The sequence below is a fragment of the Thermus igniterrae ATCC 700962 genome (assembly GCF_000376265.1).
GTDB lineage: Bacteria > Deinococcota > Deinococci > Deinococcales > Thermaceae > Thermus > Thermus igniterrae.
Genome location: NZ_AQWU01000060.1, coordinates 1 through 50,724, shown reverse-complemented (window position 1 = coordinate 50,724; position 50,724 = coordinate 1). Strand labels below are relative to the sequence as shown.

Sequence of the window (50,724 nt, the reverse complement as noted above, 5' to 3'; positions counted from 1 at the left end):
CCTAAAGGAGCTCTCCGACCGGGAGATGGAGGTGCGGCGGGTGGCCATCCTGCCCCTGGAGGTCATCCTGCGCTTCCGGGCCGCGGGCAGCTTCGCCAAGCGCTACGGCCTGGCGGAGGGTGCCCCTCTCAAGGCCCCCCTGGTGGAGTTCTCCCTGAAAAACGATGCCCTGGGGGACCCCCTGATCTGCCCGGAGGCCGTCCTGGCCCTGGGACTGGCCACGGAGGCGGAGCTGGCGACGCTAAAGGCCACCACCCTGCGGGTGGGGGAGCTCCTAAAGGGCTTCTTCGCCGAGCGAAGCCTGGAGCTGGTGGACTTCAAGCTGGAGTTCGGCAAAAAGGACGGGGAGATCCTGCTGGCGGACGAGATCAGCCCCGACACCATGCGCCTTTGGGACACCAAGACCGGCGAACCCATGGACAAGGACCGCTTCCGCAAGGACCTCGGGGGGGTGGAGGAGGCCTACCAGGAGGTCCTGAGGCGGGTGCTGGGAGGCGCCTAAGATGCCCAGGTACCAGGCCACACTGCTTATAGAGCTCAAGGACGGCATCCTGGACCCCCAGGGCCGGGCGGTGGAGGGGGTCTTGCAGGGCCTTGGCCACCCGGTGGAGTCCGTGCGGGTGGGCAAGGTGCTGGAGGTGGTCTTCCAGGCGGAGAACCTCCTCCAGGCCGAGGAGAAGGCCAAGGCCCTGGGGAAGCTTCTGGCCAACCCGGTGATGGAGGTCTTCGCCCTGGAAGCCCTGAAGGAACTGCCATGAAGTGGGCCATCGTGCGCTTCCCCGGCTCCAACTGCGACGAGGACGCCCGTTTCGCCCTGGAGAAGGCGGGGATAAGGGCGGAGTTCGTCTGGCACACGGCGCAGGACCTCCGGGGCTTTGACGGGGTCTTCCTCCCCGGGGGGTTCAGCTACGGGGACTACCTGCGGGCCGGGGCCCTGGCCGCCAAGAGCCCGGTGATGGCCGAGGTGCGCCGCTTCGCCCAGGAGGGGCGGTACGTGATCGGCGTCTGCAACGGCTTCCAGGTGCTCACCGAGGCGGGGCTTCTGCCCGGGGCCCTGCTGGCCAACCTCAACCTCCACTTCACCTGCAAGGAGGTGGGGGTGCGGGTGGAGCGCACCGACCTCCCCTTCACCCGCCTCTACCGCCAGGGCCAGGTCCTGAGGCTGCCCATCGCCCACGCCGAGGGACGCTACTACGCGGACCCGGAGACCCTAAAGAGGCTGGAGGGGGAGGGGCAGGTGGTCTTCCGCTACGCCCCCCTGGGGGAGGAGGCCCATTACAACCCCAACGGGAGCCTGAACGACATCGCCGGCATCGTCAACGAGAGGGGCAACGTCCTGGGGATGATGCCCCACCCCGAGCGGGCTGTGGACCCCATCTTGGGAGGGGAGGACGGGCTTCCCCTCTTTTTGGGACTTGTGCAGGAGGTGGCCGGATGAAACCCAAAGCCATTACCTTTGATTTCTGGGGAACCCTCTTCACCGAGGGCCAGGCCTTTTTGCAAAGGGTCATGCCCGCCCGCTACGAGGTCCTCCTGGACGCCCTTTCGGAGGCGGGGCATCCCGTGGAGGAAGGGGAGGTGCGGGAGGCCTACCGCCAGGCGGCCCTGGCCTTTGAGGAGGCCTGGAAGGCGGGGGAGCACCTTTCCGTCTACGACCGGGTGGCCCGCATCTTTGCCCTGCTGGGCGCCCCCCACGACCCGGGGCTCATCGCCCTCACCGCCAGGAGGCTGGAGGAGACCTCCTTGGCGGTGGACCTGGAACCCCTCCCCGGGGTCCAGGTGCTCAAGGAGCTGGCCAAGCGCTACCCCCTGGCCCTGGTCTCCGACACCGGCATGACCCCAGGCCGCCTGTTGCGGGAGCACCTCAAGCGGCAGGGGCTGGACGTCTTCCAGGCCTACAGCTTCTCCGACGAAACGGGCTTCGTGAAGCCCCGGCCCGAGGCCTTCCGGGTGGCCCTCGAGGCCCTGGGCGTGCCCCCGGAGGAGGCCCTGCACGTGGGCGACCTGCCGCAGACGGACATCCGGGGGGCCTTCGCCACCGGCTACCCCTGGGCGGTGCAGTACGTGGGCCTGAGGGAGGTGAACGGGGAGGTGAGGCCCACGGCCAAGGTGAAGGACCACCGCGAGCTCCTTTCCCTTCTGGAGTGATGGAAACCCTGGCGCGCGAGATCGGCATCCCCCAGGAGGAGTACCGGGCCATCCTAAAGCGGCTTGGCCGGGAACCCAACCGGGTGGAGCTCTTCCTCTTCAAGGTGATGTGGAGCGAGCACTGCGCCTACAAGAACTCCCGCCCCCTCCTCAAGGAGCTCCCCAAGGAGGGGGAGGCCGTGCTGCAGGGCCCCGGGGAGAACGCGGGCGTGGTGCGCATCGGGGAGGGGTGGGCGGTGGCCTTCAAGATCGAGAGCCACAACCACCCCTCGGCGGTGGAACCCTTCCAGGGGGCGGCCACGGGGGTGGGGGGGATCATCCGGGACATCATGAGCATGGGGGCCCGGCCCATCGCCCTCCTGGACTCCCTGCGCTTCGGCCCCCCGGAGGACGAGCGTAGCCGCTACCTCCTCAAGGGGGTGGTCTCGGGCATCGCCCACTACGGCAACGCCATCGGGGTACCCACCGTGGGGGGGGACCTCTACTTCCACGAGGGCTACCGGGAAAACCCCCTGGTGAACGCCATGTGCCTGGGGCTTTTGCGGGAGGAGCACCTGAAGCGGAGCCGGGCCTCCTTGGGCCGCCCCATCTACTACGCCGGGGCCAAGACCGGCCGGGACGGCATTGGGGGCGCGGCCTTCGCCAGCAAGGAGCTCTCCGAGGACAAGGAGGAGGACCGGCCGGCGGTGCAGGTAGGGGACCCCTTCCTGGGCAAGCTCCTCATGGAGGCCACCCTCGAGGCCATCCAGGAGGACCTGGTGGAGGGCGTCCAGGACATGGGGGCCGCCGGCCTCACCTCCAGCCTCTCCGAGCTGGCCCACAAGTCGGGCCTGGGGGTGGAGCTGGACCTGGACCGGGTCCCCACCCGGGAAAGGGGCATGGGACCCATTGAGCTCCTCCTCTCGGAAAGCCAAGAGCGCATGGTCCTGGTGCCCAAGGAGGGCAAGGAGCGGGAGCTGGAGGAGGTCTTCCGCAAGTGGGGCCTGGACTGCGTGCCCGTGGCCCGGACCATCCCGGAAAGGGTCTTCCGCGTCCTCTTCCGGGGGGAGGTGGTGGCCGAAGTGCCCACGGAGGCCCTGGCGGAAGCCCCCACCTACGTGCGCCTGGCCCAGGAGGACCCGGAGGTGAAAAGGCTTCGGGAAACCCCCATCCCTCCCCTGGCGGCGGACCCCGGGGAAACCCTCCTCCAGCTCCTGGCCTCCCCCAACCTGGCGAGCCGCGAGGCGGTCTTTGAGCGCTACGACCACCAGGTGGGCACCCGCACCGCCCTGGTGCCCGGCAAAGGGGACGCGGCGGTCCTCTGGGTGAAGGGCACCCGCCTGGGCATCGCCGCCAAGGTGGACCAAAACCCCCGCTACAGCCGCCTCCACCCCCGCCTGGGGGCCATGCACGCCCTGGCGGAAGCCAGCCGCAACGTCTCCGTGGTGGGGGCCAAACCCCTGGCCTACACGGACGGGCTCAACCTGGGTAGCCCCGAAACCCCGGAGGGCTACCACGAGCTCCAGGAGACCATCGCCGGCCTCAAGGAGGCCAGCGAGGCCCTGGGGCTGCCGGTGGTCTCGGGAAACGTCTCCCTCTACAACGAAAGCGGCGGGCGGCGCATCCCCCCCACGGCCATGGTGGGGGTGGTGGGGGTGCTGGAGATAGACAAACGGGCAGAGATGGGCTTCCGGCGGCCCGGGGAGGTGGTCCTCCTCCTGGGGGAGGAGGAGGGGGAGCTGGGGGCCAGCGAGGTGCTCTACCTCCTCACCGGGCAGGAGGTGGGCCACCCTCCCCGTATTGACCTGGAGCGGGAACGGGATGTGCAGGAGGCCATCCGGGAGCTCATCGCCCTGGGGCTCACCCAGACCGCCCACGACCTGGCCGAGGGAGGGCTCCTCGTGGCCCTGGCGGAGATGACCTTCCCCTACGGCCTGGGGGCCACGGTGGAGGTGCGCAAGGGGGGCCTGGCCGCCCTCTTCGGCGAGGGGGCAAGCCGCATCCTCTTCACCGTTCCCAAGGAAAGGCTGGCTGAGGCCACCCTGCGCCTGGAAACCCGGGGCCTCCCCTACCGCATCCTGGGGGAGACGGGGGGGAAGACCCTCACGGTCCTGACCCCGGAGGGGGTACTAGAGTGGGAGGTGCGCGCGCTTCTCGCCGCCTGGCAGAAGCCCCTCAGGGAGGTGCTGGATGGATAAACCCCAGGAGGAGTGCGGGGTCTTAGGCCTTTGGAGCCATACCCCTCTGGACGCGGCGGGGCTTCTCCACCTGGGCCTTCTGGCCCTGCAGCACCGGGGGCAGGAGGCCGCCGGCATCGCCGTCTCCGACGGCAAGGAGTTCCTGGTGGAGAAGGATTTGGGCCTGGTGAACCAGGTCTTCACCGAGGAAAGGCTTTCCCGCCTGCGCCTGGCCGGGGCCCGGCTGGGCCTGGCCCACGCCCGCTACTCCACCACGGGCTCCAACCTGCGCTTCAACGCCCAGCCCCTGACCGCCCGCACCGCCCACGGGGTGCTGGCCATCGTTCACAACGGCAACTTCACCAACGCCAAGCCCCTGCGGGACCGCCTCCTCCGGGAAGGGGCCACCTTCCAGAGCACCACGGACACCGAGGTGATGCTCCTCCTCCTGGCCCGCCTCTCCCACCTGCCCCTGCCCCAGGCGGCCGCCGAGGCCATGAAGGCCCTCGAGGGGGGGTACTCCATCCTCCTCATGGACCGGAAGACCCTGGTGGCCCTGCGCGACCCCCACGGGGTCCGGCCCCTGGCCCTGGGCACGGCCCCCTGGGGGTACGCCTTCGCCTCCGAACCCCCCGCCCTGGAGCTCATGGGGGCCACCTACCTGCGGGATGTGCGCCCGGGGGAACTGGTCTGGGTGGAGGAGGGGGAGCTCAAAAGCCTCCAGGTCCTCCCCCCCAACCCCACCCCCTGCGCCTTTGAGTGGATCTACTTCGCCCGGCCCGATAGCCCCCTAGACGGCGTGGAGGCCTACGAGGCCCGGGTACGCATGGGAATGGAACTCTTCCGGGAAGCCCCGGCGGAGGCGGACATCGTGGTCCCGGTGCCCGACTCCGGCATCGGGGCCGCGGTGGGCTACGCCCGGGCCTCGGGGCTTCCCCTGGAGTACGGCCTTTACAAGAACCCCTACGCGGGGCGCACCTTCATCCAGCCCACCCAGGAGCTTCGCGACCTGAAGACAAGGCTCAAGCTCTCCCCCACCTCGGCGGTAAGGGGCCGGCGGGTGGTGCTCATCGACGACTCCATCGTGCGGGGCACCACCAGCCGCCACATCGTGGCCATGCTGAGGGAAGCAGGGGCCCGGGAAGTCCACTTCCGGGTCTCCAGCCCCCCCATCCGCTTCCCCTGCTACTACGGCATCGACACCGCCGCCCGTAAGGAGCTCATCGCCGCCGAGAAGAGCGTGGAGGAGATCCGGGCCTTTATCGGGGCGGATACCCTGGCCTTCCTCTCGGAGGAAGGGGTTAAACGGGCTATCGGAGGGCCCGTGTGCTTAGCCTGCTTCAACGGGCGCTATCCGGCTGGGGTGCCCGTGGAAGGGGAAAAGCTGGCCTTGGAAATCCTGTAGGCCCCACCCCAGGCCCCTACCGTGGCAGGGCCTGGGTTAATCCTTTGAGGCCACCCCACGCCCCAGGAAAAACCCCGACCCAAGGCCCAGAAGAAACCCCACCAGCAGGAAGATAAAAGCGAAAGCGCCGGTGGAAGCCAGGTGCCAGCCGAAGAACCAGTAGCTGCACACGGCGTAGCGCTCCACCTGGACCCGGACCAGCTCGGGCAGGTCACGGCTAGAAGTAAAGTTGATGAGAATAATGGCCAGGAGCAGGATAGCCAGGGTCAGAAGAAGCCCCCACTTCAAAATCGGGAAAACGCCTCCCTTCATGCCCCAAGCTTACCAAGGGAATCGCCCTTCTCGGGGTCCATCCGCCAACCCATAAGGCATCGGATCCAGGAAGAACCTAGTCCCACCCCGGTTCAGGACCTATAATCGGCCTATGGTCAGGACCAGCTTAAGAGACGAGGCCCTTTTTCAGCTCATCGCCCTGGAGGAAAAGCGCCAGCGGGAAGGCCTGGAGCTCATCGCCAGCGAGAACTTCGTCTCCGCCCAGGTGCGAGAGGCGGTGGGAAGCGTCCTCACCAACAAGTACGCGGAGGGCTACCCGGGTGCCCGCTACTACGGGGGATGCGAGATCATCGACCAGGTGGAAAGCCTGGCCATCGAGCGGGCTAAGGAGCTCTTCGGGGCCGCCTGGGCCAACGTCCAGCCCCACTCCGGCTCCCAGGCCAACATGGCGGTGTACATGGCCCTCATGGAACCGGGGGATACCCTCATGGGCATGGACCTGGCCGCCGGCGGCCACCTCACCCACGGGGCCAAGGTGAACTTCTCCGGGAAGCTCTACAAGGTGGTCTCCTACGGGGTGCGGCCGGACACCGAGCGCATAGACCTGGAGGAGGTGCGCCGCCTGGCCTGGGAGCACCGGCCCAAGGTGATCATGGCGGGCGCCAGCGCCTACCCCCGGTTCTGGGACTTCCAGGCCTTCCGGGAGATCGCCGAGGAGGTGGGGGCCTACCTGGTGGTGGACATGGCCCACTTCGCCGGCCTGGTGGCCGCGGGGCTCCACCCCAACCCCCTGCCCCACGCCCACGTGGTGACCAGCACCACCCACAAGACCCTGCGGGGCCCCCGGGGCGGCCTCATCCTCTCCAACGACCTGGAGCTGGGGAAGAAAATAGACAAGCTCATCTTCCCCGGCATCCAGGGAGGACCCCTGGAGCACGTGATCGCCGGCAAGGCGGTGGCCTTCTTTGAGGCCCTGCAGCCCGAGTTCAAGGAGTATAGCCGCCTGGTGGTGGAAAACGCCAAGCGGCTGGCGGCAGAGCTGGCCCAAAGGGGCTACCGCATCGTCACCGGGGGCACGGACAACCACCTCTTCCTGGTGGACCTGCGCCCTAAGGGCCTCACGGGCAGGGAGGCCGAGGAGAGGCTGGACGCGGTGGGCATCACGGTGAACAAGAACGCCATCCCCTTTGACCCCAAGCCTCCCCGGGTCACCTCGGGCATCCGGGTGGGCACCCCGGCCATCACCACCCGGGGCTTCACCCCGGAGGAGATGCCCCTCATCGCCGAGCTCATGGACCGGGCCCTCACCGAAGGCCCTTCGGAGGCCCTCAGGGAGGAGGTGCGGCGGCTAGCCCTGGCCCACCCCATGCCCTAGCCCCCCTTTGCCCTACAATGGGTGAGGATGCTCCTGCGCCTCGAGGTCCAGAACCTGGCCGTGATCCGCGAGGCCGTCCTGGAGCTTTCCCCCGGCCTCAACGTCCTCACCGGGGAGACGGGGGCGGGCAAGAGCCTCCTGGTGGATGCCCTTTCCCTGCTCCTCGGGGGGAAGGCGGAAGGGCTTCTCGGCCCCTTCGGGGATAGCCTCCTGGTGACGGCCTTCTTCCAGGAGCGGGTCCTCTCCCGCCGGGTGGGGGGGCGTTCCACCCCCCGGGTGGACGGGGAGGTGGTGAGCCTGAAGGAGCTCCAGGAGGAGGCGGAGAGGTGGCTTTCCCTTCACGCCCAGCACACCGCCTTGGCCCTCCTCTCCCCCAGGCGGCAACGGGAGCTCCTGGACGCCCTCCTCTCCCCCTCCCTCCTGGCCGCCTACGCCGAGGCCTACGCCCACCACCAGGCCCTCCTCGGGGAGAAGCGGGCCCTGGAGGAGGCCCTGCGGGCCAAGGGGGAGCGGGAGGACCTCCTGCGCTTCCAGCTCAAGGAGATCGCCGAGGTCCACCCCCGCCCCGGGGAGGACGAGGAGCTGGAACGGGAGGCGGAGAGGCTACGCCACCTGGAGACCCTGCGGGAGCGAGCCGGGAAGGCCTACGCCCTCCTGGCCCAGGGGGGGGCGGTGGACCGGCTGCAGGGGGCGGTGCGGGAGCTTAGGGCGGGAGGGCGGCACGACCCCGCTCTCCAGGCCCTGGCCCGGGACCTGGAGGCGGCCCTGGAGGGGGCCCAGGCCGTGGCCCGGGAGCTGGAGGACTACCTGGAGGGGCTGGAGGGGGACCCGGAGCGCCTTTCGGCCCTGGAGGCCCGGCTGGCCCTCCTGGAAAGGCTAAAGCGCAAGTACGGCCCCACCCTGGAGGCGGTGCTGGCCTACGGGGAGAGGGCTAGGGCGGAGCTCGCCGCCCTGGAAGGGGGAGAGGAGCGGCTTTGGGAGCTGGAAGGGGCCCTCGAGGAGGCCAAGGCCGCCCTTCTGGAAGCGGGGGAGGCCCTCTCCAAAGCCCGGCAGGAGGCAGCGCAAAGGCTCCGGGAGGGGATGGAGGGGGAGCTGGCCGAGCTTGGCTTCCCCCACCCCCGCTTCCGGGTGGACCTGAAGCCCCTCCCCGACCCTGGGCCCTTCGGCCTGGAGGAGGTGGCCTTCCGCTTCGCCCCCAACCCCCACCTGCCCCCCGCCCCCCTTTCCGCCCTGAGCGGGGGGGAGCTCTCCCGGGTGGCCCTGGCCCTGGCCCTCCTCACGGGGGCCGAGGCCCCCACCGTGGTCTTTGACGAGATCGACACCGGCCTCGGGGGGGAGACCGCCTGGAAGGTGGCGGAGCGCCTGGCCCGCCTGGCCCAGACCCGGCAGGTCCTGGTGGTCACCCACCTGCCCCAGATCGCCGCCCGGGCCCACCGCCACCTGCGGGTGGTCAAGGAGGGGGAGGCGGTGCGGGTGGAGGCCCTGGAAGGGGAGGCCCGGGTGCGGGAGCTGGCCCGCCTCCTCTCCGGCCAGTACACCGAGGCTGCCCTCTCCCACGCCCGCCTCCTCCTGGAGACCCGCTGATGAACCTGCTTGAGGCCCCCTACCCGGTCTTTCTCCTCCAGGGGGAGGAGGTGTTGCCTAACCCCTTGGCCCAGGGCCTGCCCCTGCCCGAGGGGGAGGAACTGCGGTTTGCCGGGAAGACCTACCGGGTGGCCCGCCTGCAGGCCCCCGAGGGCACCTACCTCCTCCTCCTGGAGGTCACGGACCTCAGCATCCGCGCCCGGGCCTACGAGGCCCTCCTCCTGGTGCTCAAAGGGCTTCTCCAGCACGAGGAGCCCGAGGGGCTGCTACAGGACCTCATCCGCCAAGCGGTGGCGGTGGTGCCAGGGGCGGAGGCGGGGAGCATCCTCCTCCGGGAAGGGGCCTTCTTCTACCTGGTGGCCCAGGAGGGCTTCGGCGAGAGGCTCCTGGGGGCCCGCACCTCCTTGGAGGAGGAACTGGCCTGGTACGGCCTGGGGGTGGACAACTGGCTCAAGGGCCGTCCCCGGGTGCTCAAGGGGGCGGAGATCCGCCACCTCTCCAGCCTGAGCACGGTGGAGGCCAGACCCGCCTTCTTTGAGCACGGCCGCCTCCTGGAGATCCAGGCCACCCTGGGCCTGCCCATCGTGCTGGAGGGGGAGGTCCTGGCAGCCATGAACCTGGACAGCTTCTCCTCCCCCGAGGCCTTCACCCCCCTTTCCCTGGAGCTGGCCCAGGCCTTTGCCCTGGAAGCCGCCCTCCTCCTCAAGGCCCTGAAGGAGCGCCAGGCCCTGCAGGAGGCCGCCCGCACCGACCCCCTCACGGGCCTCCTAAACCGCCGCGCCCTAGAAAGCCTCTTCCCGGAGCTCTTGGCCCAGGCCAAGGCCACGGGGGAGCCTCTTTCCCTCATCTACTGGGACCTCAACGGCCTCAAAGCCCTCAACGACCAGGAGGGGCACGCGGCTGGGGACCGGGCCCTGAAGAGCCTGGCCCAGGCCCTCCTGCGCCTCTCCCGCCAGCGGGACCTGGCCTTCCGCATCGGGGGGGACGAGTTCGTGAGCCTGCACCTGGGGCTCAAGGAGGGGGAGATCCCCACCCTTATCGCCCGCCTGCGGGAGAACCTCCCCTACGGGGTGGCCGCGGGGGGACTGGAGGTGCGGGGAGAAAGCCTGGAGGCCCTTCTGGAGGAGGCGGACCGGCGCATGTACCGGGCTAAAGGAGGCCCTTGACCCCATCGGCCACGTACTGCACCGCTAGGGCCGCCAGAAGAAGGCCGAGGACCCGGGTGACCACATTCACCCCCGTGCGTCCCAAGACCCGGCGCACCGAGGCCGCCGCCCGCAGGAAGAAGTAGGCCAGGAGGAGGACCAAGAAGGCGGTGAGGAGGACCACCGCCCACCCCAGGGCCACCCCCCGGGCCTCCCCCCCCAGGATGAGGACGCTGGCCAGGGCCCCGGGGCCGGCAATCAGGGGTATGGCCAGGGGGAAGACGGAGATGTCGGCCCGGGACAGGGCCTCGTCCTTCTCCTCCTCCGTCTCCCGCTCGTGGTGGGCGAAGACCATCTCCGTGGCGATGCGGAAGAGGAGGATGCCCCCGGCGATGCGCAGGGCCTCGAGGGTGATGCCCAGGTGTTCCAGCAGGGCCCGGCCGAAGAAGAAGAAAAAGGCCAGAAGCCCCCCCGCCACCAGCACCGCCTTCTTGGCGATCTGGGCCTGCTTCCTGGGGGGGCGGTCGCCGGCCAAGGCCAAAAAGACGGGCACCAGCCCCACGGGGTCCATGACCACGAAGAGGGTGAGGAAGGACTTCAAAAAGAGCTCCAGCACGGGACCTCGCCTTGCCCCCCCAGGCCCGTCGGCCCGGGCGAGGGGATGCCCGGGCCGGGAGGCCTAGGGCCCCTGCCTCAGGCCCCTGCCCACCAACAGGAGCTCCCCCAGCTCCTGCTCCAGGGCCTTGGCCTCCTCCTCGCTGCGGGCCACCACCAAGATGGTGTCCTCCCCCGCCAGGGTGCCCACGATCTCGTCCCGGCGCAGGCGGTCCAGGAGGAGGGCGATGCCCGAGGCGTGCCCCTCGGCGGTCTTCACCACCAGGATGTTGCCCCCCCGGTCCACGTCCTTCACGAAGAGGCCGAACTGGCGCCTGAGCTCCTCGTGGAGGTCCTCGGGAAGCTCCAAGGAGGGCAGGGCGTACTTGTGCCGCCCCTTGCCCAGGGAGACCCGGGCCAGGCGCAGCTCAGCGATGTCCCGGCTCACCGTAGCCTGGGTCACGTCAAAGCCAAGCTGCCTCAGGCGCTCCACCAGCTCCTTCTGGGTGGCGATCTCCTCCCGGCTCACGATCTCCTGAATGGCGCGGTGCCGTTCCGCTTTGCTCCGCATAAACACCCCTAAGCTTTCCAGAACGTTCTTACGAAGTCCAGTATACGGTCCGCCACCTGACGCTTCGCCATGCGGGGAAGCGCCAGCACCTGCCCGTCCCGGAGGAGGAGGACCACCTCGTTCTCGGGGCTGCCAAAGCCCACCCCCTCCCGGCTCACCCAGTTGAGGACGATGAGGTCCAGGTTCTTGCGCTGGAGTTTACCCTTAGCCCGCTCCAGGCCTTCTTGGGTCTCCATGGCAAAGCCCACCAGGACCTTGTTCCCCTTCTGCTCCCCAAGCTCTTTGAGGATGTCGGGGTTGGGCACCAGGTGGAGGGTCTTGGCCTCGGCCGCCTTGGGCTCCTTGTCCCGCAGGACCTCCTTGGGGCGGTAGTCGGCCACCGCCGCGGCCATGACCACGGCCTCCGCCCAGGCAAAGCGCTCCAGGATGGCCTGGCGCATCTCCAGGGCGCTTTCCACCCGCACCACCTCCACCCCCCAGGGGTCGGGGAGACAGGTGGGCCCGGAGACCAGGACCACCTCCGCCCCCCGGTCCCGAGCGGCCTCGGCCACCGCGTAGCCCTGCCGCCCCGAGGAAGGGTTGGAGAGGAAGCGCACCGGGTCCAGGTACTCCCGGGTGGGCCCGGCGGAGACGAGAAGCCTTAGGCCCTCGAGGTCCTTGGGGGTCAGGAGGGCGTTGAGGCGCTCCAAAAGCTCCTCGGGCTCCAGCATCCGCCCCCACCCCTCCCCTTCCCCCACCGCGGCTAAAGGGCCGTAGCCGGGGCCGAAAACCGCGTGGCCCAGGGCCTTCAGGCGCTCCACGTGGGCCTGGGTCTGGGGGGCCAGCCACATGGCCTCGTTCATGGCCGGGGCCCAGGCCACCCGCCGGGCCCCGGCCAGGAGGGTGGCGGAGAGGAGGTCGTCCGCCAGGCCCAAGGCGGCCTTGGCCAGGGCATCGGCAGTGGCGGGGGCCACCAGGACCACCTCGGCCCAGCGGGCCAATTCAATGTGCAGGGCCCCTCCTTCAGGGCGGAACCAGGCCTCCTCCGTGGCCACCTCACTCCCGGCGGCCACGGCCAGGGAGAGGGGGGTGACGAACTCCAGGGCCCGCGGGGTGGCCAGGACCCGCACCTCGTGCCCTGCCCCCCGCAGGAGGCGCAGGAGGTGGGGGACCTTGATGGCGGCCACCCCGCCCGTCACCCCCACCAGGACCCGGGCCACCTAGGCCTCCTCTTCCCCCACCGGGTAGAGCCTCTCCATCTCCTTCTGGAGGCGGTCCTCGGGGATCAGCCCCTCCCCGAAGACCAGCCGGCCCGTGAGGGCCTCCTTCATGGCCCAGGTGACGGCGTTGGGGTCGTCAAAGAGGCCCTCGAGGGTGCGCATCTTGGGCCTTTCCTCCGGCTCCAGCACGGTGTTCTTGAAGCGGTGGCGCAGGAGTTGCTGGGCCCGCTTGGCCACCACCACCGTGAGCCGGTACTTGGAGTCCACCATGCCAAAGAGCTTGTCAATGCCCGGTTCCGCCATAGTTCCTCCGCAAGATCTCGTCCAGCTCGCCTTCCAGGTCGGGGTCGCGCCTCAGGGCCCGCTCCAGGGCCGGGGCCATCCTGGGGGTGCGGCGGCGCTCCGCGGTGAGGATGGCCAGGAAGTCGGCCACGGCCTCCTCCAGCACGTCGTTCACCACCACGTAGTCAAAGAGGTGGGCGTTTTGGATCTCCCACTCCGCCTGCTCCAGGCGCTTTTGGATCTTCTCCGGGCTGTCCTTGCCCCGGTAGACCAGGCGCCGCTTGAGCTCGGAAAGGGAAGGGGGCAGGAGGAAGATGAGGACCGCCTCGGGCACCCTCTCGCGCACCTGCAAGGCCCCCTGGACCTCTATCTCCAGCAGGACGTCCTCCCCCCGGGCCAGGGCCCTTTCCACCGGGGCCCGGGGGGTGCCGTAGAGGTGGCCCACGTACTCCGCGTGCTCCAGAAAGCCGTCCTCTTGCAGGAGGGCCTCAAAGGTGGGGCGGTCCACGAAGTAGTAGTCCACCCCATCCCGCTCCCCCGGCCGGGGGGCACGGGTGGTCATGGAGATGGAGTAGAAGAGGCGGGTGCGCTCCAGCACCTTGGCCCGCACCGTGCCCTTGCCCACCCCGCTGGCCCCGGTCATGACAAAGAGGCGGCCCCGCATACCCTTCACCCCGGGAGGATACCAGAGGCCACCCCATTGGGGCAAGGATTTTTGTGATCTGGGCACACTTAGCCCGTGGTACACTTGGCCCCGTGGCCTGGTACGAGGGCGCCTTCTTCTATCAGATCTTTCCCGACCGCTTTTTCCGCGCTGGCCCCCCGGGCAAGCCCGCCCCCGCGGGGCCCCTGGAGCCCTGGGAAGCCCCCCCTTCCCTGAGGGGGTTCAAGGGGGGGACGCTCTGGGGAGTGGCGGAGAAGATCCCCTACCTCAAGGACCTGGGGGTGGAGGCCCTTTACCTGAACCCCATCTTCGCCTCCACGGCCAACCACCGCTACCACACCGTGGACTACTTCCAGGTGGACCCCCTCCTGGGGGGCAACGCCGCCTTGCGCCACCTCCTGGAGGTGGCCCATGCCCACGGCATGCGGGTGATCCTGGACGGGGTCTTCAACCACACGGGACGGGGGTTCTTCGCCTTTCAGCACCTCCTGGAAAACGGCCCGCAAAGCCCCTACCGGGACTGGTACCACGTGCGGGGCTTTCCCCTGAACGCCTACGGGGGGCCGGCCAACTACGAGGCCTGGTGGGGCAACCCCGAGCTCCCCAAGCTGCGGGTGGAGACCCCGGCGGTGCGGGAATACCTCCTGGAGGTGGCGGAGCACTGGATCCGCTTCGGGGCCGACGGCTGGCGGCTGGACGTTCCCAACGAGATCCCCGACCCTGAGTTCTGGCGGGCCTTCCGCCGCCGGGTGAAGGGGGCCAACCCCGAGGCCTACATCGTGGGGGAGATCTGGGAGGAGGCCGATGCCTGGCTCCAGGGGGACATGTTTGACGCCACCATGAACTACCCCCTCTCCCGGGCCATCCTGGGCTTCGTGGGCGGGGAGGCCCTGGACCGGGACCTGGCGGGGCGGAGCGGCCTAGGGAGGATAGAGTCTCTCCAGGCCCTGGCCTTCAGCCACCGCCTCGAGGGGCTCTTCGGCCGCTACCGCCCCGAGGCGGTGCGGGCCCAGATGAACCTCCTCACCTCCCACGACACCCCCCGCCTCCTCACCCTCCTGCGGGGAAGTCTGGAACGGGCCCGGCTGGCCCTGGCCCTCCTCTTCCTCCTCCCGGGCAACCCCACGGTGTACTACGGGGAGGAGGTGGGCATGGAGGGGGGCCACGACCCGGAGAACCGGGGGGGCATGGTCTGGGAGGAGGGACGCTGGCGGCAAGAACTTCGGGAAACGGTAAAACGCCTGGCCCGCCTCCGGCGGGAGCACCCCGAGCTACGCACCGCCCCCTACCGGCGCATCTACGCCTCGGACGGCCACCTGGCCTTCACCCGGGGGCCTTACCTGGTGGTGGTGAACGCCAGCCCCCATCCCTTCCGCCAGGACTTCCCCCTGCACGGGGCCCTGCCCCGGGGAGCCCAGGCGGTGGACCTCCTCTCGGGGGCTTTCTGCACCCCCACGGGGGGCCGGCTTTGCGGCCCGGAACTCCCCCCCTTCTCCGTGGCGGTCTGGGTGGAGGTCTAGCCCCAGGCCCCCTCAAAACGGAGGAGCCAGGCCTTGAGCCCCTCCTGCCCGGCGAAGCCCCCGAGCCGGCCATCGGCGTGGATCACCCGGTGGGCGGGAACGAGGAGGAAAAAGGGGGAGGCCCGCAGGGCCGCCCCCACCGCCCGGGGGGTGAGGAGGAGCTCCCGGGCCAGGGCCCCATAGCTGGTGGTGCGGCCATAGGGGATGCGGCGCACCCTCTCGTAGAGGGCCACGCGGGCGGGGGAGAAGCCGGTGTAGTCCAGGGGGAGCTCCAGAAAATCCGGGCGCTTGCCGGCAAAGTAGGCCAGCACCCCCTCGCGCACCGCCTCCGCCAAAGGCCCTACCGCCTCCGGGCCCTCAGGAAACAAAGCCGGCTCCAAGCGCCTGACCCCCCGGAAGGAGACCTCCAGCCAGAGGGGGCCCAGGGGGGTGGGAATGCGCATCAGGGCCCCCGGAAGGCCATGGGAGAAGGGGGCTCGACCCATCCCAGGAGGAGGTCGGAGAGAAAGGTGCCGGGGAAGTAGTGGCCCAGGATCTCCCGGTGGCCGTACCCCGCCTCGGCCATCCCCTTGGCCCCCCACTGGGAAAGCCCCACCCCGTGCCCCGCCCCCCGGCCCACCGCCTCCCAGCCCTGGAACTCCGCCAGGGCCGAGGGCAGGCCCATGAGGCGCAGGAGGCGCTGGGCCTCGGGACCCTGCACCTCCGCCCCCAGAAGCCGCACCCGCCAGGCCCTTCCCGAGGGGCTCCGTTCCAGGACCACGGGGGGGTCCTCCCCCCTCGGGGTCTGGCCCAGGGCGCGCAGGGCGCGCTCGGCCACCTCCCGGCGCACGGGAAGGCGCCAGGCGCTCCTGGGCCCCTGGGCGTAGGGGTCGGGGCGGGGGCGCAGGTAGGGCAGGGGCCTTTGGAATACCTCCTCGCTCCCCGCGGTCATGCCCCCGGAGTCCGCGTGGTAGAGGGCGGAGATGGCCTTTCCCCCGTAGCTCAGCACCTGGCCGCGGGTGGCCACCACCGCCTCCTTATGCCTTGGGGTCTCCGCGGAAAAGCCCAGGTAGACCTGGCAGCGCTCGCTGGCGCAGAGGTCATATGGGGCCTTGGGGTTCAGGCGGTTTATGGCGAAGGTGCGGGCCACCACCGCCTGGGCCTTGAGGGCCTCGAGGGGGAATCCCTGGGGCATCTCCGCCGGCAGGACCCCGAGGAGGTAGTCCTCCAGGAGGACCAGGTTCACCACAAGAAGCCGCCCCTCCTGGACCAGAAGGCGCACCCCACCCCGGTAGGCCCGCCCTTGGAAGGTGAAGTAGGGCACGGCCAGGTCCCAGTAGGGCTGGAGGCGTCCCTCCACCACCGCCCCTTCCGGGGCCCCAAAGGCCCGCACCTCTCCCGAGGGGAGCTTAAGGCGCACCTCCTGCCCCTGGGGCACCTCCTCCAGGAGGACCCGGAGCCAGAGGTCCTTCTCCTGGCCCAGGCCCGGAAGGGCCACCAAGGCCGCCAAAACGAGGAGGATCCCAACCCCCGGCTTCATACCCCTAAGCCCCACTCTACACCCCCACCTATCCCAGGACCAGGGTGGCCCTGCCCAAAAAGGGCGCCTCCGCCAGCCGCCCCAGGGCCTCGGGGTGGCGCAGGGCGTACATGGCGAAGGGATAGACCCGCTCCTGGGGCAGGCCCAGGGGAAGGAGGTGGCGCTTAAGCCGTTCTAGGTGGTGCAGGAGAAGGGCGTCTTGGCCCAGGCGGGAACGGAGGAGCTTGCGCAAAAGCCTCTCCCCCTCCCCCTGAAGCCTTGCGCGGAAGCGGCGGAAGGGCCGCTCCAGGGTGGGGTCTAGGCGCTGGGCCTTCTCAGCCAGGGCCTGGGCCTCCGCGAGAAGCCGGGAAAGCTCGGCCTCCACCTCCCCGTAGCCCTGGAGGAGGGGGCGCACCGCGTCCAGGAAGGCCGCCTCCCCCCGCTCCAGGAAGGCCCAGGGCTCCAGGCGGTACTTCCCCAAGATGCGGGCCGTGGGGGGCTCCAGCACCACGCCCTGCAGGCGCAGGAAGAGGGCGGGCACCTCCAGGCCGTAGAGGCGGTAGACCTGGGAAAGCTCGGCCACATAGCGAAACTCGTTGGGGCCCACCACGAAGCCGGCGGTGGGGAGGACCCAGTCCTGGAAGACCGGCCTCAGCCCCGCCGCCGGGGTCAAGCGGGTGGGATCGGCCCGCAGGAGCTCCAAAAGCTCCTTCCGGGTATACCGCCTTACCCCGTCGGTGAAGGCTCCCTCCTGGTAGAAGAGGAGCCGGCGGGCGTCCGTCTCCAGGAAGAGGTTGGTGGCCCCGGGCTTGCGCTTCAGGGGAGGCTTTCCCCCCAGGGCCTGGATGCGCTCGGCCTCCTGGTTGATGGCCTGGGCGCTGGCCAGGGGGTCAGAAAGCTCCCGCTCCAGCACCTCCTGGAAAAGGGGGGCGAGCTCCGGGGCCATGGGGTCAAAGGGCAGGAGGCCCCGCTCCCCCATGAAGGCCAGGAGCAGGCGGGCGAAGAACTCGGAAAGGGTCTCGCCTTCCAGGGCATAGGCCACCCTCGAGTCCCGGGCCCAGGGACCCAGAAAGCCCCCCAGGGCCTCGCGGTAAGGGGCCAGGGGGATGCGCCCGGCGGGAAGGGGGGGCAGGGGCAGGGAGAGGGTGCGGACCGCCTCCTCCTCCAGGAGGTGGAGGTGGCGCACCTCTTCCACGTCGTGGTCCTGGGAGGCCACCCAGAAGACCCCGGCCGCCCCCACCCCCTCCGCCAGGCCCAAGGCGGTGTGGGCCTTGTAGAAGGTGAGGGCAGGGCCTCCCAGAAGCCCCGCCTGCTGCCCCGTGACCACCGCCCCCCGGGCCAGGCGCCCCAGGGCGGCCAGGGAGGCCTGCGGGGCCCCCAGGCGCCTGAGGTAGGCGGAGAGGGCCGGCAGAAGGCCAGGATGCCCCGCCCGGCCCAGGCGTTCCCTTAAGGCCGCTTCCCCCTGGGGCAGGCCCAGGAGCTGGGCCAGGAGGAGGGTTTCCATGCTTCAAAGCCTAAAGCGCTTCCGCCAGCCGGGCAAGGGCCTCCCGGTCGCGGATCTCCACCCGGCGGTACCCCAGGTCCACCACCCCCAGGAGGGCCCACTCCCCCAGGAGCTTGGTCACCGTCTCCCGGGTGGCCCCCACCATGTGGGCCAGGTCCTGGTGGGAAAAGGCCACCTCCCCCGCCGCGGCAAGCCGCAGGAGGAGGCGGGCCAGGCGCTGGGCCACGGAGAGGTGGCGCACCTCCCAAAGCCGCTCCTCCACCGCCTTGAGCCGGGCGTAGAGGGCGCCGAGGAGGAAGCGCTCCACCTGGGGAAACTCCCGCAGGGGGGCAAGGGCCTCCGTGGGGGCGAAGAGGAGCTCGGCGTAGGTGAGGGCCGTGGCCCCGTGGGTGCGCCTCCCCTCCCCCACCAGGGCCTCCTCCCCCAGAAGCTCCCCGGGGCCCACCACCCCCAAGGTGGCAGGCTCCCCGGCGGGGGACCGGGGGCCTTCCAGCCAAACCAGGCCCTCCCGCACCAGGTAGACCCCCTCCACCCGGTCCCCCAAGGCGTAGAGGACGGCCCCCCGCCGCACCCGGAGGGGCTGGAAGACTCGGGCCGCCTCCCGCCGGGCCTCGAGGGGAAGCTCCTGGAACATGCCCTGAGTCTACAAAAAGAGGGGCTCGGCGGAGGGGGGAAGGAGCCCCCGGGCCTCGGCCTCGGCGAAAAGCCGCCGCACGGCCCTCTCCCCCTCCTCCCCCACCTCGAGGCTGAACGCGTTCACGTAGGTGCGCACGTGGGCCCAGATGACCTCCTCGGAGAGCTCCTGGGCGTGGGCCTTCAGGTAGGGCAGGGTCTTTTGGGGATGGGCCTGGGCGTATTCCAGGCTCCGCCGCACCGCCTCGTCCAGGGCCCGGATGAGCCCCTCCCCCAGGTCCCGCCGGGCCAGGATGGCCCCCAGGGGCAGGGGAAGCCCCGTGGCCTCCTCCCACCACGCCCCCAGGTCCACCACCTTTTCCAGGCCGTACTGGGGGTAGGTGAAGCGGCTTTCGTGGATGATGAGGCCCGCCTCCACCTCCCCTGCGGCCACCAGGGGCAGGATCTGGTCGTAGCGCACCTCCAGGGGGTGGAAGCCCGTGGCGTAGAGGGAAAGGAGGAGGTAGGCCGTGGTGTTCTGCCCGGGGATGGCCACCCGCACCCCCTCCAGGCTCCGCAGGGGGCGCCGGGCCACCACCAAGGGTCCCACCCCCCGGCCCAGGGCCCCCCCGCTCCTCAGGGCCACGTAGCGGTCCCGCACCCGGCCGTAGGCGGCGTAGGAGAGCTTGGTGAGGGGAAGCCGGCCCTCCAGGGCCCAGCGGTTTAGGGTCTCCACGTCCTCCAGCACGGGCTCCACCGGCCTGGGGCTGGGGACCAGGCCGTGGGCCAGGGCGTAGAAGATGAAGGTGTCGTTGGGGCAGGGGGAGTAGCCCAGCTTAAGCGCCTCCATAGGGCCTACTGTACCCCCTTGAGGGCCTTTTTGAAGAGCTCGGGGGCGAAGAGCTTCAGGGCCCGCAGGAAACCCGTGGCTCCCCGGGCGCGGCCGGGGATAACGTAGACCGGGACTCCCAGGCGCTCGGCCTCGAGGCGCACCGGCTCGGAGAGGTCGTGGCCCACGTAGCTGGAGACGATCATCAGGCCGTGGGCCTTCTCCAGGCGGTTCTGGATGCGCCTCAGGGCCTCCTTCCCCACCCCGGCGCTGTCGGCGTCGTACCAGTCCACCCTAAGGCCCCGGGCCTCCAGGAAGGGCACCAGGCGGCTGCGGAGCTGGGTGTGCCCCCCCACCACCAGGAGGTGCTCCCCGTGGAACTGGGGCAGGGCCTCCTCCAGGAGCTCCTGGGGGGCCTCGGGCAGGGCCCGCACCTCCTCGCCCAAGGCGCTGAGGCCCTGCCCCACCGCCTTAAGCTCCTCCAGGTAAAGGGCCAGGCTCTCGTCGTGGGGCCGGAGGAAGAGGAGGTTGCGCAACACCTCCCGGGCCAGCTCCAGGTCCTTTTCCCGGTAGAGGGCCACCTCCAGGGCCTTCTGCCAGTACTCGGCGGCCAGGCGCCAGTTCCCCTGGGCCTCGTAGTGCTCCGCCAGGTCAAAGAGGACCTCCAGGGCCTGGGGGTTGGCCTTAAGTTCCTCCAGGAGGAGGCTTTCCGCCTCCTCCTTCCGCCCCGCCCCGTGGAGGGCGGCCAGGTACTGGCCGCGCACCGCCTGGGCCTCGGGGCTTTCCCGGAAGGAACGGGAGAGCCGGTAGGCCAGGGCCAAAAGCTCCAGGGGGGGCCCGGGGGTGTGGCCCAGGGCCTGGTAGAGGACGCTAAAGGCCGCCCAGGGCCCCTCCAGCCTCTCCAACAGGGCCAGAAGCCCCAAAAGGTCCTCCTCCGCCACCTCCTGAAGCCCCGCGTCCCGGGCCCGGGAGAGGAGCTCCCGGGCCAGCACCTCCTCGCCCCCCTTGAGGGCCTCCTGGGCCAGGCGGAAGAGGTAGGGGGCCGGGTAGGCCCTGAGGGCGTGGGCCCGCTTGTGGTCCCCCAGGACCTCCCGTAAGGGACGCCTCAGGGCCCGCTTCACCTCCGCCAGGTGGTGGAAGGCCAGGCCCGCCACCTCCCCTTCCCCGTGCCGCGCCGCCCGCTCCAGGAGGTAGAGGGCCTCGCGAAACCGCCCCTCTCCCCGCCGCAACATGCCCAGGAGGAGGAGGGCCTCGGGGATCTCCGCCCGGGCCAGGGCCTCGGTGAGGTAGGGCTCCAGGGGCTTGAGGTCCTCCTGCCCCCGGAGGTCCAGGGGGGAACGCACCCTTAAGGCGGCCAGGGCCAGGCCCAAAAAGCCCTCCGCCTCGTCCAGGTCGGCAAGCCTGCGGGCGTAGCGCTCCGCCCGGGCAAAAAGCCCCTGGAGGAGGGCGGCCTTGAGCCCCAGGCGGAGCATCTCCCGGGTGAGGAGGCCCGGGGCCAGGTCCTCCACGAACTCCGCCCGGCGGCTCACCTCGGCCCACTCCCCCTCCTTGGCGAAGCGGCGCATGCGCTCGGTGATGCGCTCCAGGGCCTCCCGCACGTACCCCTCAGCCTCGGGAAGCCCCGACTCCACGAACTGGCGCAGGGCGTCCGCGTAGCGCCCCTGGGCCAGGTAGACCCGGCCCAGGTAGAGCCGGTACCGCCCGCCCCGTCCCGCCAGGGCCTCGAGGCGGGCCTTGGCCCGCTCGTACTCCCCGAGCTCCACCAGGACCAGGGCCCGCAGGTCCTCCGCCTCCTCGCTCATGGCCGCCCGCAGGGCCTCCTCGGCCTCCGCGTGGCGGGAGAGGGCGAAAAGGGCCCGCCCCCGGAGGTAGGCGGCCTCCCCCGAAGCCGCCTCGGGCAGGCGGGCCAGCACCTCGGCGTAGCGTCCCGCCTCCAGAAGGGCCCGCACCTCGGTAAGGTCAGCCCCCTGGACCAGCACGGGAAGGGGCGTTTCCTCCTCCGGGAACTCGGCCTCCTCCCAGGCCGTGGCCTCCAGCACCTCAGGCCGCCGCCCCAGGACGAGGAAGTACTCCCCCTCCCCCACCCGCTCCACCTGAGTGAAGCCCAGGCGCACCAGGCCCTCCTCCACCCCTTCGGGGCTCTTGCCCAGGAAGGGGCCGTGGCCGTAAACGAGAAGCCCCCCGGGCCGCAGGAGCCTGGCCAAGAGGGGGAGGCGCTCAAAAAAGGCGAAGCGCTTCCAGAAGGCCTCGGCCTCGAGGCGGCTTTCCATCCCCTGGTCCACCCTCCCCTCGGGGAACACGGAAAGGAGCAAAAGGGTGTCAAAGGGAGGAAGCTCCACCTCCTCGGCCCAGCCCAGGTGCCAGGTGACCTCGGGCACCCGCCGCCGCCCCACCTCCACCGCCTCGGCCACCCCGTCCAGGGCGTGCCAGGAGAGCTCGGGGCGCTTGCGCTGCAGATAGCCCACCAGGGCCCCGGTGAAGGCCCCCACCTCCAGGACCCGCCCCTCCACCCGGGGAGGCACCTCCCGGGCGTAGAACTCCAGAAAGGGCAGGTGCATGCCGTAGACCAGGGCCTCTCCCCTGGGCACCCGGAGCACCTCCCGGTAAAAACTTCGCACCGCCTCCTGCCCCCCGCCCCCCAGGTAGGCCCGCCAGGCCCGGAGGAGGGGCTCCCGTTTGGCAGGGCTTCCCACCCGTTTGGCCAGCTCCGCCTCAAAGCGGCCCGGGGAGACCGGCCCCAAGACCCCAAACCGCTCCTTCAGGTACAGCTTTAGCTCGTCGGGCATTTGCCGGGAGTGTACCAAAAGAGGGGGGTACTGGTCCAGACGATACCCCCCGGGCTCAGGGCCCGGGGGGCACGATGGGGGGTTTAGCGCACCGCCTCGGCCTGGAAGAGGTCGGCGTAGCGCCGCTTGGCCCGGGCAGGGGCCCGGTGCCACACGTAGGAGGCCAGGAGGGGGAAGGCCAGGGTGGCCTCGGCGAAGACCATCTGGGAGAGGGCCGCGTCCACCTTGCCCCAGCTCTGCGCCTCGGAGAGGGTGGAGCCGGAAAGCCCCCCGTCGCGCTCATCGGCCACGGTGATCTGGATGGCGTACTTGTGCATCTCCACCTGGTGGCCCAGGACCTCCGCGGCCACCACGATGTCCTGGGCGAAGTTCTTGGGCACCCCGCCCCCCAGCATGACCAGGCCGGTGGTGCCGGCTTTGAGCTTGATCTCCGTGAGCTCACGGAAGTCGGCCACGGAGTCAATGGTCACGTGGGCCTTCGGGTTTTTCACCTGGTGGTAGACCAGGCCGAAGCCCGCGGAGGAGTCGGAGAAGGCGGGGACGAAGATGGGCACCCCCTCCTCGTAGGCGGCCCGCACGATGCTCTTCTCCCCCAGGCCCCTTTGGGCCAGGTAGCGGCCCATGTGCCAGATGAACTCCCGGCTGGAGTAGGGGCGGGGCTCCAGGCCGTCGGCGATCTCGGCGATGGTGTAGTCGGTGTGGCGGAGCTCCTCCTCGTCAATGTAGGTGTCGTAAATGCGGTCAATCCAGAGGCGCCTCAGGGTCTCGTCGTCGGCCTTGGGGTCCCCCTGGTAGTGGCGGTGGCCCAGGGCCTCAAAGAAGTCCTGGTCCACGATGTTGGCCCCCGTGGCCACGATGGCGTCCACCAGCCCCTTGCGGATGAGGTCGTGGACGATGAGGCCCTGGCCGGCGGAGACCAGGCTCCCCGCCAGGGTGAGGATGACGGCGGCGTCGTCCTCCAGCATCCGCAGGTAGATCTCCGCCGCCCGGTGGAGGTTCCGGGCCTGGAAGGCCGTCTTGCCCATGGCCTCCAGGATGGGTCCGGCGTCAAAGGCCTTGATGTCTATGGGGACCACGGGCGTAGAGAGGAGGTCTTTCTTCTGCATGCTTCTCCTTTCTACGCGGGGTGGGCGTCGGGCGACTCCCCCCTTCCTGCGCCCCCTGCCCCTTACGGCAGGACTTCAAGTATACCACCCCCGGCGATGGGGGGGAAGACCTCCAAAGGACCCTCCACCTCCTCCTCCAGCTCCACCACCCGCTCCCCCACGGCCAGGAGCCAGACCTCCTCCAGGGGTATGCCCAGGCGCAGGAGGGCCTCCTTGGGGGTTTTGGCCTCCACCTCAAGCCGCTCCCCGTAGCGGCGCAGGTCCCCGTGCAGGCGCACCTCCATCAGTACCCCTCCTGGACCACGTTCAAAAGGGGCTCTCCCCTGAGGTAGCGCCCCACCTGCTCGGCCAGGAAGCGGGCCGCCCGCTGGACGAAGCCCTGGGAGAAGCCGGCCACGTGGGGGGTGATCACCACCCCCGGGGCCCGCCAGAGGGGATGGTCGGGGGGCAGGGGTTCGGGGTCGGTCACGTCCAAGGCGGCGCGCACCCGGCCCGCCTCCAGGGCCTCCAGGAGGGCCTCGGTCTCCACCAGGGCCCCCCGGCCGGCGTTGAGGAGCAGGGCCCCGGGCCTCATCTGGGCCAGGAACTCCCGGTTCACCACCCCCCGGGTCTCCGGGGTGAGGGGCAGGAGGAGGACCACGGCGTCCGCCCGGGGCAGAAGGTGGGGGAGGTCCTGGGGGGTGTAGACCCCGGGGCGGGGGCGCCGGGCCACGGGCAGGAGCTCCACGCCGAAGGGCCTGAGCCTTTCCTCCACCGCCTTACCGATGGAGCCGTAGCCCAGGAGGAGGATGGTCTTGCCCTCGAGGTCGGCAAGCTGCCGGGGAGCCCAGCGCCCTTGGCCCTGGGCCTGCCAGAAGCCGGGCAGGTCCTTGAGGAGGGCCAGGAGCAGGGCCACCACCCACTCGGCCACGGGCACATCGTGGATCCCCGAACCATCGCAGAGGACCACCCCCTGGGGCACAAGGGGCAGGATCCAGTCCACCCCCGCGGAGAGGGTCTGGACCACCCTCACCTCCACCTGGGCCAGGACCTGCCGCACCACCTCCTCCTGGCCAAAGGGCGGAAGGAAGAAGTCCGCGGCCTTGGGCCAGGGCTCGTCCAGGTGGCGCACCTCCACCCCCTGGGGGAGGAGGGCAAAGACCTCCGGCCTAAGCCTCGGGGCCAAAATCCTCACGGCGCACCTCCATGTACACGTCCTCCCGCCCCCCCGGGCCCGGGCCCAGGCCCACCTCGCGGAAGCCCGCCTTCTGGAAGGCCCGGCGGGCCCGCAGGTTGTGGGCGAAGGTGCGGAGCCGGACCCGCTTGAGGCCCAGGGGGCCGAAGGCGTAGGTGAGGAGGGCCCGCACCGCCTCGGTGCCGTAGCCCTGGCCCCAGCGGTCCTTGCGGCCGATGAGGATGCCCAGGGTGCCCTCCTCGGGGGTAAGGTCGTACAGCTCCACCGTGCCCAGGTACTCCCCTGCCTCATCCAGAATGGCGAAGGCCAGGCGGTCCTTGCGCCGGGTCTCGGCCTGGACGAAGCGCTTGAAAAGCCAGAAGGGGGAGCGCAGGGGACTGGACCCGTTCCATTCGGCCACCTCGGGGTCGCGGAAGGTCTCGTAGAGCCCTTTCCACTCCGCCTCGGTGAGCCCCGCGCTGAAGGGCTTCAGGGTGACGCGGCCGTAGCGGGGCCAGTCCACGGCCATAGCCTAACAAAACCCCGGGGGAAGCCTCAGGGCCTCCCCCGGAGCCCCCCGGCCTCAGGGGTAGAGGCCCCGCAGGGCCCGGGCCTCGAGGACCCGGGTGGCGGCCACCACGTAGGCGGCGGTGCGCAGGGGGATCTTCTTCTCCTGGCTCACCTGCCACACCGCCTCAAAGGCGTTCCGCAGGACCCTCTCCAGCCGCTGGTTGATCTCCTCCTCCGTCCAGAAGTAGGAGTTGAAGTCCTGGACCCATTCAAAGTAGCTCACGGTCACCCCGCCGGCGTTGGCGATCACGTCCGGCACCACCAGGACCCCCTTCTCCTGCAGGATGTCGTCCGCGGCCGGGGTGGTGGGGCCGTTGGCCCCCTCGGCGATGATCCTGGCCTGGATGCGCCAGGCATTGGCCTCGGTGATCTGCTTCTCCAAGGCGGCGGGGATGAGGAACTCCGTGGGCAGGGCCCAGAACTCCGAGGCGGGCAGGGGCTCGGCCTTGGGGTAGCCCCGTACCCCCCCGAACTCGGCCACGTGCCGCCCCAGGTCGTAGGGGTCAATGCCCCCCTCGTGGTAGATGGTGCCCGTGTGGTCCTGCACGGCGATGATGCGGGCCCCATGGTCGTGGAAGATGCGGGCGGCGGCGTTGCCCACGTTGCCGAACCCCTGGAGCACCACCCGGCTTCCCTCAATGGGGAGGCCGATCTTGGCCGCCGCCGCCGCCGCGGTCACGAACACCCCCCGCCCGGTGGCGTCACGCCGCCCCAGGGACCCCCCCAGGCTGATGGGCTTGCCCGTCACCACCCCGGGCACGGTGCGGCCCACGTTCATGGAGAAGGTGTCCATCATCCAGGCCATCTCCCGCTCGCCGGTGTTCACATCGGGCGCGGGGATGTCCCGGTCCGGCCCCAGGAGGATGCCCACCTCCGAGGTATAGCGGCGGGTAAGCCTTTCCAGCTCCCGCAGGGAAAGCTTTTTGGGGTCCACCCGGATCCCACCCTTGCCCCCGCCGTAGGGCAGGCCCACGGCGGCGTTCTTGATGGTCATCCAAGCGGCCAGGGCCATGACCTCGGAAAGGGTCACGTCGGGGTGGTACCGCACCCCTCCCTTGGCCGGGCCCCGAGCGGTGTTGTGGTGGACCCGGTAGCCCTCAAAGTGGGCCACGGTGCCGTCGTCCAGGTGGATGGGCACGTCCACGATCAGGACCCGCTTGGGCCGCTTGAGGCTCTCCGCCAGGGGGGCGTACCGCCCCAGGTAGGGCACGACCCGGTCCACCTGCTCGGTGAAGATCTCCCAGGGGCCGCCATCCTTGCCCAGGTAGGAAAGGGGTTCGCTCTTCATACGCGCTCCTATGGGTAAACGCCGCGAAGCCGGGTGGCCTCGTTAACCCGCTCCAGGGCCAGGGCCAGGGCCCCGGTGCGCAGGTCGGTCCCCAGGGCCTCAGCCCGCCCGCACACCTCGGCCACCGCCTTGGCCACGGTCTTGGCAAAGCTTGCCCGCACCTCCTCCTCGCTCCAGAAGAACATGTTGAGGTCCTGCACCCACTCCAGGTAGCTGGCCAGAAGCCCCCCGCCCCCGGTGAGGAGGTCGGGCACCACCAGCACCCCCTTGCCCAGGAGGTAGGCCTCCGCCTCGGCGGTGAGGCCGAAGTTGGCCGCCTCCAGCACCACCTTGGCCCGGACCCCCTTGGCCCTTTCCCCGTCCAGGGCGCCCTCGAGGGCCGCCAGGACCAGGTAGTCCACGGGCAGGGCGAAGAGCTCGTCCGCGGGGAGGTCATACCGGGGGAGCTCCCCCGTGGCCTCGTAGTGGCGCAAGACCCCGGCCACGTCCAGCCCCTCCTCCTGGTACATGGCCCCCCGCCGGGTGGAGACGGCCACCACCTTGAGGCCCAGGGCCTGGGCGTGGAGGGCGAAGGCCCCTCCCACCTGGCCGAACCCCTGCACGGCCACCCTGGCCCCCTCTAGGGGAAGCCCCCGCCTCCGGGCCAGCTCCTTGAGCACCAGGGCCACCCCTAGCCCCGCGGCGTCGTCCCGGCCGGCCGTGCCCCCCAGGGCGTGGGGCTTGCCCGTCACCACCCCGGGCACGGTGGAGCCCACGGTCATGGAGTAGGTGTCCATGATCCAGGCCATGACCTGCTCGTCCGTGCCCACATCGGGCCCCAGGATGTCCATATCGGGGCCGATGAGGTTGACGAGCTCCGCGGTGTAGCGCCGCACTAGGCGTTCCAGCTCCCGTTGGGAAAGGCGGGTGGGGTCCACCGCCACCCCCCCGGCCGCCCCGCCGAAGGGAAGGTCGTACACCGCGGCCTTGAGGGTCATCCAGGCGGCCAGGCCGGCGGTCTGGCCCAGGGTCACCGAGGGGTGGAGGCGCACCCCTCCCTTGGCAGGGCCGCGGGCGATGTCGTGCACCACCCGGTAGCCCTGGAAGACCCGCACCTTGCCGTCGTCCATCACCACGGGGAGGGAGACGGTGACGAGCCGCTTGGGGTGGGCCAGGTACTCCACCGTGGTGGGGTGGATGTGGGCCACCTTCAGGGTCTTCTCCAACCGCTCCAGAAAGGCCTCCCAGAGGCTTGGGTCCTCGGGAGGCCGGTAGGCGGGCAGGCTCATAGCATCACCGAGGGGGATTATACCCCGGGCCCCGGGGACAAACCGCCCTCAGGCCAGCCGCTCCGCCTCCTTGAGGGCCAGGGCCTTCAGGGCCTCCTTGTAGGGGGTTTGGGGAAGGGGTTCCAGGGCCTCCACCGCCTGCCAGGCCCGCTCCCGGATGCGGGCCTCCACCTCCTGGGCCACCCCGCTCTCCCGGGCCAGCTGCCTGAGCCACTCCAGGTCCCCCGGCTCACGGCCCCGGCGGCGGAGCACCTCCCGCACCTCGGGGAAGCGCTCCATGAGGAGGAGGGTGATGAGGGTGGCCTTGCCCTCGCGTACGTCCCCTCCCACGGGCTTGCCCAGGGCCTCGGGGGTGCCCATCAGGTCCAGGTAGTCGTCCCGCATCTGGAAGGCCTGGCCGTAGAGGAGGCCGAAGCGGGCCAGGGCCGCCCGCACCTCCGGCGCCTCCCGCCGCAAAAGGGCCGGCCCCTCGGTGCAGAGCTCCATGAGGACGGCGGTCTTGGCGGTGATGATGCGCTCGTAGTTGGCCAGGGAGTAGTCCTCCAGGGCCGCCACCTGGAACTGGAGCACCTCCCCCTCGGAAAGGGTCTTGGCCACCTGGGCAAAGCGCTCCACCAGCTCCATCCGCCCCGTCCTGGCCAAGGTATGGAGGAGGCGGGAAAGGAGGAAGTCCCCTGAGAGCACGGAAACCGCGTTGCCATAGCGGCGGAAGGCCGCCTCCTTGCCCCGGCGGGTCTCGGCGTCGTCAATGAGGTCGTCGTGAAGGAGGGTGGCGGAGTGCAGGAGCTCCACCGCCAGGGCAAGCTCCAGTTCAAAGGGGGCTCCTCCCAGGGCCCTCGAGGCCAGAAAGACCAGCCGGGGGCGGATGCGCTTACCCCCGGCGGTCACCAGGTCCTGGTGGATGAGGCGGAGGAAAAGGACGTCGGACTGGACCAGCTCGGAAAGGGCCTCCTCAAAGCGGAGCAGGGGGGCCTCGAGGGCCTCTAACGCCGTCACGCCCCCCAGTATAGCCCTAGATACCCCCAGTCTATCTGGGGTAAGACACTTCCTAAGGCCGCAAGGGGTACTTGACCTGATACTCCTGCGTCCAACGCACCACCCCGCCATTGGATGTGGTGACGTACCAGGTCACCAGATAACGCCAGTTAAGAGGTCCGCCCTGATTAAGGTGCTCTATGGCCACCCTGCCGTCCAGGCTGAAGCGGAAGGGCTGGGACTGCTTGGCCGCATAGCGCACCTGCCCATCAACCACTTCCCGGCCGGCAGGGACTTCCACCGCCACAAAACCACTTCCCAAGGACGCACCAGAAAAGACTTCATTCCCGGAGTCGTCCACCACCAGGTACTCGTAGCGCTCCAAATATCCACCCGGAGCCCCAGGGGCTACCTGAACAAAGGCGTTGTTGCCCACCACGGTAATTTTGCCCTGGTCATCCACCTCGTACCCCAGCTGGGCTGGCTCCAGGAGCACACGGTAAGGTTGCTGGAAGAAGACATCTGAACAGGCCGTGAGGGCCAGGGCCAGGATAAATCCAGCAATAAGCCTAGGTCCTTTCATAATCTCACCCCATCATCTCCTCTCGCCACTTAGGGTTCAGTATAGAGAAGGAAAGCCGCGCCAGTCCAGCCAGGAAGTCCACGTTCTCCACCGGCACCTCCTTGGGCACCTCCAGGACCACGGGGGTGAAGTTGAGGATGCCCTTGATGCCCGCGGCCACCAGGCGGTCCGCCGCCTCCTGGGCCGCCTCCCGGGGCACGGTGAGGAGGGCAATCTCTATGCGCCCGGGCACCCTCTGGGGCAGGAGGTCCATGGGCTCCACCACTCCGCCCCGCACCGGGCGGCCGATCTTGGCGGGGTCCACGTCAAAGAAGCCCCGGAGTTCAAAGCTCTCGCCGAAGCCAGGGTAGTCGGCCAGGGCACTCCCCAACCGCCCCATGCCCACAATGCACAGGCCCCAGCGGCGGTTCAGGCCCAGGATGTGGCGCAACTCCCGCTTGAGCACGGGCACCGTGTACCCCACCCCCCGGGTGCCGTAGGAGCCGAAGTAGGAGAGGTCCTTGCGCACCTGGAAGGCGGTCACCTGGGCCTCCTCGGCCAGCTGCTCGGAGCTGGTGCGGTGGATGCCCTTGGCCTCCAACTCCTCCAGGATACGGAGGTAGGTGACCAGGCGGCTGATGGCGGCGCTGGGGACTTTCATCGCACCTCCACGGCCTCGAGGCCCAAGGCCGCCACCTGGGCCTTGACGGCCTCCTTCTCCCCCTCGGCCACGGGGCCCACCCGCACCCGGTAAACCCCGTCCTTCACCAGCACCACGGGCAGGCCCATCCCCTTGAGCTTTTCCGCCAGGGCCAGGGCATTCTCCTCCTTCTGGAAGGCTCCCACCTGCAGGTAGATGACCCCCTGGGGAGGCGGGGCCGCCCCCTGGCCGCGGTACACTTGGGCCCCGTAGGCGGCCAGGGCCTGGGCCACGCGCTGGGCCTCGGCCTCGCTGGCATAGGGGCCCACCACCACCCGGGTGAGGTTCCCCGCAGGCTCCAGGCGCACGGGGTAGCCCTTTTGCGCCAGCTCCTGGCGGAGCCGGGCGGCGTTTTCCGGGCTGGCGAAGGCGCCCACCGCCACTCGGTAGCTCCCCTGGGGAGCAGGGGACGGGGGCCTCGAGGCCTGGCCCGAAGGGGTGGGTTTGGGGGTTTCTCTGGCCTCCGGCTTGGGCTCGGCGGGGGCCTGGGGCAGGGGGAGGACGGTCACCACCGGCTCAGGGGCCTTCTCCGTGGGGGCGGGGGCCTGCGGGGAAGGGGCCGGAGGGGCCACCGAAGCCGGGGGAGGCGGTGCTTCCGGGGCCTGGGGAACAACGGCCTGCCCCGAAGGGCGGGCAAAGGGATTGATGCCCGTAAGGTAGAGGACGATGCCCGCGGCCACCAGGGCGATGAGCAGGAAGATGAGGAGGTCCAGCCAGTTTTCCCGAAGCCAGCGCATCCTACCTCCGAAGGAGCTTTTGGGCCTCGAGGGAGCCCAAGGCGGCCGCCTGCCTCAGGGCCCGTTCCGCCTCCGCCTCCCGGGCGAGGCCCTGGAGGGCGACCCCCAGGTTGTACCAGGCGGCAGCGAGACGAGGGGCGCGGGCCAGGACCTCCCGCAGGAGGAGCTCCGCCTCCCCGAAGCGCCGAAGGGCCAATAGGGCCGCGGCCAGGTTCACCCCCACCTGGGGCTCCCGCCGGGCCTCGTAGAGGGGCCGGAGAACGGCCACCGCCTCTTCCGCCCGGCCCAGCTCCAAGAGCAAAGCTCCCCGCAGGGCTTGGGCCTCAGGAGCGGAAACCCCCTCCAGCAGGGCCAGGGCCTCGGCCTTGCGCCCCAAGGCGTAGGCCGCCTGGGCCTTGAGGAAGGCCCCTGGGGGGCCAGCCTCATCGGCATAACGGTAGGCGTTCCGGTGGTCCTTAAGCTCCAGGTAAGCCGAGGCCAGGGCCAAGGCCACCTGGGGCTCCGGGCTCACCCGGTAGGCGGCCACCAAGAAGCCCAAGGCCCCCTTGGGGTCCCCTGCCTGGAGGCGGGACTGGCCCAGGAGGTAGGCCGCCTCCCACAGGGAGGGGTCCAGGGCATAAGCCTCGCGCAAGAGGGGCTCGGGGCGCTCGGAAAGGAGGGCCTTGCGCAGGAGGAGGCGGGCCCGGTCCTTGCCCTCCACCGCCTGGAGCCCCCGGTCCAGCTCCCGCAGGGCCCGGGCCTTCAGGCCCTCCTCGGCCAGGATGCGGGCCAGAAGCTCCCAGGCCTCCGCCACCCTGGCCTCCTGGTTGAGGAGGGCATAGAGCACGGGCACGGCCTCCGCCCGGGCCCCGGAGGCGTACAGGGCCTTGGCCAGGGCCAGGCGGTAGGCCAGGCTACGCTCCGGGGTGAGGCCTTTTTTTAGGGCCTCCGCGGCCTCCTTGGCCTGCCCTGCCTGGAGCAGGGCGGTGGAAAGACCCAGGTAGGCCTCCTCGGTGGGCCTCAACTCCGCGGCCCTGGCGAAGGCCTCGGCCGCCTCCTGGGGCTTGCCCAGGCGCAGGTAGACCTGGCCGAGGTTGAAGTGGCCCTCGTAGCGGTCGGGGAAAACCCGGACCATCTGGTCAAAGGCAAAGCGGGCCTCGTCCAGACGCCCCAGGCGGAAGAGGGCCGCCCCCAGGCCCAGGTGGGCCTCAAAGCGGCCGTAGTCCTGGGCCAGCACCCCCTCATAGGCCAAAGCCGCTTGGGCGTAGTCTCCCGCCTTGAACAGCGCCTCCGCCTGCTCCAAGGAGGGCTGGGCCCAGGCTAGGCCCAGTCCCAGGAGAAGCGGCAGGGCTTTGCAAAAGGGTTTCGTCATAAGGGCCTCCAAACCCGTCGTTGCCCTTAGCATAGCACAGCTCCAGGGGAACCCCCGCCCGTTTTGCTATCCTGGGTACGTGGGCCCGGCTCCCCACAAGGCCTCGGACCTGGATGCCCCCAGGGTCCTGGTGCTCAACGCCGCCTACGAGGTCCTGGGGCTGGCCAGCATCAAGCGAAGCGTCCTCCTGGTGCTTTCGGGAGGGGCGGAGATGCTTTCGGAAAGCGGGCGCTACCTGCACACGCCTTCCACCAAGGTCCCCGTCCCCAGCGTCATCCGCCTGAAGCGGCTGGTGCGGCGGGGGCCAAGCCGCGTGCCCCTGAACCGCCGCAACGTCCTGCGGCGGGACCGCTACACCTGCCAGTACTGCGGCCGCCAGGGAAGCGAGCTCACCGTGGACCACGTCCTGCCCAAAAGCCGGGGCGGCCAGAGCACCTGGGAGAACCTGGTGGCCGCCTGCCGTCCTTGCAACCTCAAGAAGGGGGACCGCACCCCTGAGGAGGCCGGCATGCGCCTGCAGAAGCCCCCGCGGGCGCCCAGGGCGCCCCTTTTTTTGGCCGAGCTCAAGGAAATCCCTGAGGACTGGAAGCCCTACCTCGAGGCCCTCTTGAGGTAGCGCGCCCCTACCCCCGGCACCTCCACCTGCCCCTGGAAGCGGGAGCCCGTCAGGAGGTCCTCCCAGGTCCCCTGGGGAAGGGGCAAGAGGGCGGGAGCCTTCTGGTTGTTGAAGGCCAGGAGGAGGCGCTCCTCCCCTTCCCCACGCCAGAAGGAGAGCATGCCCCCCTCGGCCAGGTGGGTGGCCAGGTACCCCCCGCGCAGGGCGGGCTCACGGGCCTTCAAGCGGGCGAGCCCCTGGATGAAGGCACGCATCTCTCCCTGGCAGGCCTCCCAGGGGATGGGCTGCCGCTGCAGGTCCAGGGGCTCTTTGGCCCCCTGAAGGGCACACTCCTCCCCCTGCCAGACCACCGGGGCCCCGGGCAGGGCAAAGAGCAGGGCCCAGGCCAGCCGGGCCCTGGCCACGTCTCCTCCCAGGTCGGAAAGGAGGCGGGAGGTGTCGTGGGAGCTGATCAGGTTGAACCCCATGGCGCTGGCCGCCTCGGGGTAGAGGGCGTAGGCCTCGGCCAGCTGGGCCAGGGCCCGCGGCCCCCCGAAAAGGGCGGGATGGAGCCCCTGGGCGTAGCGAAGCACGATGTCCCGGCCGAGGGCGTAGTTCATCAGGCTGTCAAAGGCCTCCTCCCCCACCCAGTCTGGGGCCCGCCGCCAGATCTCCCCCACCAGGTAGACCTCGGGGTTGAGGGCCCTGAGCCTACCCTTCAGCTCGCGGAAGAAGGCCTTGGCCTCCAGAAGGTCCTCGGGTACGTCCACCCGCACCCCATCAAAGCCAAAGCGCACCCAGTGTTCCGCCACCCGGTAGAGGTAGGCCCGCACCTCCGGGTTTCCCGTGTTCAGCTTGGGCAGGCTCCCCACCCCCCACCAGGCCTCGTAGGCCGTGGCATCCCCGGGCTTGAAGGGGTAGCGCCGGATGAAGTACCAGCCCCAGTAGGGGGAGGCCCTTCCCCGCCGCACCACGTCCTGGAAGGCAAAGAAGCCCAGGCCCGTGTGGTTGGGGACGAAGTCAAAGAGGACCCGTATGCCCAGGGCGTGGGCCCGCTCCAAAACCCCCCGCAAAAGGGCCTCATCCCCCAGGCGGGGAGCCACCTGCAGGTAGTCGTGGGTGTCGTAGCCGTGGACGCTTCCCGAGAGGAAGATGGGGTTGAGGTACAAAAGCCCCACCCCCAGCTCCGCCAGGTAGGGGAGGCGCTCCAAAAGGCCCTTCAGGTCCCCCCCGTAGTACTGGTGGCAGCAGTGCAGCGGGCTTGGGGGGTCCTCCCAGCGGGCGAGGTGGGGCCTGGGGCCACCCCCTTCCTGCCAGACCTGGTTGAAGCGGTACTCGTCGCTTTCTAGGGCCAGGGCATCGTTGCCGGCATCGCCGTTTTGGAAGCGGTCGGGGAAGACCTGGTAGCCCACCCGCTCCCCCACCCAGGGCAGGGCCTGGAAGGGCCGGGCAGGCGGCTGGAAAGGACCCAGCACCCGCTCGCCCCCCTGGGTGCGCAGGCGTATCCGGTAGGGTGCGGCCTCGGGCAGGAGGCCCCGCCAGACCTCCTGCCCGGCGAAGACCAGCTGGCGGGCCATGGGCCAGACCCGGCCTTCCTGGAGCAAGGAGGCCTCCCGTACCGCCTCCGCCGGGGCCTGGAAGCGCACCGCGTACCCCTGGGGCAGGCGGGAAAACTGGGCGGGGTTGGCCGGGTCGTGGGCCTGGGCCAGGGCCACCCCCAGGAGGAGGCTAAGGAGCCCCCCGAGGACGTGGAAGCGTTTCATGACCCGAGTCTACCGCCGCACGCTGAGGAGGACGGCCAGGAGGACGAGAAGGGCCCCCAGGTAGCCCAGGGGGGAAAGCACCTCCCGGAAGAGGAGGAAGGCGAAGAGGTTGGCCACCACGGGCTCGAGGGTGGCCACCACGCTGGCCCGGGTGGCGGGAAGCCGCCTGAGCCCCGCGTAGTAGGCCAGGTAGGCCCCGTAGGTGGAAAAGGTGCCCAGGAAGAGGAGGGCCAGGAGGGCCTTGGGACCTAGGGGGACGAAGTCCACGAAGGGCCAAAGCCCCAGGGCCCCCACGGGCAGGGCATAGAGGAAGAGGGTGGGGGTGGCGTAGCGGGGCAGGTAGAGCTTGCCGAAGATGTAGTAAAGGGCGTAGGTGAAGCCGGAGAGAAGGCCAAAGAGGAGGGCCAGGGGCCCGGTCCGCACCTCGCTCCCCCCGCCCAGGCCCATGAGGGCCACCCCCAGGAGGGTGAGGCCCACCGCCAGAAGACCAGTGCGGTCCAGGGGCTCCTTCAGCACCAGGGCAGAGAGCAGGGCCACCCAGGCGGGAGCGGTGTAGAGGAGGACCGAGGCCAGGGCCGCCCCCCCATACCCCACCGCCAGCTGATAACTTCCATAGAAGAGGGAAACCCCCACCAGGCCGAAGAGGAGGAGGACGGGAAGGTCCCTTGGGGCCACCCGCACCTGGCGCAGAAAAAGGGCGTGCAGGGCGAAGAAAACCCAGGCGATGACCGCGCGAAAGAAGGCCACCAAGAGGGGAGAAAGCCCCTCCTGGAAGGCCAGCCGGCTCACCGGGCCGAGAAGCCCCCACAAGGAGGCCGCCAGGAGCAGGTACAGGTAGCCCATGGCGAAAGAGTATAATCCCCCAAGGTGCCCTATGGAGGCCACGCTATGAGCGCCCGTACCCTTTTTGCCCTCATCGTCCTGCTCCTCCTCGTCCTCTTCTCCTGGCTCAACTGGGGGGAGATCACCCGGCCCACCACCCTCTCCCTGGGGCTGACCCGGGTGGAGGCCCCCCTGGGCCTGGTGCTGGTGGTGGCCCTGGGGACGGTCTCCCTCCTCTACCTCCTCTTCACCATCGGGCTGGAAACCGCGGCCCTCCTGGAGGTGCGGCGCTACGCCCGGGAGCTCCTCCACTACAAGAAGCTGGCCGAGGAGGCGGAGCAAAGCCGCTACACCGAGCTGAGGCGCTACCTGGAGGCGGAGTTCCAACGCCTGGCCGAGGCGGAGAAGGGGGAGATCCTGGCCCTCGAGGCCCGGGTGCGCGAGATGCTGGAAAAGCACGGCAACACCCTGGCCGCCTACATCGGCGAGCTGGAGGACCAGGTCCTTCGCCTCCTGGGAGGTCAGGGAAACGGGGGGAAAAGCTAAGGCGCCCCGCCCGGCACGGACCGGGGCGGGACGCCCGGGTAGAGGCTACTCCACCAGCTCCACCAGGGCCAGGGGAGCCCCGTCCCCCCGGCGGCGCTCGGCCAGCTTCAGGACCCGGGTGTACCCGCCGGCGCGGTTCTGGTACTTGGGAGCAATCTCGTCAAAGAGCTTGCGCACCAGCTTCACGTCTTGCAGGTCCCGAAGGACCAGGCGGCGGGCGTGCAGGTCTCCCCGCTTGGCCAGGTGGATGAGGTGGTCCACGAAGCCGGTGAGCTCCTTGGCCTTGGGCACGGTGGTGGTGATGCGCCCGTGGGCCAGGAGGCTCTTGGCCTGGTTGCGGTAGAGGGCCAGACGGTGGGAAGAGTGCCGGTTAAGCTTCCTTCCAGACTTCAGGTGGCGCATGGTCTCACTCCTTCAGGGCGAAGCCCCGCTTTTCCAGGGCCTCGCGGATCTCCTCCAGGCTCCTCTCCCCGATGCCGGGGATGTTCTTCAGGTCCTTGAGGTTCAGGGCCAGGAGGGCCCGCACGGACTCAATGCCCTCCTCCTTGAGGGCATGGAGCACCCGGGTGGAAAGCCCCAGCTCCTCCAGGGGCAGGTCCAGGTCCTCCTCCTTCTCCGGCCGCTCGGGGGCGGGTTCGGCAGCGGGCAGGACCGTGGTCTGGGGGTTGGCGAAGTAGGCCAGGTGGTCCCGCAGGATCTCCACCGCCTTGTTGAGGGCCTCCAGGGGGGTGATGGAGCCGTCGGTCCAGACCCGCAGGGTGAGCTTGTCCAGGTCGGTGCGCTGCCCCAGGCGGGTATCCTCCACCTGGAAGGCCACCCGGCGCACGGGGGAGAAGAGGGCGTCCACGGGAATGGCGTTGATGCGGTCCTTGATGCCGTGGCGCTCCGCGGGGACGTAGCCCACGCCGCGGTCCACGCGCACCTCCATGTAGAGCTTGCCGCCGGCCTCGAGGGTGGCGATGGCCAGGTCGGGGTTGAGGATCTCCACGTCGGCGGAAGGGGTGAAGTCGGCCGCCCGCACCACCTTGGGGCCCTCGGCCCGAAGGACCAGGGTGGTGGTCTGCATCTTGGGGTCCAGGAAGCGCACCACCAGCTCCTTCAGGTTCAGGATGATCTCCACCACGTCCTCCTTGACCCCGGGGATGGTGGAGAACTCGTGGAGCACGTCCTCAATGTAGACGCTGGTGACCGCGGTCCCGGGAATGGAGGAGAGGAGGATCCGCCTCAAGGGGTTGCCCAGGGTGACGCCGAACCCCCGCTCCAGGGGCTCCAGGACGAACTCCCCGTACTCCCGCCCCTGGGTGCGCACCGTGAAGACCGGGGCTTTCAGCTTGGTCTCAAACATAGGCCTCCTTGCAGGCGCAGGGGGGCCTGGACCCGCCAGGCCCCCAGGGAATTACCTGGAGTAGAACTCAATCACCAGCTGCTCGTTCACGGGCAGGGCCAGATCCTCGCGGTCGGGTAGCCGCAGGAACTTGCCCTTCATGCCCTCCGCGTCCAGGGAAAGCCAGGGACCCACCTTGCGGCCCTTCATGGCCTCGAGGTTCTCGCGGATGAAGGCCAGGTTCCGGCTCCCCTCGGCGATGGCGATCTCATCCCCGGGCTTTACCCGGTAGGCGGGGAGGTCCACCTGGCGGCCGTTGACGGTGATGTGCCCGTGGCGCACCATCTGCCGGGCCTGGCGGCGGCTGGCGGCGAAGCCCAGGCGGTAGACCACGTTGTCCAGGCGGGACTCCAGAAGGCCCAGGAAGACCGTGCCCGTGACGCCCTTCTTGCGGCTCGCCTCCTCAAAGAGGTTGCGGAACTGGGTTTCGGAAATCCCGTAGATGCGGCGGAGCTTCTGCTTCTCCCGGAGGCGCACCGCGTAGTCCGAAGGGCGGCGGGTGCGCTTCTGCCCGTGCTGCCCCGGAGGGTAGGGACGGCGCTCCATGGCGCACTTGGGGGTGTAGCACCGCTCCCCCTTCAGGTACAGCTTCACTCCTTCCCGGCGGCAAAGACGGCAAACTGGTCCAATGTAACGACCCATCTTCTCTTACTCCTTACGAGGCCTTGCGGAACTTCTTCTTGGGCCGGCAGCCGTTGTGGGGCACGGGGGTGTCGTCCACGATGGACTTCACCTGGAGGCCCGAGGCCTGGAGGGCGCGGATGGCCTGCTCCCGGCCCGCCCCGGTGCCGCGAACCACCACGTCCACGCTCTGCATGCCATAGGCCATGGCCTTCTTGGCGGCGTCCATGGCCGCCAGCTGGGCCGCGTAGGGGGTGCCCTTCCGGCTCCCCTTGTAGCCGATGACCCCGCCCGAGGACCAGGTGATGGGGTTGCCGTCCGGGTCGGTGATGGTGACGATGGTGTTGTTGTAGGAAGCGTGGATGTAGGCCTTCCCGCTCGCCACCTGCCTTTTGACCTTCTTCTTGGTAACTTTTCTGGCCATACTCTCCCTCTGGCTACGGCTGCGCCGCGAACTCGGAGTATCTACTGGCCCTAAATGGCTTCAGGGCTTACTTCCTGGGGGCCTTCTTCTTGCCCGCCACGGTCTTGCGGGGGCCCTTGCGGGTACGGGCGTTGGTGCGGGTGCGCTGGCCCCGCACGGGCAGGCCCCTACGGTGCCGGAGGCCGCGGTAGCAGCCGATGTCCATGAGCCGCTTGATGTTGGCGGCCACCTCCGCCCTGAGCTCCCCCTCCAGCTTCCAGGTGTTCTCCACGTACTCCCGGAGGCGGACCACCTCGGCCTCCGTGAGGTCCTTGACCCGGGTCGCGGGGTTGATCCCCGTCTTCTCCAGGGCCTCCTTGGCCCGGGCCGGCCCCACCCCGTAGATGTAGGTGAGGGCCACGTCCACCCGCTTGTTCCTGGGAATCTCTACACCTGCAATCCTCGCCACGTTCCCTCCTTAGCCCTGACGCTGCTTGTGCTTGGGGTTCTCGCAGATCACGTACACCCGGCCGTGCCGGCGCACCACCTTGCACTTCTCACAGATTTTCTTCACCGACGCCCGTACCTTCATCTCGCCTCCTACTTCCTGTAGACGATGCGGCCCCGCGTGGGGTCGTAGGGGGTAATTTCCACCACCACCCGGTCCCCGGGCAGGATGCGGATGTAGTGCATGCGCATCTTGCCGGAGATGTAAGCGAGAATCTCGGGCCCCGAGTCCAGCTTCACCCGAAAGGTGGTGTTGGGAAGCGCCTCGGTGACCACGCCCTCCGCCCGAATGGTGTCCTTCTCCTTCGCCATACCCCTCCTACTGCGCCCGCACCAGGGAAACCCCGGTGAGGAGCTCCGGACCCTCTTCCGTCACCAGGACGGTGTTCTCGTAGTGGGCGGCGAGGTTGCCCTTGCCGGCACTCGCCGTCCAGCCATCTTCCAATATTACCACAGGGGCCGGGCGCAGGGTGACCATGGGCTCGAGGGCCAGGGTCATCCCCGGGCGGATCTTGGGCCCCGTGCCCGGCTTGCCGAAGTTGGGCAGCTGCGGGTCCTCGTGGATCTCCCGCCCCACCCCATGGCCCACGAACTCCCGCACCACCCCGTAGCCCCGGCTCTCCAGAAAGGTCTGCACAGCATGGGCCACGTCGCCGATGCGGAAGCCGGGCCTTAGGTACTTCATCCCCTCCCAGAAGGCGGCCTCAGTATCCCGGATGAGCCTTTCCGCCTCCGGGGAGACCCGGCCCACGGGGAAGGTGCGGGCCATGTCCGCGGCAAAGCCCCCGTAGATGAGGCCCACGTCCACCGAGAGGATGTCCCCCTCCTTCAGGGGCTCCTCCGAGGGGATGCCGTGGACCACCACCTCGTTGACCGAGGTGCAGAGGGTGGCGGGAAAGCCGTAAAGGCCCAGGAAGGCCGGCTTGGCCTTGCGCTGGCGGATGGCCTCATAGGCGATCCGGTCCAGTTCCTTGGTGGTGATCCCGGGGGCCACGTGCCGGGCCACCTCCTCCACCACCTCGGTGAGGAGGGCACCCGCCTCCCGCATGCGCTCTATCTCCCAGGGGCTTTTCAGCTTGATGGCCATCAGATTCCCAGGGCCGCCCGGATGCGGGCGTAGACCTCATCGGGGGTGCCAAGGCCCTCCACCCGCTTCAGGGCACCCGTCTTCTCATAATACTGGACCAGGGGCTCGGTCTTCTCCCGGTACACCTCCAGCCGCCGGCGGATGGTCTCCTCGTTGTCGTCGGAACGGCCTTCCAACTCGGCCCGCCGCAGCATCCGCCGCACCAGCTCCTCCTCCGGCACCTCCACCAGGACCACGCCCAGAAGACGGGTGCCCGTGTCCTTCAGGAGGCGGTCCAGGGCCTCCGCCTGGGGCAGGGTGCGGGGGAAGCCGTCAAAGATGACCCGCTCGCTAAGCTCCTCCCGGATCAGGGCCAGGATGAGCTCATCCGGCACCAGGTCCCCCCGGTCCATGATGGGCTTGACCTGCTCCCCCAAGGGGGTCCCCCGGGCCACGTGGTCCCGGAGGATGTCCCCCGTGGAGAGCTTCTTGAAGGCCAGCTCCTCCGCCAACCTCGCCGCCTGGGTGCCCTTCCCCGCCCCCGGCGGCCCCAAGAAGATCACCGCTTCCCCCATCCTCCCTCCTCTAGCGCGTGCGGCCGCGGATGCGGCCCTTGGAGAGGAACCCCTCGTAGTTCCTCAGCATCAGCTGGCTTTCAATCTGCCTCAGGGTGTCCAAGGCCACCCCCACCACGATCAAAAGGCCGATGCCCGAGAAGGCGATGCTCTGCACCCCGGTGATGTTCTGGATGATCTGGGGCAAAGCGGCCACCAAACCGAGGAACAAGGCCCCCCAGAGGGTGAGGCGGGAGACGATGTGCTCCAGGAACTTCACCGTGGGCTCCCCGGGGCGGATGCCCGGGATAAAGCCCCCGTATTCCCGCAGGCTTTCCGCGATGCGCTTGGGGTCAAACTGCACCGCCGTGTAGACGTAGGTGAAGAGGACGATGAGCACCACCTCGAGGAGAAGGCCGGAAAGCCGGGTGGGGTTGAAGAAGTTGGCGATGGCCTGCAGGACCTGGTTGTCCTGGAAGGGGGCAGTGAGGAAGATGGGAATCTGCAGGATGGCCGCGGCGAAGACGATGGGAATCACCCCGGCGGCGTTCAGCTTGATGGGGATGTAGGTGGCCTGCCCCCCGTAGACTCTGCGGCCCACCACCTTGCGGGCGTACTGCACGGGGATGCGCCTTTCCGCCTGCTGCACCGCGGCCATCCCGGCAAAGGCCAGCACGATGAAGGCCAGGAAGAAGAGGAAGGCCACCAGGTTGACCTCCCCGGTGCGGATGAGGCCAAGGGTGCGCAGGATCTGGGGCAACCACTCCACCACGATGCCGGCGAAGATAATCATGCTGGTGCCGTTGCCGATGCCGTACTCGGTGATGCGCTCCGCCAGCCAGAGGAGGAGGGCAATGCCCGCCACCTGGGTGACCACCACCACCAGCCAGAAGAAGGGCCCCGGGGACCAGCCGGGCAGAAGGAACCTCCCTCCTTCAGCCCCCAAAAAGGCCGTGGCTAGGAAGAAGCCCTGGAAGGCCCCCAGAGCGATGCCGCCGATGCGGGTGTACTGATTGATGATGCGGCGGCCCTCCTCTCCCTCCTTGGAAAGCTTCTCCAGCGCCGGCACCACGTTCACCAGGAGCTGCATGATGATGGCCGCGGTGATGTAGGGCATGATGCCCAGGGCAAAGATGGAGAAGCGCTCAAAGTTGCCGCCGGAAAAGAGGTTGATGATGCCAAACACCCCGCCCTGGGTGGTGCGCAGGAACTCCTGGATTTTGTCCAGGTCCACCCCCGGGGTGGGGATGAAGGCCCCCAGGCGGTAGGCGGCCAGCACCAGCAGGGTGAAGAGGATGCGCTGGCGCAGTTCGGGGATCTGGAGCGCGCTCCGGAAGGCCTTCAGCATCTTAGGCCTCCAAGAGGACGGCTTCGCCGCCTGCGGCCTTCAGCTTCTCCAGGGCGCTCTTGGAGAAGGCGTGGGCCACCACCTTGAGGGGCTTGGCCTCGCCATCCCCCAGGACCTTGAGGCGGTAGCCCTTCTTGAGGAGGCCCGCCGCCACCAGGCGCTCGGGGGTCACCTCGCCCTCAAAGCGGGCCAGGTCCTTCAGGTTCACCCCCTGGTACTTGGGGCGGGGAATGGCCCCGGGCACCTGGCCCTGCATGCCCCGCTTGGGCAGGCGCATGAGGGTGGTGGAGCGCCCGCCCTCAAAGCGGCGCGGGTCCTTGAGGCCGCCGGAGCGGGACTTCTGGCCCTTGTGGCCCCGGGTGGCCGTCTTGCCGTGGCCCGAGCCCGGACCGCGGCCCACCCGCTTGCGCTTCTTGTTGGCCCCAGGGTTGGGCTTGAGATCGGTGAGCTTCATTCCAACACCTCCACCCGGAGAAGGTGGATCACCTTCTGGATGTTGCCCCGCACCGCGGGGGTGTCCTCAAAGACCTTCTCCTTCTGCAGCCTGGTGAGCCCCAGGGCCTTCAGGGCGGCCTTCTGGTCCTTGGGGTAGCCGATGGGGCTCTTCACCAGCTTGACCTTCAGCCTGGCCATCACTCCTCCCCACCCTTCCGAAGGCGCTTCACGTCCTCCTTGGTCTGGAGCTGCCTGAGGGCCTCCATGGTGGCGTAGGCGATGTTGATGGGGTTGCGGCTCCCCAGCTCCTTGGTGAGGATGTCCGTCACCCCCGCCAGCTCCAGGATGGCCCGGGGCACCGCCCCGGCGATCACCCCGGTGCCGGGAGCCGCGGGCTTGAGAAGGATCTTGGAAGCCCCGTACTCCACCTCAATCTCGTGGGGGATGGTGCCGTTTTGGATGGGCACCTCCACCATGTTGCGGCGGGCGTAGTTCCCGGCCTTCTGCACCGCCAGGGGGACCTCCTTGGCCTTGCCCAGGCCCAGGCCCACCCGGCCCTGCCGGTCGCCCACCACCACCAAAGCCCCAAAGCGGAAGCGGCGGCCACCCTGGTAGGTCTTGGCGGTACGCCGCACCAGGATCATCTTTTCCTCAAAGTCGGTCTCGGGCATGCTCCCTCCTCAGACTTGGCCTAAAACTCCAGGCCGCCCTCCCGGGCGCCCTCGGCCAGGGCCTTCACCCGGCCATGGTACTTGTAGGGGCCGCGGTCAAAGGCCACCTGGGTGATGCCCTTGGCCTTGGCCTTCTCCGCCAGGGCCAGCCCCACCTGGCGGGCCACCTCGGTCTTCCTGCCCTTGAGCTTGAGGGCCAGGCTGGACTCCGCCACCAGGGTCTCCCCCTTCTCGTCGTCGATGATCTGGGCGTAGATGTGGTTAAGGCTCCGGAAGACGGAAAGGCGGAGCCTACCCGTGCGCTTGACGCGGTTGCGCACCCGGAACTTGCGGCGCTCGTATGCGGTAAGCCGTGCCATGGTTCCCCCTACTTCTTGGCCCCGGCCTTGCCGGGCTTGAGGCGGACGGGCTCGCCCGCGTAGTAGATGCCCTTCTCGTGGTAGGCGCTGGGCTTCTTGACGGCGCGAAGGTTGGCCGCCACCTGGCCCACGCGTTGCTTGTCAATGCCCAGGACGCGGATCTTGGTGGGCTCGGGCACCTCAAAGGTGATGCCCTCGGGGGGTTCCACCACCACGGGGTGGCTGTAGCCCACGGTGAGCTCCACGGCCCGGCCTGCGAGCCTGGCCCGGTAGCCGATGCCCTTGATGAGGAGCTCCTTCACATACCCCTCGGAGACCCCCTTGATGGCGTTGGCGATGAGGGTGCGGGTCAGGCCGTGGAGGCTCTTGTGGCGGCGCTCATCGGAGGGCCGCTCCACCCGGACCACGCCCCCTTCCACCACCACCCGCATCTCCGGGGAGACGGGGACCTCCAGCTCGCCCTTGGGCCCCTTGACCTTCACCAGCCCGGGCGCCACCTCCACGGTGACCCCCTTGGGCAACGGAATGGGAAGCCGGCCAATCCTAGACATCACCACACCTCGCAGATGAGTTCCCCGCCCACGCCCAGCTTGCGGGCCTCCCGGTCGGTCAGGACGCCCTTGGGGGTGGACAGGATGGCAATCCCCAGGCCGCGGCGCACCCGGGGGATCTCCCTGACCCCCACGTACACCCGCCGCCCCGGGCGGCTGATCCGGCGGATGTGGTTGATCACCTGTTCGGGGCGGGGGTCCAGCCCCTGGCGCCGGGGCCCGTACTTCAGGTGGATGCGCAACACCGGCTTGCCGTCCACCTCCACCCGCTCGTACCCCTTGATGAACCCCTCCCGCGCCAGGATCTTGAGAATCTCCTCCTTGAAGCGGGAGGCGGGCACCTCGGTGCTCTCCTTATAGACCCGGGTCGCGTTGCGGATCCGGGTCAGCATGTCGGCAATGGGGTCCGTCAGCATTTCCTCTCTCCTTTTACCTCACTCCTAGACCATGCGGTCTCGAGGGAACCCCCCCGACCAGCCACGGCCTACCAGCTGGCCTTCTTCACCCCGGGAAGCTGGCCCTTGTGGGCAAGCTCCCTGAGGCAGAGCCGGCAGAGCCCGAAGTACCGGTAGACGCTCCTGGCCCTCCCGCAGCGGACGCAACGGGTGTAGGCCCGCACCTTGAACTTGGGGGTACGCTTGGCCTTCTCAATCAGCGCTTTTCTCGCCATGCTCGCCTCACTTACGGAAGGGGAAGCCCAGAAGCTCCAGAAGGGCCTTGGCCTCTTCGTCGGTCTTGGCGGTGGTGACCACCGCGATGTCCATGCCCCTCAGGGCGTCCACCATGTCGTAGGTGATCTCGGGGAAGATGAGCTGCTCCTTGAGGCCCAGGTTGTAGTTGCCGCGGCCGTCAAAGCTCCCCGGGTTCACCCCGCGGAAGTCGCGGATGCGGGGAAGGGCCACATTGAGGAGCTTCTCCAGGAAAATCCACATGCGGTCGCCGCGCAGGGTGACCCGCAGGCCGATGGGCATCCCCTTGCGGAGCTTGAAGTTAGAGATGGACTTCTTGGCCCGGGTGATGGCGGGCTTCTGACCGGTGATGAGGGCCAGCTCCTTGGAGGCCTTTTCCAGAATCCGGGCGTCCTCCTTGGCCTCCCCCAACCCCTGGTTCACCACCACCTTCTCCAGGCGGGGCACCTCCCAGATGTTCTGGTAGCCAAAGCGGCGGATGAGCTCGGGCCGGACCTCCTCGAGGTACTTCTTCTTCAGGGCTACGTCCAGGGGCATCTTACTCCTCCACGTCCAGGGCGCCGCCGCACTTGGCGCAGGCCCGGATCTTGCGTCCGTCCTCCAGGAACTTCTTGCGCACCCGGGTGGGCTTGCCGCAGGCAGGGCAGATGGGCCGGACCTTGGAGGCGTGCAGGGGGGCCTCCTGCTCCACAAAGCCGCCCTGGGGGTACTTGGGGCTCACCCGCACCGCCTTCTTGACCAGGTTCACCCCCTCCACGATGACCGCGCCCTTCTTGGGCAGCACCGCCTTGACCTTGCCCACCTGGCCCTTGTACTTGCCGGAGGCCACCAGGACGGTGTCCCCCTTCTTCACGTGCAGCTTGGCCTGCATCACAGCACCTCCGGAGCCAGGGAAACGATCTTCATGAAGCCCTTCTCGCGCAGCTCGCGGGCCACGGGGCCGAAGACGCGGGTGCCGCGGGGCTCCAGCTGGTTGTTGATGATGACGGCGGCGTTGTCGTCAAAGCGAATGGCCGAGCCATCGGGGCGCTTAACCTCCTTCTTGGTGCGCACCACCACCGCCTTCACCACATCCCCTTCCTTCACCGCCCCCCGGGGAATGGCCTCCTTGACGCTGGCCACGATGACATCCCCCACGGTGGCGTACTTGGCGTTGGAGCCCTTCAGCACCCGGATGCACATGATCTTGCGGGCCCCGGTGTTGTCGGCCACCTCCAGGTAGGTCTGGGGCTGGATCATGCCTTACCTCCCCGCTTGGAAAGGCTCAGGTAGTTCTGCCTGCGGACCAGGTACTTCTCCACCAGGTCCAGCCGTCCCCCTTCCACCAGGCGCACCACCCGCCAGCGCTTGCGCTTGGAGATGGGACGGGCCTCCACGATCTCCACCACGTCCCCCACCTTGTACTGTTCCTCGGGGTCGTGGGCCAGGTACTTCTTGGAGCGCTTGATCACCTTGCCGTAAAGGGGGTGGGGGAACTGGCGCTCCACCAAGACCGTGACGGTCTTCTGCATCTTGTCGCTCACCACCACCCCGGTCAGCACCTTCTTAGGCATTGGCCCTCCTCTTCTCGTTCAGGATCGTGAGGAGCCGGGCGATGGTCCGCCGGGTCTCCCGGATCCGGTGGTTCTGAGAAAGCTGGCCGATGGAGGCCTGGAAGCGGAGCTCCATGAGCTCCTGCTTCTTCTCCCGCACCAGCTTCTCGATCTCCGCGGGAGCGAGCTTGCGGATCTCACTGGGCTTCATCGTAGGCGTCCCTCCTGACGATCTTGGTCTTGATGGGGAGCTTGTGGCCGGCGATGCGCAGGGCCTCGAGGGCCTGGGCCTCCGTGACCCCCGCCACCTCAAACATCACCCGGCCCGGCTTCACCACCGCCACGTACCCCTCCACGTTGCCCTTACCCTTACCCATCCGGACCTCGAGGGGCTTCTTGGTGTAGGGCTTGTCGGGGAAGATGCGGATGAAGATCTTGCCCCCACGGCGGAAGTGGCGCACCATGGCCACACGGGCCGCCTCAATCTGCTGGGAGGTGATCCAGGCGGGTTCCATGGCCACCAGGCCGTAGTCCCCGAAGGCCACGTAGTCGCCCCCCTTGGCGGCGCCCTTCATCCGGCCCCGGTGCTGCTTGCGGTACTTCATGCGCCTGGGCATCAGCATGGCCTACTCCTCCTTCTTCACGCGCACGGCAGGGCGACGGCGCCGGGGCTTCTCCTCGGCCTTGGGCGCTTCGGGCCGGGCCTTGGCCTTCTGGCCCCCAATCACCTCGCCCAGGAAGACGTACGCCTTGACCCCCAGCACCCCGTAGGTGGTGCGGGCCAAAGCAAAGCCGTAGTCTATGTTAGCACGCAGGGTGTGAAGGGGCACCCGGCCCTCGGCGGCCCACTCGGTGCGGGCCTGCTCGGCCCCGCCGATACGCCCGGACACGATCACCTTGGCCCCCTTGGCCCCGGACTCCATCACCCGCTGCACCGCCTGCTTGATGGCCCGGCGCACGGCAAAGCGGCGCTCAATCTGCTCCGCCACCCGCTGGGCTACCAGGGGAGCGGAGAGGTTGGGGTTGTGGATCTCCTGCACATTGAGGGCCACGTTCTTGCCGGTGAGCTTGGAAAGGGTGTCGCGAAGGACCTTGATCTTCTCCCCGCCCCGGCCGATGACCACGCCGGGCTTGGCCACGTGCACGGTGACGGCCACGTTGTCCGCCGCCCGCTCAATGTCAATGCGGGCCAGCCCCGCCGGGTAAAGCTCCTTGGTCAGGGCCTCGCGGATCTTCTGGTCCTCCAGAAGGAGGAGGCGGTACTGCTTCTTGCCCGCGTACCAGCGGGACTCCCAGTCCCGGGTGATGCCGAGCCTGAACCCGATGGGGTGGATCTTATTTCCCATGCTTCTCCCCCAGAATCACGGTGATGTGGCTGGTCTTCTTCTTGATGATGTCCGCCCGGCCCCGGGCCCGGGGAAGCACCCGCTTGAGGGCGGGCCCCTCGTCCACGAAGGCCGCCTTCACGAAGAGCCGGTCCTCCAGCATGTCGTGGTTGTTGACGGCGTTGGCGGCGGCGGACTCCAACACCTTGGCCACGTGGTAAGCCCCCCGCTTGTTGGTGTAGCGCAGGATGGCGCGGGCCTCCTGAAGGCTCTTCCCCCGGATCAGGTCCACCACCAGCCGGACCTTCCTGGGGGCAATGCGCACGTAACGGGCAATGGCTTTCGCTTCCATGGCTACTTCTTCTTGGTGGCCTTAGCCTCTTTGCCGTGCCCCCGGTAGGTGCGGGTGGGCGCGAACTCTCCCAGCTTGTGCCCCACCATGTTCTCGGTGATGTAGACGGGCACGTGCTGCTTGCCGTTGTAGACCGCGATGGTGTGCCCCACCATCTCGGGCACGATGGTGGAACGGCGGCTCCAGGTCTTGATGAGCCGCTTCTCCCCCCTGGCGTTCAGCTCCAGCACCTTCTCCAGGAGGTGGTCGTCTACGAAAACGCCCTTCTTCAAGCTACGCGGCATGGCTCACCTCACTTCTTGCGCCGGGCGATGATGAAGCGGCTGGAGGGCTTGCGCCGCTTCCGGGTCTTGAGGCCCTTGGTCTGCCAACCCCAGGGGGAGGCGGGGGGACGGCCCCGGGGCGCCCGGCCCTCACCACCGCCGTGGGGGTGGTCCACCGGGTTCATGGCGGCCCCGCGCACGTGGGGCTTGCGGCCCAGCCAGCGGGTGCGGCCCGCCTTGCCCAGAACGATGTTCTTGTGGTCGGCGTTGCCCACCGCGCCCACGGTGGCGTAGCACTCCCCGTGGACCTTCCTGAGCTCCCCCGAGGGCAGGCGCAGGATCACGTAGTCCCCTTCCCGGCCCTGGATCTGGGTGCTGGTGCCGGCGGAGCGGGCCAGCTTGGCGCCCTTCTTGGGTTCCAGCTCCACCGCGTGGACCACGGTACCCACGGGGATGAAGCGCAAGGGCAGGGCATTGCCCACCTGGATGGGGGCATCAGGGCCCGCCACCACCTGCTGCCCCACCTGAAGCCCATCGGGGGCGATGATGTAGCGCTTCTCCCCGTCGGCGTAGTGCAGGAGGGCGATGCGGGCGGAGCGGTTGGGGTCGTACTCAATGGCCGCCACCTTGGCGGGAATGCCGGCCTTGTCCCAGCGCTTGAAGTCCACGATGCGGTAGAGCCGCTTGTGGCCGCCGCCGCGGAAGCGCACGGTGACGCGCCCCTGGTTGTTCCGGCCCCCGGTCTTCTTCAGGGGCTTGACCAAGGACTTCTCCGGTTCGGTCTTGGTGATCTCGGAGAAGTCGGCCACCGTCATGAAGCGGCGGCTTGGGGTGTAGGGTTTGAACTTCTTGACTGCCATCCTCGTTTCCTCCTTGCCGGATCGGGGCCGGGCTCCCCCCCCGGCGAGGTTTAGATGAGGCCCTCCAAGGCCTCGATCTTCTGCCCGGAGGCCACCTGCACGATGGCCTTCTTGCGGTCAGGGCGCTTGCCCAGGTAGCGGCCCAGGCGCTTCTTCTTGCCCCTTACCGTAAGGGTATTGACCCCCACCACCTTGACCTTGAAGGCCGCCTCCACGGCGTTCTTGATCTCGGTCTTGGTGGCCTTGGGGTGGACCCAGAAGGTGTACTTGCCCTCGGCGAAGCCGGCGTAGGCCTTCTCGGAGAGCACCGGGGCCAGGATCACATCGTAGGCGGTCTTCATGCCTCACCTCCCAGCCGGGCCTGGAAGGCCTCCCAGGCCGCGAGGTCCATGACCAGACGCTGGGTGCGCAGGATGTCGTAGACATTGAGCCCTTCGGGGGCCAGGGTCACCACCCAGGGGAGGTTACGGGCGGCGCGGCGCACGAGCTCGTTAGCCGTCACCAGGAGCACGGTCTCGGAGCCGTCCAGACCGGCCCCCTTGGCCCAGGCCAAGAAGGCCTTGGTCTTGCCGTCCACGCCAGCGAACTCCTCCACCAGAAGGAGCTTCCCCTCCTTGGCCCGGTCGGCCACGGCCATGGCCAGGCCTGCCTTCCGCACCTTCTTGGGCAGGGTGTAGCCGTAGTCCCGGGGCTTAGGGCCGAACACCGTACCGCCGCCCACGAAGATGGGAGCGCCGATGTCCCCGTGGCGGGCACGGCCGGTGTGCTTCTGGGGGTAGATCTTGCGGCTGGAGTAGGCCACCTCACCCCGGGTCTTGGTGCTGGCGGTGCCCCGGCGGCGGCTGGCCAGCTGCCAGCGCACCACCTCCCAGAGGAGGTGGGGGTTGACCTCCTGGGGGAGGTCGGCGGCAAGCTCGCGCTTGCCGGAAGCGGAGAGCACAGGGATCTGGTACACCACGTCCTCCTTCCTCACTGGGCCACCTTCTTGGTCCCGCGCACCACCACCAGGCCGCCGTTGGGCCCGGGCACCGCGCCCTTGACCAAGAGGAGGTTCTCCTCGGGGATCACGTCCACCACCTCGAGGTTCATCACGGTAACCCGCTCGGCCCCGTAGCGCCCGGCCATCTTCTTGCCCTTGTAGACCCGGCCGGGAGTCTTGCGGTTACCGATGGAGCCCGGGTGGCGGTGGATCTTGTGGGCGCCGTGGGAGTCGGGGCCACCGGCGAAGTTCCAGCGCTTCATGACCCCGGCGGTGCCCCGGCCCTTGGAGGTGCCGATCACGTCCACCCGCTCACCGGGCTGGAAGATCTCCACGGTCACCACGTCGGCCTCGGGGTTGAAATCCCGAATCTCCTTGAGGATGCGCACCGGCCCCACCCCGGCCTTGGCGAAGTGCCCCTTCATGGGCCGGTTCACCCGCTTGGGGTTCTGGGGCTGGAAACCCAGCTGCACCGCGGTGTAACCGTCCTTCTCCGGGGTGCGCCGCTGGACCACGGGGCAGGGACCGGCCAGGATCACGGTGACGGGGATGGCCCGGTCATCCTTGAAGATCCGGGTCATGCCCACCTTCGTGCCCAGGATGCCCTTCACTTGCCACCTCCCACGGTCTTGATCTCAATCTCCACCCCGGTGGGCAGGTCCAGGGACATGAGGCTCTCAATGGTCTTGCGGTTGGGGTTGAGGATGTCCACCAGGCGGTTGTGGGTGCGGAGCTCAAAGTGCTCCCGGGAGTCCTTGTGCTTGAAGGGTCCCCGGATCACGGTGAAGCGCCGCACCCGGGTGGGCAGGGGTACGGGGCCTGACACCTGGGCCCCAGAGCGCCTCGCCGCCTCCACGATCTTCTGGGCCGAGGCGTCCAGGGTCTTGTGGTCAAAGCCCCGAAGCTTGATGCGGATCTTGGGCATGCTTCACCTCACTCCAGGATCTTGGTGACCACGCCGGCGCCCACGGTCCGCCCACCCTCACGGATGGCAAACCGCAAACCCTCCTCCAACGCCACCGGCTTGATCAGCTCCACCACAAACGTCACNTTGTCCCCAGGCATCACCATCTCCACCCCCTGGGGCAACTCCACCACCCCCGTCACATCCGTCGTCCGAAAGTAAAACTGCGGCCGGTACCCCGTGAAAAAACCCGTGTGCCGGCCCCCCTCCTCCTTCTTCAGCACGTACACCGAAGCCTCAAACTTCGTGTGCGGCGTAATGCTCCCAGGCTTCGCCAATA

The 50,724-nt window shown here is 69.2% G+C and carries 69 protein-coding genes (1 of these 69 only partly in view); 12 read left to right on the top strand and 57 right to left on the bottom strand.

Annotation, left to right across the window (positions count from 1 at the left end; all coding sequences use genetic code 11):
* The 6 genes in view from purC to purF are tightly spaced (at most 1 nt apart) and all read left to right on the top strand, a layout consistent with a single transcriptional unit that may run on beyond the window.
* A protein-coding gene (gene purC / locus B128_RS0105905) for a phosphoribosylaminoimidazolesuccinocarboxamide synthase (protein ID WP_018111354.1) crosses the window boundary here: on the top strand, nt 1–502 show its 3' portion. The gene continues 197 nt to the left of window position 1, outside the view; the window shows 502 of its 699 coding nt (coding positions 198–699); its start codon lies beyond the left edge, outside the window; its stop codon occupies nt 500–502.
* Nucleotide 503: 1 nt separating this feature from the next.
* Nucleotides 504–758 (top strand): phosphoribosylformylglycinamidine synthase subunit PurS, encoded by a 255-nt coding sequence (gene purS / locus B128_RS0105900; protein ID WP_018111353.1) that lies wholly within the window; start codon nt 504–506, stop codon nt 756–758.
* Complete coding sequence (purQ, locus tag B128_RS0105895) at nt 755–1,438, top strand: phosphoribosylformylglycinamidine synthase subunit PurQ (RefSeq protein WP_018111352.1); 684 nt, start codon at nt 755–757, stop codon at nt 1,436–1,438. The genes purS and purQ overlap by 4 nt, the downstream gene beginning before the upstream one ends.
* Nucleotides 1,435–2,148, top strand: a complete 714-nt coding sequence (locus tag B128_RS0105890) for an HAD family hydrolase (RefSeq protein ID WP_018111351.1) — start codon at nt 1,435–1,437, stop codon at nt 2,146–2,148. The genes purQ and B128_RS0105890 overlap by 4 nt, the downstream gene beginning before the upstream one ends.
* Nucleotides 2,148–4,325 carry a phosphoribosylformylglycinamidine synthase subunit PurL gene (gene purL, locus B128_RS0105885; RefSeq protein WP_018111350.1) on the top strand — a complete coding sequence of 726 codons (2,178 nt, stop codon included), beginning with the start codon at nt 2,148–2,150 and terminating at the stop codon, nt 4,323–4,325. Before B128_RS0105890 ends, purL begins: the two co-directional genes overlap by 1 nt.
* The gene (gene purF / locus B128_RS0105880; RefSeq protein ID WP_018111349.1) at nt 4,318–5,709 is read left to right on the top strand and encodes an amidophosphoribosyltransferase; all 1,392 of its coding nucleotides are present in this window, start codon (nt 4,318–4,320) and stop codon (nt 5,707–5,709) included. Before purL ends, purF begins: the two co-directional genes overlap by 8 nt.
* 36 nt (nt 5,710–5,745) lie before the next feature.
* Here the strand turns inward: purF and B128_RS0105875 are convergent, their stop codons facing one another.
* Nucleotides 5,746–6,021 carry a hypothetical protein gene (locus B128_RS0105875; protein WP_018111348.1) on the bottom strand — a complete coding sequence of 92 codons (276 nt, stop codon included), beginning with the start codon at nt 6,019–6,021 and terminating at the stop codon, nt 5,746–5,748.
* Between the two features lie 112 nt (nt 6,022–6,133).
* Here B128_RS0105875 and glyA point away from each other — a divergent pair, with 112 nt between their 5' ends.
* From glyA to B128_RS0105860, 3 genes are read left to right on the top strand one after another with little or no spacing between them, the layout of a single operon-like run.
* Nucleotides 6,134–7,357, top strand: a complete 1,224-nt coding sequence (gene glyA / locus B128_RS0105870; RefSeq protein ID WP_018111347.1) for a serine hydroxymethyltransferase — start codon at nt 6,134–6,136, stop codon at nt 7,355–7,357.
* Between the two features lie 27 nt (nt 7,358–7,384).
* Complete coding sequence (locus B128_RS0105865; protein WP_018111346.1) at nt 7,385–8,941, top strand: DNA repair protein RecN; 1,557 nt, start codon at nt 7,385–7,387, stop codon at nt 8,939–8,941.
* A complete protein-coding gene (locus tag B128_RS0105860) occupies nt 8,941–10,107 on the top strand; it encodes a GGDEF domain-containing protein (RefSeq protein WP_018111345.1) in 1,167 nt (388 codons plus the stop codon). The genes B128_RS0105865 and B128_RS0105860 overlap by 1 nt, the downstream gene beginning before the upstream one ends.
* On the opposite strand, the gene B128_RS0105855 is transcribed toward B128_RS0105860, so the two are convergent.
* The 5 genes from B128_RS0105855 to gmk all read right to left on the bottom strand — a co-directional run bounded on the left by B128_RS0105855 (nt 10,091) and on the right by gmk (nt 13,396).
* On the bottom strand, nt 10,091–10,702 hold the full coding sequence (locus B128_RS0105855; RefSeq protein WP_018111344.1) for a MarC family protein: 612 nt from the start codon (nt 10,700–10,702) through the stop codon (nt 10,091–10,093). The two genes, B128_RS0105860 and B128_RS0105855, sit on opposite strands and share 17 nt — an antisense overlap.
* 63 nt (nt 10,703–10,765) lie before the next feature.
* Complete coding sequence (gene argR, locus B128_RS0105850; protein WP_018111343.1) at nt 10,766–11,251, bottom strand: arginine repressor; 486 nt, start codon at nt 11,249–11,251, stop codon at nt 10,766–10,768.
* 8 nt (nt 11,252–11,259) lie between these two features.
* Nucleotides 11,260–12,450 (bottom strand): bifunctional phosphopantothenoylcysteine decarboxylase/phosphopantothenate--cysteine ligase CoaBC, encoded by a 1,191-nt coding sequence (coaBC, locus tag B128_RS0105845; protein WP_018111342.1) that lies wholly within the window; start codon nt 12,448–12,450, stop codon nt 11,260–11,262.
* Entirely contained in the window at nt 12,451–12,753 is a 303-nt protein-coding gene (gene rpoZ / locus B128_RS0105840; RefSeq protein ID WP_018111341.1) for a DNA-directed RNA polymerase subunit omega, read from the bottom strand.
* Nucleotides 12,734–13,396: a guanylate kinase gene (gene gmk / locus B128_RS0105835; RefSeq protein WP_018111340.1), complete on the bottom strand. Its 663-nt coding sequence runs from the start codon at nt 13,394–13,396 to the stop codon at nt 12,734–12,736. Before gmk ends, rpoZ begins: the two co-directional genes overlap by 20 nt.
* Nucleotides 13,397–13,488: 92 nt before the next feature.
* On the opposite strand from gmk, the gene B128_RS0105830 reads away from it, so the two are divergent.
* Nucleotides 13,489–14,916 carry an alpha-amylase family glycosyl hydrolase gene (locus B128_RS0105830; protein WP_018111339.1) on the top strand — a complete coding sequence of 476 codons (1,428 nt, stop codon included), beginning with the start codon at nt 13,489–13,491 and terminating at the stop codon, nt 14,914–14,916.
* On the opposite strand, the gene B128_RS12860 is transcribed toward B128_RS0105830, so the two are convergent.
* From B128_RS12860 to B128_RS0105745, 17 genes are all read right to left on the bottom strand, one after another.
* Nucleotides 14,913–15,359, bottom strand: coding sequence for a methylated-DNA--[protein]-cysteine S-methyltransferase (locus B128_RS12860; protein ID WP_018111338.1), 447 nt, complete (start codon nt 15,357–15,359; stop codon nt 14,913–14,915). The two genes, B128_RS0105830 and B128_RS12860, sit on opposite strands and share 4 nt — an antisense overlap.
* A complete protein-coding gene (locus B128_RS12265) occupies nt 15,359–16,435 on the bottom strand; it encodes a SpoIID/LytB domain-containing protein (RefSeq protein ID WP_018111337.1) in 1,077 nt (358 codons plus the stop codon). The genes B128_RS12860 and B128_RS12265 overlap by 1 nt, the downstream gene beginning before the upstream one ends.
* Before the next feature lie 28 nt (nt 16,436–16,463).
* Nucleotides 16,464–17,918, bottom strand: coding sequence for a bacillithiol biosynthesis cysteine-adding enzyme BshC (gene bshC / locus B128_RS0105815; protein WP_018111336.1), 1,455 nt, complete (start codon nt 17,916–17,918; stop codon nt 16,464–16,466).
* A gap of 10 nt (nt 17,919–17,928) precedes the next feature.
* Nucleotides 17,929–18,552 (bottom strand): Crp/Fnr family transcriptional regulator, encoded by a 624-nt coding sequence (locus B128_RS0105810; RefSeq protein ID WP_018111335.1) that lies wholly within the window; start codon nt 18,550–18,552, stop codon nt 17,929–17,931.
* A 9-nt stretch (nt 18,553–18,561) separates the two neighbouring features.
* On the bottom strand, nt 18,562–19,380 hold the full coding sequence (locus B128_RS0105805; RefSeq protein ID WP_018111334.1) for a menaquinone biosynthesis family protein: 819 nt from the start codon (nt 19,378–19,380) through the stop codon (nt 18,562–18,564).
* 5 nt (nt 19,381–19,385) lie between these two features.
* A complete protein-coding gene (locus tag B128_RS0105800; protein WP_018111333.1) occupies nt 19,386–22,145 on the bottom strand; it encodes a tetratricopeptide repeat protein in 2,760 nt (919 codons plus the stop codon).
* An 83-nt stretch (nt 22,146–22,228) separates the two neighbouring features.
* The gene (locus B128_RS0105795; RefSeq protein WP_018111332.1) at nt 22,229–23,251 is read right to left on the bottom strand and encodes a 1,9-bis(guanidino)-5-aza-nonane synthase; all 1,023 of its coding nucleotides are present in this window, start codon (nt 23,249–23,251) and stop codon (nt 22,229–22,231) included.
* A gap of 62 nt (nt 23,252–23,313) precedes the next feature.
* The gene (locus B128_RS0105790; protein WP_018111331.1) at nt 23,314–23,535 is read right to left on the bottom strand and encodes a hypothetical protein; all 222 of its coding nucleotides are present in this window, start codon (nt 23,533–23,535) and stop codon (nt 23,314–23,316) included.
* Nucleotides 23,535–24,425 carry a 2-hydroxyacid dehydrogenase gene (locus B128_RS0105785; RefSeq protein ID WP_018111330.1) on the bottom strand — a complete coding sequence of 297 codons (891 nt, stop codon included), beginning with the start codon at nt 24,423–24,425 and terminating at the stop codon, nt 23,535–23,537. Before B128_RS0105785 ends, B128_RS0105790 begins: the two co-directional genes overlap by 1 nt.
* A complete protein-coding gene (locus B128_RS0105780) occupies nt 24,400–24,927 on the bottom strand; it encodes a GNAT family N-acetyltransferase (protein WP_026175055.1) in 528 nt (175 codons plus the stop codon). Before B128_RS0105780 ends, B128_RS0105785 begins: the two co-directional genes overlap by 26 nt.
* Before the next feature lie 60 nt (nt 24,928–24,987).
* Nucleotides 24,988–26,262 (bottom strand): Glu/Leu/Phe/Val family dehydrogenase, encoded by a 1,275-nt coding sequence (locus B128_RS0105775; protein WP_018111328.1) that lies wholly within the window; start codon nt 26,260–26,262, stop codon nt 24,988–24,990.
* A gap of 8 nt (nt 26,263–26,270) precedes the next feature.
* Complete coding sequence (locus B128_RS0105770) at nt 26,271–27,530, bottom strand: Glu/Leu/Phe/Val family dehydrogenase (RefSeq protein WP_018111327.1); 1,260 nt, start codon at nt 27,528–27,530, stop codon at nt 26,271–26,273.
* Nucleotides 27,531–27,578: 48 nt separating this feature from the next.
* The gene (locus tag B128_RS0105765) at nt 27,579–28,526 is read right to left on the bottom strand and encodes a polyprenyl synthetase family protein (protein ID WP_018111326.1); all 948 of its coding nucleotides are present in this window, start codon (nt 28,524–28,526) and stop codon (nt 27,579–27,581) included.
* Between the two features lie 52 nt (nt 28,527–28,578).
* Entirely contained in the window at nt 28,579–29,088 is a 510-nt protein-coding gene (locus tag B128_RS0105760; protein WP_018111325.1) for a hypothetical protein, read from the bottom strand.
* Between the two features lie 4 nt (nt 29,089–29,092).
* The gene (locus B128_RS0105755) at nt 29,093–29,728 is read right to left on the bottom strand and encodes a redox-sensing transcriptional repressor Rex (RefSeq protein ID WP_018111324.1); all 636 of its coding nucleotides are present in this window, start codon (nt 29,726–29,728) and stop codon (nt 29,093–29,095) included.
* Nucleotides 29,725–30,504: an SPOR domain-containing protein gene (locus B128_RS0105750; protein ID WP_018111323.1), complete on the bottom strand. Its 780-nt coding sequence runs from the start codon at nt 30,502–30,504 to the stop codon at nt 29,725–29,727. Before B128_RS0105750 ends, B128_RS0105755 begins: the two co-directional genes overlap by 4 nt.
* Before the next feature lies 1 nt (nt 30,505).
* Complete coding sequence (locus tag B128_RS0105745) at nt 30,506–31,855, bottom strand: tetratricopeptide repeat protein (protein WP_018111322.1); 1,350 nt, start codon at nt 31,853–31,855, stop codon at nt 30,506–30,508.
* 79 nt (nt 31,856–31,934) lie between these two features.
* Between B128_RS0105745 and B128_RS0105740 the strand changes: the two genes are divergently transcribed.
* Nucleotides 31,935–32,471: an HNH endonuclease gene (locus B128_RS0105740; RefSeq protein ID WP_018111321.1), complete on the top strand. Its 537-nt coding sequence runs from the start codon at nt 31,935–31,937 to the stop codon at nt 32,469–32,471.
* Here B128_RS0105740 and B128_RS12260 read toward each other — a convergent pair.
* Nucleotides 32,447–34,213, bottom strand: coding sequence for an alpha-amylase family glycosyl hydrolase (locus B128_RS12260; RefSeq protein ID WP_018111320.1), 1,767 nt, complete (start codon nt 34,211–34,213; stop codon nt 32,447–32,449). The genes B128_RS0105740 and B128_RS12260 overlap by 25 nt on opposite strands.
* Nucleotides 34,214–34,222: 9 nt before the next feature.
* Nucleotides 34,223–35,056 carry a DMT family transporter gene (locus B128_RS0105730; protein ID WP_018111319.1) on the bottom strand — a complete coding sequence of 278 codons (834 nt, stop codon included), beginning with the start codon at nt 35,054–35,056 and terminating at the stop codon, nt 34,223–34,225.
* Between the two features lie 45 nt (nt 35,057–35,101).
* Here B128_RS0105730 and B128_RS0105725 point away from each other — a divergent pair, with 45 nt between their 5' ends.
* Nucleotides 35,102–35,581 (top strand): DNA cytosine methyltransferase, encoded by a 480-nt coding sequence (locus tag B128_RS0105725; protein ID WP_018111318.1) that lies wholly within the window; start codon nt 35,102–35,104, stop codon nt 35,579–35,581.
* A gap of 45 nt (nt 35,582–35,626) precedes the next feature.
* Here the strand turns inward: B128_RS0105725 and rplQ are convergent, their stop codons facing one another.
* From rplQ to B128_RS12255, 32 genes are all read right to left on the bottom strand, one after another.
* Nucleotides 35,627–35,983, bottom strand: coding sequence for a 50S ribosomal protein L17 (gene rplQ, locus B128_RS0105720; RefSeq protein ID WP_018111317.1), 357 nt, complete (start codon nt 35,981–35,983; stop codon nt 35,627–35,629).
* 4 nt (nt 35,984–35,987) lie between these two features.
* The gene (locus tag B128_RS0105715; RefSeq protein ID WP_018111316.1) at nt 35,988–36,926 is read right to left on the bottom strand and encodes a DNA-directed RNA polymerase subunit alpha; all 939 of its coding nucleotides are present in this window, start codon (nt 36,924–36,926) and stop codon (nt 35,988–35,990) included.
* Nucleotides 36,927–36,977: 51 nt separating this feature from the next.
* Nucleotides 36,978–37,607, bottom strand: coding sequence for a 30S ribosomal protein S4 (gene rpsD, locus B128_RS0105710; RefSeq protein WP_018111315.1), 630 nt, complete (start codon nt 37,605–37,607; stop codon nt 36,978–36,980).
* Between the two features lie 13 nt (nt 37,608–37,620).
* Nucleotides 37,621–38,010, bottom strand: a complete 390-nt coding sequence (gene rpsK / locus B128_RS0105705) for a 30S ribosomal protein S11 (RefSeq protein ID WP_018111314.1) — start codon at nt 38,008–38,010, stop codon at nt 37,621–37,623.
* Between the two features lie 67 nt (nt 38,011–38,077).
* Nucleotides 38,078–38,458 carry a 30S ribosomal protein S13 gene (gene rpsM, locus B128_RS0105700; RefSeq protein ID WP_015718087.1) on the bottom strand — a complete coding sequence of 127 codons (381 nt, stop codon included), beginning with the start codon at nt 38,456–38,458 and terminating at the stop codon, nt 38,078–38,080.
* Nucleotides 38,459–38,467: 9 nt separating this feature from the next.
* Nucleotides 38,468–38,581 carry a 50S ribosomal protein L36 gene (rpmJ, locus tag B128_RS0105695; RefSeq protein WP_018111313.1) on the bottom strand — a complete coding sequence of 38 codons (114 nt, stop codon included), beginning with the start codon at nt 38,579–38,581 and terminating at the stop codon, nt 38,468–38,470.
* 8 nt (nt 38,582–38,589) lie between these two features.
* Nucleotides 38,590–38,808, bottom strand: a complete 219-nt coding sequence (gene infA / locus B128_RS0105690) for a translation initiation factor IF-1 (protein ID WP_003043942.1) — start codon at nt 38,806–38,808, stop codon at nt 38,590–38,592.
* A gap of 7 nt (nt 38,809–38,815) precedes the next feature.
* Complete coding sequence (map, locus tag B128_RS0105685) at nt 38,816–39,583, bottom strand: type I methionyl aminopeptidase (RefSeq protein ID WP_018111312.1); 768 nt, start codon at nt 39,581–39,583, stop codon at nt 38,816–38,818.
* The gene (locus B128_RS0105680; RefSeq protein ID WP_018111311.1) at nt 39,583–40,137 is read right to left on the bottom strand and encodes an adenylate kinase; all 555 of its coding nucleotides are present in this window, start codon (nt 40,135–40,137) and stop codon (nt 39,583–39,585) included. The genes map and B128_RS0105680 overlap by 1 nt, the downstream gene beginning before the upstream one ends.
* Nucleotides 40,138–40,147: 10 nt before the next feature.
* Complete coding sequence (gene secY / locus B128_RS0105675; protein WP_018111310.1) at nt 40,148–41,464, bottom strand: preprotein translocase subunit SecY; 1,317 nt, start codon at nt 41,462–41,464, stop codon at nt 40,148–40,150.
* 1 nt (nt 41,465) lies between these two features.
* Nucleotides 41,466–41,918, bottom strand: a complete 453-nt coding sequence (rplO, locus tag B128_RS0105670; protein WP_018111309.1) for a 50S ribosomal protein L15 — start codon at nt 41,916–41,918, stop codon at nt 41,466–41,468.
* Nucleotides 41,915–42,097 (bottom strand): 50S ribosomal protein L30, encoded by a 183-nt coding sequence (gene rpmD / locus B128_RS0105665; protein WP_018111308.1) that lies wholly within the window; start codon nt 42,095–42,097, stop codon nt 41,915–41,917. Before rpmD ends, rplO begins: the two co-directional genes overlap by 4 nt.
* On the bottom strand, nt 42,097–42,570 hold the full coding sequence (gene rpsE, locus B128_RS0105660; RefSeq protein ID WP_018111307.1) for a 30S ribosomal protein S5: 474 nt from the start codon (nt 42,568–42,570) through the stop codon (nt 42,097–42,099). The genes rpmD and rpsE overlap by 1 nt, the downstream gene beginning before the upstream one ends.
* Before the next feature lie 20 nt (nt 42,571–42,590).
* On the bottom strand, nt 42,591–42,929 hold the full coding sequence (gene rplR / locus B128_RS0105655; protein ID WP_018111306.1) for a 50S ribosomal protein L18: 339 nt from the start codon (nt 42,927–42,929) through the stop codon (nt 42,591–42,593).
* Nucleotides 42,930–42,937: 8 nt separating this feature from the next.
* The gene (gene rplF / locus B128_RS0105650; protein WP_018111305.1) at nt 42,938–43,480 is read right to left on the bottom strand and encodes a 50S ribosomal protein L6; all 543 of its coding nucleotides are present in this window, start codon (nt 43,478–43,480) and stop codon (nt 42,938–42,940) included.
* A complete protein-coding gene (rpsH, locus tag B128_RS0105645) occupies nt 43,480–43,896 on the bottom strand; it encodes a 30S ribosomal protein S8 (protein WP_018111304.1) in 417 nt (138 codons plus the stop codon). Before rpsH ends, rplF begins: the two co-directional genes overlap by 1 nt.
* A 68-nt stretch (nt 43,897–43,964) precedes the next feature.
* On the bottom strand, nt 43,965–44,150 hold the full coding sequence (locus B128_RS0105640; protein ID WP_018111303.1) for a type Z 30S ribosomal protein S14: 186 nt from the start codon (nt 44,148–44,150) through the stop codon (nt 43,965–43,967).
* Nucleotides 44,151–44,157: 7 nt separating this feature from the next.
* Nucleotides 44,158–44,706, bottom strand: a complete 549-nt coding sequence (rplE, locus tag B128_RS0105635) for a 50S ribosomal protein L5 (RefSeq protein ID WP_018111302.1) — start codon at nt 44,704–44,706, stop codon at nt 44,158–44,160.
* A 1-nt stretch (nt 44,707) separates the two neighbouring features.
* Complete coding sequence (gene rplX, locus B128_RS0105630; RefSeq protein ID WP_018111301.1) at nt 44,708–45,040, bottom strand: 50S ribosomal protein L24; 333 nt, start codon at nt 45,038–45,040, stop codon at nt 44,708–44,710.
* Nucleotides 45,040–45,408: a 50S ribosomal protein L14 gene (rplN, locus tag B128_RS0105625; protein WP_003043914.1), complete on the bottom strand. Its 369-nt coding sequence runs from the start codon at nt 45,406–45,408 to the stop codon at nt 45,040–45,042. The genes rplX and rplN overlap by 1 nt, the downstream gene beginning before the upstream one ends.
* Nucleotides 45,405–45,722 carry a 30S ribosomal protein S17 gene (rpsQ, locus tag B128_RS0105620; protein ID WP_018111300.1) on the bottom strand — a complete coding sequence of 106 codons (318 nt, stop codon included), beginning with the start codon at nt 45,720–45,722 and terminating at the stop codon, nt 45,405–45,407. Before rpsQ ends, rplN begins: the two co-directional genes overlap by 4 nt.
* The gene (rpmC, locus tag B128_RS0105615; RefSeq protein ID WP_018111299.1) at nt 45,715–45,912 is read right to left on the bottom strand and encodes a 50S ribosomal protein L29; all 198 of its coding nucleotides are present in this window, start codon (nt 45,910–45,912) and stop codon (nt 45,715–45,717) included. Before rpmC ends, rpsQ begins: the two co-directional genes overlap by 8 nt.
* A complete protein-coding gene (gene rplP / locus B128_RS0105610) occupies nt 45,899–46,324 on the bottom strand; it encodes a 50S ribosomal protein L16 (protein ID WP_018111298.1) in 426 nt (141 codons plus the stop codon). Before rplP ends, rpmC begins: the two co-directional genes overlap by 14 nt.
* A 3-nt stretch (nt 46,325–46,327) precedes the next feature.
* On the bottom strand, nt 46,328–47,047 hold the full coding sequence (rpsC, locus tag B128_RS0105605; RefSeq protein ID WP_018111297.1) for a 30S ribosomal protein S3: 720 nt from the start codon (nt 47,045–47,047) through the stop codon (nt 46,328–46,330).
* On the bottom strand, nt 47,037–47,378 hold the full coding sequence (rplV, locus tag B128_RS0105600; protein ID WP_018111296.1) for a 50S ribosomal protein L22: 342 nt from the start codon (nt 47,376–47,378) through the stop codon (nt 47,037–47,039). Before rplV ends, rpsC begins: the two co-directional genes overlap by 11 nt.
* Before the next feature lie 2 nt (nt 47,379–47,380).
* A complete protein-coding gene (gene rpsS / locus B128_RS0105595) occupies nt 47,381–47,662 on the bottom strand; it encodes a 30S ribosomal protein S19 (protein ID WP_018111295.1) in 282 nt (93 codons plus the stop codon).
* 8 nt (nt 47,663–47,670) lie between these two features.
* A complete protein-coding gene (gene rplB, locus B128_RS0105590; RefSeq protein WP_018111294.1) occupies nt 47,671–48,501 on the bottom strand; it encodes a 50S ribosomal protein L2 in 831 nt (276 codons plus the stop codon).
* A gap of 50 nt (nt 48,502–48,551) precedes the next feature.
* On the bottom strand, nt 48,552–48,842 hold the full coding sequence (locus B128_RS0105585; protein ID WP_018111293.1) for a 50S ribosomal protein L23: 291 nt from the start codon (nt 48,840–48,842) through the stop codon (nt 48,552–48,554).
* The gene (gene rplD / locus B128_RS0105580) at nt 48,839–49,456 is read right to left on the bottom strand and encodes a 50S ribosomal protein L4 (protein ID WP_026175052.1); all 618 of its coding nucleotides are present in this window, start codon (nt 49,454–49,456) and stop codon (nt 48,839–48,841) included. Before rplD ends, B128_RS0105585 begins: the two co-directional genes overlap by 4 nt.
* 14 nt (nt 49,457–49,470) lie before the next feature.
* The gene (gene rplC / locus B128_RS0105575; RefSeq protein WP_018111291.1) at nt 49,471–50,091 is read right to left on the bottom strand and encodes a 50S ribosomal protein L3; all 621 of its coding nucleotides are present in this window, start codon (nt 50,089–50,091) and stop codon (nt 49,471–49,473) included.
* On the bottom strand, nt 50,088–50,405 hold the full coding sequence (rpsJ, locus tag B128_RS0105570) for a 30S ribosomal protein S10 (protein ID WP_014514873.1): 318 nt from the start codon (nt 50,403–50,405) through the stop codon (nt 50,088–50,090). Before rpsJ ends, rplC begins: the two co-directional genes overlap by 4 nt.
* Before the next feature lie 8 nt (nt 50,406–50,413).
* A partial coding sequence (locus B128_RS12255; RefSeq protein ID WP_018111290.1) for an EF-Tu C-terminal domain-related protein occupies nt 50,414–50,724 on the bottom strand: 311 nt, incomplete at its 5' end.

What these genes read in the sequence shown, in the direction of transcription:
- B128_RS0105800 (WP_018111333.1), bottom strand. Translation starts at nt 22,145, where the DNA reads ATGCCCGACGAGCTAAAGCTGTACCTGAAGGAGCGGTTTGGGGTCTTG.
- rplV (WP_018111296.1), bottom strand. Translation starts at nt 47,378, where the DNA reads ATGGAAGCGAAAGCCATTGCCCGTTACGTGCGCATTGCCCCCAGGAAG.
- rplR (WP_018111306.1), bottom strand. Translation starts at nt 42,929, where the DNA reads ATGGCACGGCTTACCGCATACGAGCGCCGCAAGTTCCGGGTGCGCAAC.
- rpsD (WP_018111315.1), bottom strand. Translation starts at nt 37,607, where the DNA reads ATGGGTCGTTACATTGGACCAGTTTGCCGTCTTTGCCGCCGGGAAGGA.
- B128_RS0105860 (WP_018111345.1), top strand. Translation starts at nt 8,941, where the DNA reads ATGAACCTGCTTGAGGCCCCCTACCCGGTCTTTCTCCTCCAGGGGGAG.
- rpmJ (WP_018111313.1), bottom strand. Translation starts at nt 38,581, where the DNA reads ATGAAGGTACGGGCGTCGGTGAAGAAAATCTGTGAGAAGTGCAAGGTG.
- rpsH (WP_018111304.1), bottom strand. Translation starts at nt 43,896, where the DNA reads ATGCTGACGGACCCCATTGCCGACATGCTGACCCGGATCCGCAACGCG.
- B128_RS0105890 (WP_018111351.1), top strand. Translation starts at nt 1,435, where the DNA reads ATGAAACCCAAAGCCATTACCTTTGATTTCTGGGGAACCCTCTTCACC.
- rpoZ (WP_018111341.1), bottom strand. Translation starts at nt 12,753, where the DNA reads ATGGCGGAACCGGGCATTGACAAGCTCTTTGGCATGGTGGACTCCAAG.
- B128_RS12265 (WP_018111337.1), bottom strand. Translation starts at nt 16,435, where the DNA reads ATGAAGCCGGGGGTTGGGATCCTCCTCGTTTTGGCGGCCTTGGTGGCC.
- rplQ (WP_018111317.1), bottom strand. Translation starts at nt 35,983, where the DNA reads ATGCGCCACCTGAAGTCTGGAAGGAAGCTTAACCGGCACTCTTCCCAC.
- infA (WP_003043942.1), bottom strand. Translation starts at nt 38,808, where the DNA reads ATGGCGAAGGAGAAGGACACCATTCGGGCGGAGGGCGTGGTCACCGAG.
- rpsE (WP_018111307.1), bottom strand. Translation starts at nt 42,570, where the DNA reads ATGCCCGAGACCGACTTTGAGGAAAAGATGATCCTGGTGCGGCGTACC.
- B128_RS0105640 (WP_018111303.1), bottom strand. Translation starts at nt 44,150, where the DNA reads ATGGCGAGAAAAGCGCTGATTGAGAAGGCCAAGCGTACCCCCAAGTTC.
- rplN (WP_003043914.1), bottom strand. Translation starts at nt 45,408, where the DNA reads ATGATCCAGCCCCAGACCTACCTGGAGGTGGCCGACAACACCGGGGCC.
- B128_RS0105865 (WP_018111346.1), top strand. Translation starts at nt 7,385, where the DNA reads ATGCTCCTGCGCCTCGAGGTCCAGAACCTGGCCGTGATCCGCGAGGCC.
- B128_RS0105730 (WP_018111319.1), bottom strand. Translation starts at nt 35,056, where the DNA reads ATGGGCTACCTGTACCTGCTCCTGGCGGCCTCCTTGTGGGGGCTTCTC.
- purF (WP_018111349.1), top strand. Translation starts at nt 4,318, where the DNA reads ATGGATAAACCCCAGGAGGAGTGCGGGGTCTTAGGCCTTTGGAGCCAT.
- B128_RS0105745 (WP_018111322.1), bottom strand. Translation starts at nt 31,855, where the DNA reads ATGACGAAACCCTTTTGCAAAGCCCTGCCGCTTCTCCTGGGACTGGGC.
- rpmD (WP_018111308.1), bottom strand. Translation starts at nt 42,097, where the DNA reads ATGGCCAGGCTGAAGGTCAAGCTGGTGAAGAGCCCCATCGGCTACCCC.
- rpsC (WP_018111297.1), bottom strand. Translation starts at nt 47,047, where the DNA reads ATGGGAAATAAGATCCACCCCATCGGGTTCAGGCTCGGCATCACCCGG.
- B128_RS0105805 (WP_018111334.1), bottom strand. Translation starts at nt 19,380, where the DNA reads ATGGAGGCGCTTAAGCTGGGCTACTCCCCCTGCCCCAACGACACCTTC.
- rplB (WP_018111294.1), bottom strand. Translation starts at nt 48,501, where the DNA reads ATGGCAGTCAAGAAGTTCAAACCCTACACCCCAAGCCGCCGCTTCATG.
- B128_RS0105715 (WP_018111316.1), bottom strand. Translation starts at nt 36,926, where the DNA reads ATGTTTGAGACCAAGCTGAAAGCCCCGGTCTTCACGGTGCGCACCCAG.
- secY (WP_018111310.1), bottom strand. Translation starts at nt 41,464, where the DNA reads ATGCTGAAGGCCTTCCGGAGCGCGCTCCAGATCCCCGAACTGCGCCAG.
- B128_RS12860 (WP_018111338.1), bottom strand. Translation starts at nt 15,359, where the DNA reads ATGCGCATTCCCACCCCCCTGGGCCCCCTCTGGCTGGAGGTCTCCTTC.
- rplO (WP_018111309.1), bottom strand. Translation starts at nt 41,918, where the DNA reads ATGAAGCTCACCGATCTCAAGCCCAACCCTGGGGCCAACAAGAAGCGC.
- B128_RS0105750 (WP_018111323.1), bottom strand. Translation starts at nt 30,504, where the DNA reads ATGCGCTGGCTTCGGGAAAACTGGCTGGACCTCCTCATCTTCCTGCTC.
- purQ (WP_018111352.1), top strand. Translation starts at nt 755, where the DNA reads ATGAAGTGGGCCATCGTGCGCTTCCCCGGCTCCAACTGCGACGAGGAC.
- purL (WP_018111350.1), top strand. Translation starts at nt 2,148, where the DNA reads ATGGAAACCCTGGCGCGCGAGATCGGCATCCCCCAGGAGGAGTACCGG.
- rplE (WP_018111302.1), bottom strand. Translation starts at nt 44,706, where the DNA reads ATGCCCCTGGACGTAGCCCTGAAGAAGAAGTACCTCGAGGAGGTCCGG.
- rpsJ (WP_014514873.1), bottom strand. Translation starts at nt 50,405, where the DNA reads ATGCCCAAGATCCGCATCAAGCTTCGGGGCTTTGACCACAAGACCCTG.
- glyA (WP_018111347.1), top strand. Translation starts at nt 6,134, where the DNA reads ATGGTCAGGACCAGCTTAAGAGACGAGGCCCTTTTTCAGCTCATCGCC.
- B128_RS0105795 (WP_018111332.1), bottom strand. Translation starts at nt 23,251, where the DNA reads ATGCAGAAGAAAGACCTCCTCTCTACGCCCGTGGTCCCCATAGACATC.
- rplX (WP_018111301.1), bottom strand. Translation starts at nt 45,040, where the DNA reads ATGCAGGCCAAGCTGCACGTGAAGAAGGGGGACACCGTCCTGGTGGCC.
- bshC (WP_018111336.1), bottom strand. Translation starts at nt 17,918, where the DNA reads ATGGAAACCCTCCTCCTGGCCCAGCTCCTGGGCCTGCCCCAGGGGGAA.
- argR (WP_018111343.1), bottom strand. Translation starts at nt 11,251, where the DNA reads ATGCGGAGCAAAGCGGAACGGCACCGCGCCATTCAGGAGATCGTGAGC.
- B128_RS0105810 (WP_018111335.1), bottom strand. Translation starts at nt 18,552, where the DNA reads ATGTTCCAGGAGCTTCCCCTCGAGGCCCGGCGGGAGGCGGCCCGAGTC.
- B128_RS0105775 (WP_018111328.1), bottom strand. Translation starts at nt 26,262, where the DNA reads ATGAAGAGCGAACCCCTTTCCTACCTGGGCAAGGATGGCGGCCCCTGG.
- map (WP_018111312.1), bottom strand. Translation starts at nt 39,583, where the DNA reads ATGGCCATCAAGCTGAAAAGCCCCTGGGAGATAGAGCGCATGCGGGAG.
- B128_RS12260 (WP_018111320.1), bottom strand. Translation starts at nt 34,213, where the DNA reads ATGAAACGCTTCCACGTCCTCGGGGGGCTCCTTAGCCTCCTCCTGGGG.
- rpmC (WP_018111299.1), bottom strand. Translation starts at nt 45,912, where the DNA reads ATGAAGCCCAGTGAGATCCGCAAGCTCGCTCCCGCGGAGATCGAGAAG.
- rplP (WP_018111298.1), bottom strand. Translation starts at nt 46,324, where the DNA reads ATGCTGATGCCCAGGCGCATGAAGTACCGCAAGCAGCACCGGGGCCGG.
- B128_RS0105875 (WP_018111348.1), bottom strand. Translation starts at nt 6,021, where the DNA reads ATGAAGGGAGGCGTTTTCCCGATTTTGAAGTGGGGGCTTCTTCTGACC.
- B128_RS0105755 (WP_018111324.1), bottom strand. Translation starts at nt 29,728, where the DNA reads ATGAAAGTCCCCAGCGCCGCCATCAGCCGCCTGGTCACCTACCTCCGT.
- B128_RS0105680 (WP_018111311.1), bottom strand. Translation starts at nt 40,137, where the DNA reads ATGGGGGAAGCGGTGATCTTCTTGGGGCCGCCGGGGGCGGGGAAGGGC.
- rpsS (WP_018111295.1), bottom strand. Translation starts at nt 47,662, where the DNA reads ATGCCGCGTAGCTTGAAGAAGGGCGTTTTCGTAGACGACCACCTCCTG.
- rpsK (WP_018111314.1), bottom strand. Translation starts at nt 38,010, where the DNA reads ATGGCCAGAAAAGTTACCAAGAAGAAGGTCAAAAGGCAGGTGGCGAGC.
- B128_RS0105585 (WP_018111293.1), bottom strand. Translation starts at nt 48,842, where the DNA reads ATGAAGACCGCCTACGATGTGATCCTGGCCCCGGTGCTCTCCGAGAAG.
- gmk (WP_018111340.1), bottom strand. Translation starts at nt 13,396, where the DNA reads ATGCGGGGCCGCCTCTTTGTCATGACCGGGGCCAGCGGGGTGGGCAAG.
- B128_RS0105725 (WP_018111318.1), top strand. Translation starts at nt 35,102, where the DNA reads ATGAGCGCCCGTACCCTTTTTGCCCTCATCGTCCTGCTCCTCCTCGTC.
- B128_RS0105770 (WP_018111327.1), bottom strand. Translation starts at nt 27,530, where the DNA reads ATGAGCCTGCCCGCCTACCGGCCTCCCGAGGACCCAAGCCTCTGGGAG.
- B128_RS0105790 (WP_018111331.1), bottom strand. Translation starts at nt 23,535, where the DNA reads ATGGAGGTGCGCCTGCACGGGGACCTGCGCCGCTACGGGGAGCGGCTT.
- rpsQ (WP_018111300.1), bottom strand. Translation starts at nt 45,722, where the DNA reads ATGCCTAAGAAGGTGCTGACCGGGGTGGTGGTGAGCGACAAGATGCAG.
- B128_RS0105760 (WP_018111325.1), bottom strand. Translation starts at nt 29,088, where the DNA reads ATGAAAGGACCTAGGCTTATTGCTGGATTTATCCTGGCCCTGGCCCTC.
- purS (WP_018111353.1), top strand. Translation starts at nt 504, where the DNA reads ATGCCCAGGTACCAGGCCACACTGCTTATAGAGCTCAAGGACGGCATC.
- rplF (WP_018111305.1), bottom strand. Translation starts at nt 43,480, where the DNA reads ATGTCTAGGATTGGCCGGCTTCCCATTCCGTTGCCCAAGGGGGTCACC.